Origin of the sequence: Pseudobacteroides sp. (assembly GCF_036567765.1) — a bacterium.
Classification (GTDB): Bacteria; Bacillota; Clostridia; order Acetivibrionales; family DSM-2933; genus Pseudobacteroides.
In genome coordinates, this window is record NZ_DATCTU010000090.1 from 1 (window position 1) to 49305 (window position 49305).

Sequence of the window (49305 nt, forward strand, 5' to 3'; positions counted from 1 at the left end):
AATGTTTGTTTAGACTTCAGTGTTATTGTAAATACTTTAATAAAATAACACCGATGAGAGGGATGTTTTTGTATAAGAATATATTTAAAAAAATATTATCATTTATATCATATAAAGAAAAAAAGGACAACAGCTTTTACATTCCGGATGCTAGTGAGTTTAAAAAAGGAGATCAGCAGAAAAATGATAAAGGTAAGGCAATTTTTCATAGGAAGACTAAGCGTGAAATTAAAAGGCCGATTCCGATTGATCAACTTGACAAATGTGAAACTGATACTCTCATACTGGCTTCTGAAGAGAATATTTCAAACGATATTGAACTTAATATCCAGTATGTTGAAAAATGCTTTAATTATCCACAAAACAGTGACATTATCATAAGAAGACTACGAGTTGCAGGAAAGTATAAGGCGTTTATTTTTTATGTGGATGGAATGGTAGACCGTTTTACCATTAATAATTCTATTGTTAAACCGCTGATGGATTCCGGCAAGTTTACTGATGCCATTTTTGAGGAATTGACGGATTATATTATTGAAAGCGTCATTGAGACCAACCAGATTAAAAAGGTTATGACACAAGCTGCAGCAATAAAGGATATCCTTTCTGGGAATACAGGTGTCTATATTCAAGGGTACCGTTATTATATCATTTGTGAGACAAAAGGTTATGAAAAACGCAGTGTTGAAAAGCCGCAGGTTGAGGGCGTGGTTAAAGGGGCACAAGAAGCTTTTAACGAAAATTTGAGGACAAATATAACTTTGCTTCGCAGAATTTTAAAAAATAAAAACTTGACTACAGAGTTTATCGATGTTGGTAAACGGAATAACGGAAAATGTGCTGTTGTTTATCTGGATGGGCTGATAAACCCTGCAATTGTTAATGAAGTTAAAAGAAGAATTACAGGGATCAGTACTGACTTTATTATTGGTGACGGAATTCTGGAGCAGTTTATTGAAGATAATCCATGGTCTATTATTCCCTCCATATTATCTACCGAAAGACCTGATAGGACAGCATCGCATATAATTGAAGGCAAGGTGGCAATCCTGGCGGAAGGAACACCTTTTTCATTGATTGCTCCGGTTACTATTGTTGATTTGCTCCATACACCGGAAGACTCTACACTAAGATGGCAATATGGAACCTTGCTGCGGTTAATAAGATTTTTTGCAGTATTCATCGCAACTCTTCTTCCTGGATTATATGTTGCTTTGACCACATTCCACCGGGAAATGATACCAACCGATTTACTCATAGCTATTGCCAAAGCAAGAGAGAATGTACCATTTCCAACCATTGTTGAAGTATTGCTGATGGAGCTCTCCTTTGAGCTGATCCGTGAGGCTGGGATACGAATACCAGGCATTATCGGGAACACCATCGGAATTATTGGTGCATTAATATTGGGACAGGCCGCAGTACAGGCTAATCTTGTAAGCCCCGTATTAATTATAGTAATAGCTTTTACAGGCTTGGGGAACTTTGCTATACCTGACTTCAGCCTTGCATTCGGAGCAAGAATTATGAGAGTTTTTTATATCTTCCTGGGTTCGATGTTGGGTTTTTATGGAATTTCCTTGGGGATTCTGATTTCTCTGACCATACTGGTAAGTATGAAATCATTTGGAGTTCCTATGGTTAGTACAATTGCACCAAAGACCGGAGGGAGTAAAGATTTCGTTTTGAGATGGCCGTTGTGGATGCAGGAAAAAAGGCCTGACTACCTAAATGCACTTGATACCAGAAGGCAGCCCAAAATATCCAGGCTTTGGACAAAAGAGAAAGCAGCCTACAATAAGAAAAAATCTGAAAAGGGAGGTGGGGATCATGAATAGTGAAGGTAAGATAGGGGTTTTTGAGGCTGTGTGTCTTACAACGCTTATAATGACAAACAAGGTATTTTTCACAAGTATTGCATTTATTGTGCAAATGACGGGTACATCGGCATGGTACACAACTTTGGTATCCTGTGCCGCTAGTCTGATTTTCTTTTATTTTTTATACTTGTTGCTAAAAAGATTTCCGGGAAAAGACATACCCCAAATATATGAAGCAGTTCTTGGTAAAGTAGCTGGTAAATTCCTGGTTTTTTTGTTTTGTGTATTTGCAGTTTACTATTCAGGTTCTACATTAAGAGAATTCGTGGAAATGATCAAAGTATATAATCTACCCCAAACTCCCACAAGCATCATTATGATCAGCTTTTTGCTGGTTGCAGTTATAGTATCATATTTCGGATTTGAATGCATGGCACGGGTATGTGCTATCTGCTTCATACCCACAGTGGCAGGCTTGCTGTTGATTTTACTGCTTGCTTCACCTTCCTATAGTTCCAATCTGCTCAAACCTTTCGGAGGTTATGGAATTGATGTGACTTTAATGAGCGGCTTTTTAAGAAGCTCGGCCTATATGGAGTTTACAATCTTAACCATAGTAACCGGTGCAATCGGGGGATACGGAAATTTTAAGAAAATCGGTGTAATCAGTATATTGCTCACAGGAGTGATTTTTTCAACTTCAATCTTTTGTTATCTGCTGGCATTTGGATACTCATCAGGAAGTGAAAATATTTCGGGCATATTTGAACTATCGAGATCAATTTATTTTAACAGATTTTTTCAGAGAGTGGAGTCGATATTTTTATTTATCTGGGTCATTTCTTCTGTAATAACAACTACTGTAACTTTTTATATAAGCATACTTATATATTGCAAAATATTTAAAATAAAAAATCACAGGCCTTTGATTTTGCCTTTTGCAGTATTGGTATTTATTGCTGCCATATTGCCTCGAAGTATGCAGGAAATTACACAGGTCAATGTGGTATTCCTGCGACAATACAGTATGTTTGTGGCGTATATTCCATCAATTATTGTTCTCATAATAGCATGGATTTTTAAGAAGAGGGGGCAGAAGGCGGGTGCATAAGAAGTGTTATGTTTTAGTTCTTGTTATTGCTATATTTTTTAGCTGTTTATCGGGATGCTATGATGCAAGGGAGATTGACGACGAGGTTTATGCTATCAGCATAGGTGTGGACAAAGGTGTTAACAATAAGCTGAGACTAACCGTCCAGTATCCGACATATAAAGGGGGTAGCGAAGGGAGCAGCGGAGGGGGACAGGATCAAAGCGGAATACAAAGCAAGAATGTACAGGAGGGAAGCAATATAAATACTATTGAAGCTCCTACTGTCCTTGAAGGTATTGATATGTTAAGCATGGCGATTTCACGCAGGGTCTCATTATTCCATACAAAGTGTCTCATATTTTCGGAGGATTTTGCAAAGCTTGGTGTGGAGGGGTATATGGGAGGGTTTGAGCGGTTCAGGGAGACAAGGACCACTATGTCTATCATTGTAACAAAAGGAAAGGCTGAGGATTTTATTAAAGAAAGCAAATCCTATATCGGAAGCAGCCTTTCGAAATCAATAGAGCTTTTATTGGCACAATCAGGAATATCAGGTTTTTTTCCGCAAATAGAGTTTTCAGAATTTTACAGAAATCTTTCATCCACCTATAAACAGCCCATAGCTTTATATGGTGGAGTAAATGATTTTAAAAACCTTAAAGAGGAGGATGTTGAGAATCCACCTTTAGTGGCAGGTAAGGGGTTTTTACCGGGACAGTTGCCAAGAAGGGGAGTATCAAAAAGAGAGTTGGTAGGTATTGCTATATTTGACGGCGGAAAGATGGTTGGGTCACTTGATTCCTATGAAACTACATACTACATGATGCTGACAGGTAATTTCAAGAATGGTATAGTGTCTATTCCGGACAAATATAGTCCTGAACATGCAATAATATTTAATCTTCATAATAGCAGGAAACCAAAGGTTAAAGCTTACTTTAAGGATGGAAAGCCGGTTATAGACTTGAGAATTGCTATGGAGTCTGAAATATATGCAATACAAAGCCGCATGAATTACGAAAAGCTTTCAATGGAAGAGGATATTGAGTCCCAGATTGAAGAATTCTTATTGAAAGGAATGAATGATGCCATAAAGAAGACACAGAAGCAATATGGTGTGGATATTTTTGGTTTTGGCGGGTGGATGGCGGGTAATTTTTTTACTATTGATGAATGGGAGAACTACAATTGGCTTTCACATTATAAAGATGCTGCAATTAATTTGGATTTGCATGTTGATGTGAGAAGAACAGGTTTGATTTTCAATTCTGAACCCATATTTACAATTAAAGGGAAGGAACAAAGGACTACAAAATAATGATTTACTTGCTGATTATTCTTTGTGTTGCCATAGGATATTATACTTGTACCTATGGAGTATTCATACTCAAAAATGAGAAAAACATGCTTGCTGCCATAGGGACTATTTTGCTTGCAGTTATAAGTACCGTTGTGTCTATCATAGTTTTGTTTTTAAAGTATTAACCTATGTACTTGTTATTGCCTATTTACTAGGACCTGACCAGCAATTTTTCTTAAATTTATATAGCCTGCATTTACTCCTAAAGTCTGTATTTCCGCTAGTGCAAAGAAGGATTTATCACCATTTCCTTGTGTTGCATCCCAAGCAGCATAATAACCAAAATCCAATGTCACGGCATCCGTTGCCATAGCCGGAAAGGTTGAAGATAAAACCATATTATTTCCTAAAAAAGCATCATCGGTCTGTCCGCCTTTAGCTGTAATATATTGTGAACTGGCATCATGATGTAACATAGCGTCTTTTTAGTAAGCAACAGTAATGTTGTTATTACCCCCCAACTTAAATAAAACTGATGATATAAAGTTTTTTGAGAATATTTGTACAATACTTTTAAACAAATGCCTTAAAAAGATAAAGCCTCAGAGGTTATTATCCTTAGGTGCAAGACTGTTCATTGGTCTACCTGATACTCAAGCCTCAAAAATGTATTTTTTGATCGTGCCTAAAATGAAACAGTTGACATATGAACTAACACTTCGTATAATATTTATAAATATATGAATATATGATCATGCGTTACAATTACAATGTGCTGACAGGGGGATAAGCAATGATTTTAGCCATATTTTTAATTATTGGAGTATTAGTCGCAGGAATTATGAACTATCTCATCCGTAGAATAACAAATAATAAAGCTGATGTATCCTGGTTTAGTCCTGAAAACCTAGTGGAAATCAATGGCATAAAAACTCATATCATTGTCAGAGGTGAGGGAGAACCTTTACTATTCGTTCATGGAAGCCAAATGAACTTATATGATTTTAACCGCAACGTAGACTTTTTTTCAAGGCACTTTAAGGTGTATGCCTTTGATATGGTTGGCTGCGGCTTTACCGATAAACCAAAAGCAGACTATTCTCCACGGTATTTTTCTGACTTTATTAATTATGTTATGCTACATTACAATATCGATAAAGCTTCGTTTGTGGCAAGCTCATGGGGAGGCGGCCATGTATTCCATTTTGTATTGAACTATCCCGAAAAGGTTAATAAATTAGTCATGTCATCACCCTGCGGTTTTAAGCACGAAATGATGTCATGTTATAATATTTTATCTATCCCTGTTTTGGGTAAACTAGCTTTACTGTTTAACTCCAAATCCCTTGTCAGAAGTGAGTTATGCAAGGCCTTTCATGATAAAAGTCTTGTGGATGAAGAACTTGTTCGTTCAGTATATGTTCCTTTTTATACTCATGGATGTATTAATGCAACAGTTAAATCTGCCAGGAACGATGATTTTAGCTTTGTTCAAAACAATTTGGAAAAGATCGACGCCCCTGTGTTGCTGATTTGGGGATCTTGTGATAAGATCCATCCAAAATGGATGATGGATGAAATGCAAAATAGGCTTAAGAACTCACAACTGTGTATTTTAGATAATGTAGGACACTTGCCGCATAAGGAGGCATTTAATGATTTCAACAAATGTACATTTGAATTTTTGGTTAATGGTTAGGTAAAGGGACTGAATCGGCACATGATTATATAGGAATGGTATTTAAACTTATTTTTCTGGTCATAGGGATTTATGGAGTATGCTATAGCTTTATTAATGTACAAAAGATTGATTATTTGGACACAAAGGAAATTAATATTATTGGAATATTGCTGTCTTTAGTTTCACTTGCACTTATTATTGTCGCTCAAAGGACAATGGCAAATTCCTGGCGTATAGGTATTGATGAAAAGGTTAAGACGGATTTGGTTACAACTGGTGTATTTAAGCTTATAAGAAACCCAATTTTTACAGGGATGCTTCTAATACTGATAAGTCTGTTTTTAATGATCCCCACATATTTTACAGCCTATTTGGCGGTATTAAGCTATATTATTATAAACATCCAGGTAAGGCTGGAAGAGGAATTTCTCACACGAGTTCACGGCAAAGCCTATATAGAGTATAAGTCAAAAGCGGGAAGGTTTTTGCCCAAATGGAGAAAATAGAAAATAAAAGCTCCCTCAAAATGTTACCATGTCTGAGGGAGCAATTGCTCATCAATATGCCTAACACATAGCAAACACCACTGGATATAGCAACACTTGGGATTATAGAGATAAGGTAAGACCAAAAAACTTCCTTAACATTTATCTTTAGAATCTTATTGTTAGTGTAACCTAAGACTTTAAGTGTTCCCCATTCTCTCCTTCTATCGATAACGTTGGTCATGGTTGCATTATAAACGCTTGCGAAGCCCATAAGTATACCAAATAATATCATTACTGAAATAAAGACATTCAATCCTCTTTACGTTTATATGGTCTTCTATCTGTTTTCTACTTTCATCAAAATCTTTTTGATTAGTATTGATATAAACACCGCTTACAAGATTTTTTATATTTAAAATATCTTCCAGCTCAGCAATGTTTACATAACCACTTATTAATCTGATTTTACAATAATGTTTTAAAGTATGCAATATTGTGAAAAAGACCTCAAAACATTTTTTAGTTTTAAGGTCTTTCTTTTATTTTAAATCTTTAAAAACAGCTTACCAGGGAAAGCCGCCGCTGCTCCAGTTAACTGTAGTGGTTGGAGATTTGTTGATTGTTACATTTGTCGAAGTTCCGCCGCTATAGGTACCTCCAGTTATTACTCCGTTCACTGTAGTGCCTCCTGAAACAGTGCCACCGTAAGAAACTGTATATGTAGAGCCGTTTTTAAGTTCAGGGGAAGAGAATACTATGTTTATATAATTGCGAATTGGTTTAGTCATGAGAAGTATTTTTCCAGTTGAATCCTTTATACAAACAGCTGAGTTTGCAGACTGAGAAGATGATAGACCTACAGCTATTGAATACTGTGCGGATGCTCCATTTGGATATTGTGCCATCATCATAGCTGGACCCGTAGCTAGTAGTGTCCCGCCAGTCACTGTTAATGGCCCATTGCAGTCAAGGGGTACATTAGGTGAGGATTGAGGTCCGCTTACCACAACTGTACCACCTTTAATTGTAATTGAGCCATTACTGTCCACAGAATCTCCACTTGCTGAACTTGCATATAAGGACCCGCCGGTAATTATTGTTTGGCTGCCGTCATTAGTTTCTGTACGCTTGCCCATACTGGAATTAGTAGCATCGTCAGTTGCTATAATTGATATTGTTCCGCCATTTATATTAATAAGCTTGGACTCAATGCCTTCTCTAGATTTTGTTATGTTAATATTTCCACCATTGATTGTTACTGAGACATAGGAGTTTAGACCTTGACTTCCGGCAGAAAGGGTTAGTGCTCCATCATCAATGAGTAAGTCTTCTGTTTCGCATTGCAAACAATCTTTTGTGCTTGTAATGTTTAATGTACCGCCTTTAACATGAACTTGTCCATTGGCATGAATACCGTCTGATACCGAAGATTTGACATTTATGATACCATTTTCGATAATAACATCGTCATCGCTTGCAATTGCATGATTATAATTTCCTGTAATATTTAAAGTTCCACTGCCTTTTATCTCCAGGTCATCGTTGCTGAATAATGCAGCTTTAAGCGTTGAGTCGCTGTATGTTCTTCCATCGGCTAGTGTATTGATAGTATCCTTATCCAAAGTAATAAATAACTTGTCGGCATTTTTGCCATAAATTGCAGGACCTGATGAGTTTGTTATACTTGCATTACTTAATCTTAGCTTGACTCTCTCTGTGGTATCCACCAGAATCATACCGTTTGTCAAAGTTCCTGAAACAGTATGATCACCGCCTGCTGTAATTTTCACAGTAGAACCACTGACAGATATGCCTGTTCCTGTATAGGTTATTGTAGAACCTAGATTAATTGTACCGGTATTTAACTGCCATGCATCTGAAGGATCAACTGATGTGGTAGGTGTGGGAGTAGGTTTTGTAATAGGTGTTGATGAAGTTATGGTAGTCGGTATAATCGTAGGTGTAACGGTGGAATAACTGTTGGAAGTACTTCCAAAGGCTGTTGCTAAAATTATTACATCTTCCATATTGATGGAGCCGTTTACATTTATATCTGTACTGACACTATATTTTGCATCATTTGTAACTGCATTAAAACTATTAGCTATTTTTATGACATCACTCATGTTTATAGTGTCATCTTGTGTGATATCACCTGCGATTATACTTACAGGCGAATTTGCTGAGCCAAAATTAATATTTCCTTGCTGGCCTGGTATATTACTAAATGTTCGTGATAAATAACCGCTTTTGCTTATTTTTAAAGTGAATCCCGACTGACTGGGTGCTACATTTGCTATTTCAAAATATCCATTGTTATCAGTTGTTGCACTCATACCGTTTTCTGATACTAAAACACTGAAGTTTGAATACAAGTTTTTGTTTGTTGTTGTAAAGGATGGCTTTACATAACCTGATATCTTGTATCCTGAGACTTGTCCACCCTCTGCAGACACGTTTAAAACTGCTGCAGGTACCATTAATGTGGTTAGTACCATGGCACCTGTGATAAGCCCATGCAAAAAATTTCTCATTTTAATCCCCCTTTAAATTTTTGTTAATTTATGTTTTTATAGCTTTTATAGTTATACAAAGACATGAGATTTTTTAGTGGGGTAATCCTCCTTTTATCTATATAGTTATTCAATTAATGTTTGGATTTTGCTGGGGTTTTGGTTAAATACGGAAGTTTTTAGTAAAATATAAGGAATTAGACTATATTAAAGGCATTAATAATCTTACATCTGTGATAGATTATTAACTTTTAATATTATGAACTAATTCCTTGTAAGATACCAGATTATTTTTATTGCAAATTAGGGGTACCTGCTGCCAGCAAATAATTTGTAGTTACCGGACTGATTAAAAGGTTACTGTTGATACTATAGTCCCTCCACTGTAGGTTCCCCCTGTTATTAAACCGTTTGCTTCAGTACCGCCTGTAACAGTACCACCTGCATAGATAGAGTACGTAGTACCTGTTAGAAGCTCAGGTGAAGAGAAAACTACTGAATTATAGGCATATTTAGGTTTGCCTGTAATGAGTGCTTTTCCTGTAGAATCCTTTATGCAAAGAGCAGCAGCAGCTGTTTGTGCCGATGAGAGCGTTACAGCTATTGATTGCTGATAGGATGCATCTGTTGGTAATTGGGAAACGTTTACATTAGAACCAGCTATTAGAACTGTTCCTCCGTTTATTGCAAAAGTAATGTATGGGTCTAAAAATGCTGCAGGTTGTGATTCAGGCCCATATCCAACAACAGTACCGCCGTTTATTGTTATTGAACTGCTGGTGCTAAGGGGATTTCCTTTTTTTGCATTCAGTAATACTGACCCGTTGTTTATTGTAATTAAAGGAGCTTCTATACCTTCATCGCTCTTTGTAACAGTGAGGGTGCCGCCATTTACTACTACTCCTGTATCTGATACCAATCCTTGACCGCCTGCAGAAAGAGTAAGTTTGCCGCCATTTATTACCAGTTCCTCATCTTCGTTTTGAATGCCGTCTTTGGATGCAGTAATGTTAAATGTTCCACCTGTAATTTCAATTGCTCCATTGACATGTATACCGTCACTTACAGCGGATATAACATTTATAACTCCATTTTCCAAAAGAACATCATCCTTTCCGGAAATAGCATGGCCGTAATTACCTGTTATATTGAGAGTTCCCTTACCTTTAATCTCCAAGTCGTCACTGCTGAAAAGTGCAGCATTGGCATTTGGATCGCTGTATATTTTTCCGTCGATAAGTGTGTTGGTCGTACCTTCCTCAATAGTAATATAGAATTTGTCTGCATCATTGCAATATATTGCAGGACCGGTTGAATTGGTTATGCTTGCACCGCTTAATCTCAATTTAACCTTTTCAGTAGTGTTAATGTATATCATGCCATCAGTCAAGGTGCCTTTTACTGTATGGTCTCCTCCCGATGTGATATTCACAACAGAACCGTTTACCGATATACCTGCACCTGTATAGGTTATTGAACTTCCTAAGTTAATTGTACCTGTATTGAGCTTCCATGCATCAGGATCTACAGGGGTAGGAGTTGGAGTAACCGGAGTCGGTGAGGCCGTAGAAGATGGTGCAGCTGAAGGAGTAACCGCAGGATAGTCGCTTGAAGTATTACCGAAGCCCTTGGCCAGAATTATTACATCTTCCATGTTTATGGAGCCGTTCATGTTTATGTCTGCCGCTGCATTGTAGTTTGCATCGTTTGTTATTGCGTTAAAGCTATTGGCTATTTTTACAACATCGCTCATGTTTATGGCATTGTCCTGTGTAATATCCCCTGCCCATATTTCTACGGGAGCAGCAGCAGACCCTATTGATACATTACCTTGAACAACAACGCTGCTGATTGTACGTGTGAGATAGCCGGCTTTGCTTATTTTTACTGTGTATCCGGCACTGCTTCCCGATACATCGGATATTTCAAAATATCCATTGGAATCAGTTATGGCACTTTTGCCATTTTCTGATAGTATAACTTTGAAGTCCCCGAACAGGCTTTTGTTTAAGGTTAAAAAAGATGGTTTCACATATCCGGATATCTTGTTGCCTGTGTTTGGGGTGCTTGAAATGTTTCTGCTGCGTGGTGTCGGGGTTGAAGCGGTTGTGAATTCAGAGGCACCGTCTGTTATTCGGCTGTAGGATTGATCATCCGCAAGTGCCGGAAATTTCACAGAATCCACTATTGTGCCGTCAGCCTTTTTTAATGTTATAGTTTCTCCTGCTGATGTCAGCTTAAAGTTTGTATGTATTTGTCCGTCTGCTGCTACTTTGCTTTTGTCAGACGCCCATATCAACAAATATCCGTTAGAAGGAACTGTTCCTTGCGAGATAGTCCAGCTTGCTCCATCGTCAGAAATGGTATAACCTGCTAAATTAACAGGCTGGCTGCTGCTATTGTAGATTTCAATCCAGTCTGAATAGGCACCGCCCAATGCTCCGCTTTTTGCATCATCCACGTCTCCGTCTCTAATGGTAATAGTGTTTGCTGCCATAATTTCGTTAATAAACAATGCTTGTCCCGCTTCTGCGGATACCTTTAAATTTAATGAAGGAGCCATTGCTGTCGCTAGAATAAGTGTACCTGTAAGAATACTAGGTATGAGTTTTTTCATAGTTAATCCCCCTTTAGAATAGTTTTATTTTTCCATGGCTAATTTATCTATATACTATATTATAACAAAGTAATTGCCTCAAATCTCAAAAGTTATTAATATGGAGCAACATCGGCGTTCATTGACAATATGATGTTTAAATTACCGTTTCTGCAGCGTAAAGCATCAAGAAAATCCTTTTGGTTGATATCTTCTTTAATAGTTATAGTGTATACAAGTTCGAACAATGAGCCCAAATCAGTAGTCTTTACTTTTCTTAATTCATAGCTTATCGTATACTTTTCAAAAATATCATCAAAAACCCCTTGATAATCTAAATCCTCGGGAATGGTGATTTTCAACATCTTGCTTGCTACTTTGCTTACTCCAAAGTTTGTCATGTTTAAAACTGCCATGAACAAGCATAACAAAACGGTAAACAGTACAGCATATCCTAATAAACCTACACCGCATGCAAGACCGGCTGCCATCGCAAATAATACATAAGAAATATCCTTTGGATCACCCGCCGTGCTTCTGAAGCGGATTATGGCAAATGCCCCTGATAAACTGAAAGCCCTTGCTATATTGCTGCCAACCAGCAGTATGATGATGGCAATTATTGAGGGAACCATTACCAGAGTCAGAGAAAAACCCTGTGGTGCTGTCCCCTTTTTGTTTGTTTTCATAAACGTAAAGCTTATGATTATGCCTAATAAAAATGCAGCAAAAACGGTTAAAATTGAATTACCCAAATCCAGTTTAGTTGCTACGTTAGCAACATCAAATATTTCGTCAAGCATTTCTTTTCATTTCCCCCTAGAATAAATTTTTATCTCTTTTTATCTTTATTTACATAACTGCCTGTGAATTTTTTCTTACCAAAGTTTTGAATTCTGTTCCGTATTTCGAAAAGCTTCTCTTATATAGTTTATATTCGCTTAGCATCCTAGTAAGCCAAATGGGAATAGTTTTCTCAGCTTTTACTTCCATTAGCCAGACATCCTTATTCAGAAGTTGTTCACCATGATCTCCTAACTCCAGTCTCAGGTCTTCTCTTCTTGTTCGAATATTTGTATCGAAGGTGATGCGCAGGTCTCTATTGTCTATGCCAAAGTACGCTTTCCTGTCATATGCCAGATAAAGTTTGGGTTCTAAATCATAAACAGATAGAAAGTACTCAATTTCATTGAGAACCTGCTTGTTCATATACTTTTTGAGTTCGGGTTTTTGGCCGGTTGCAACAAAATCATAGGCTTCGCTTAATGTTAGTTTGGTTCTTCTTTTATTGACCAGCCCACATACTTTTTTCTTTATTTCCAGATAGACTTTATCTTCTAGAGAAGGAACACCATAAGCTCGCAAGCGTAGTTTTTCCTTATACTTGGGTTTGGACAATGACTTTCGGATAAGGTGATGATCTTTGGTATCATAGTAAATGTTTGCGATTGTGTAAAAGTCATGCTTTTTATTGTACTCATCCAATTCCATGTACTGATCCAGTGTACGAAGAACCTTTTCATAGGTATGTGTGTTCATCATGAATTTTTTTTCATACCTATTAAATACTTCAATTGCCATAACAGACTACCCCCTTAGAATTTTTATTTAATACTGCTCCATCTTCTAATGATGGCAGCAATTTATATTTTAATTAATTGGATTTAGCCAATTAATCTTGTACGATTTTATTAATTAAATTCGATTAGTATTTTCATGATAATTAACTATTCCACCTATAGGTTACAAGATTTGAGTTTATTTTCAGTCACTAAAACCAATATAAATTTTACTATATTTTAATATTATATTAATCCAGTATAAAAATCTTCGCGAAGTTGTGGCAGTAGTTGCCAAAGCCTATTTAAGGTATAGGATGCCGGACTCCTTCATGTCTTTATAGTTTGTCGCCTTAATGCAGTTACCTGATAGTGTATACAACACATCATCTATGTATAATATCCTCTCTATAAAAGAGGGATCTTTGGTGATGTAATCATTGGAAACAGCAGGAATATCAGACTGTGTGTCATGAGAGATTTTTCCCCGAAGCTTAAACCCTTCACTGCTGCTTACATTATAAACGTAGGCCCCCTGAAATTTGATTCTTCCAAAAGACCAATCATCTATTGCATTGGCCATATTATCGGTTTTTTCGGCAACACTGACAGGGAACGCCATGAGGCCAAGGTGCTTCATATATAAAAGTGCTTTATGATTTCTAAGGAGTCCAGAATCGCTTCCTCTGTCTCCGATTATTTCAACAAATTTTTCCTTTGGGTTGTTTACATCCGTCACATCAAACAGGGCCATTTTGATGCCTTGGTACCAGGAAAAGCCTTCATTTCCGCCTTTGGTATCCTTACCGAATCCTATAATATGGTTTTCGTCGTAGGGATGCAAGTACTCGCTGTAGCCCGGAATTTTCAGCTCTCCAAGGACTTTGGGATGCCTTGAGTCTTTCAGGTCAATGACAAAAAGAGGATCCACATTCCTAAATGTTACCAGATAAAGCCTGTCGCCCATAAAACGGGTAGAGTATATTTGCTCACCTGGAGCAAGCCTATTTAGAAATCCTATTTGTTTTAATTTGTCGTCCAATATATAGACACTGCTGGAGGAATCTCTGAAGACACTGCTTTGGACTGCCAGCCTTAGATTGCCGTTGTATTCGTCCATGGAAAACTGATTATGAAGCCTGCCGTCCACAAAAGTCGTGTCGCATTCTCCCAGACCGTCACCTTGTATTTTTATCCTGTATATATAGGTGCCATAGTTATAAAAGTCATATCTTTGGCTGTCATCAATATTATTCCAAAAGTCGCTTAACCCCATTTTTATGGCCGCTTGCGAAGATTCAGCCATATATATATATTTCTCAGAGACATAAATGGTGTCTGTGTTTCCGGCATATGCCTTTACAATGGAGGGAGAAGCTTGATTATCCATGGGGAATACAGATATATAATTAACCCAGTGTATGCCTTTATTGGAAGACGATAAATAATAGGCATTATTATAGTCAAAATCTCTAGTTGATTGTTTTGTAGACGTATCATAATACTCAGGATAAATAATTTCATTGTCATTTGATTTCACACTTGATGTTGTAATAATATATAACTTGTTTTCTATAAGTCTTGAGGACTTATAGGAGCCTTTTAACTTCAATGTTCTTTCTAGTGCAGGGTTTTTGGGGTTAGCAATGTTATAAGTCCTGACTATCGTATTTTGCGAATTGTCATAGTAATATGGATGATCTAATTCATATTCACTGCTGCCATCTCCCAACACTACGGATATATGGTTTTTATACAGCATTATTTCAACAGGTGTCAGATTTTCCAAAGAAAAGCTTTTGGTAAACTCAACTTTCATTTGATCTACAGGAGAAGCCTTTGCTATTACAAGATCCCTATCCTTTATATAATATATATGCTTTCCATCGGTCTTGACAATATCAGCCTCATCAATATTTTCAACCTGCGTATTTGTGCGGGATACAGAATTAGAGGACTTATAAGATGCTGAATCACTTTTACTCATTTCCAATCCAACGCTTCCTGAATAGAAGGAATCAAATGCCTCCGGGTTTCCCAGAAAACCTGTACAAAGCAAGTAAGGCAGTTCAAGCTCATTTGATCTGTATGTATTGGGGTTATCTGTGAAGCTTTTTATTATGCTTGTGTATCTTGTTTTGCTTTTTAGTGCCTCAATTCCCGGTTTCGGTGATGCCGACAGATTTACAAGACCTGTAATGAAAATAAATGCATTAAAAATGATAATGAGAGATATGAGTGCGGGGAACAGCAATTTTCCTGCTAATTTCCAATATGATTTTTTGTTTGTATAATCTCTATTGTGTCCTGCAGAATTTAACGTACTGGAGTATTTGTCTGTCATTATCTCGAATGAGGACAAGCAGTCTTTTCTCATTTTAAATGATATTATTGTAATTGTGTTGAATATTAGGAATACGGAAAAAAGTAGTAGAGTACCTTCCGGATTAATGGACTTTATGTTGTATTTCTGCTTAAGCATGGTCCATACAACATAAAGCAAGATTATGGACAGGTTCTTGAAGAATTCAATTAAAAATCCTTTTGTGAAATCTGCAGAAAATGTATAGGAAAAGCTGCTTTTATATCTCAATATTATAAGACTTTTTATATTAGCTCCAACAAAATCCAATAGGCCTAAAATGGACGATACAAATATTAAAAAGATCACTAAAGAAAATAGCCCGTTCATTGAATTAATTGAAGCGGATATATATATAAGACCTGCTAAAAGCATACCAAATGCAACAAGCCTTACTATTAGCGACAAGATGAAGTACAGGCTATATTGAAGTATTATTTTTTTAGTAGGGAAAGAAAAAATATCTTTTATAGATAAATGCCTTTTGTCAAGGTTTAGCATTATTGATGAAATAAAGAGGCATAACATTATGAAGGTTATAGCAAAAAACACGGTTGTCAGTAGGCCTCCATGAGTTAGATCAACGCCTGATTTTCTTAATAACACGTCTTCCCAGGAAACAAATGCAGAGAGTGTTAAGAAAATAATCTCCAATACAGTTAAGCTTGCAACCATGAGCAGGAATCTAAGTTTGTATTTTGAGAAAAATTCTTTAAGGGATATTTCACCATCAGTGTGAACCATATGCATTCTCCTTTTTGCAATAATTGATTTTAATATATCATCAAATGGCTTTAGGAACTGATAACAATATTATACTACGAATCTGCAAAAAAGAGTATTTTAACATAAAGGCTGCAAGCCTACATTTGCACTTGACAAAAGTAATCTTGCAGCACTTATTGAGTAGATTATTAATTATCTGAAATTAGGCTTGTAATCCGTTGCGAGAAGTTTCTTGTTTTCAATGGGGATATAGCTTGATATGGGATTGTTTTCAATAAATAAAACTATGAGAGGCAGGTTTCTAAGGGAAGACAGATCTGTCACATTATTCTCAATCATATATAAAAACTGCATATTATTTAATGATGCAAGAACATTTATATTACAGATGTCATTTCCGCTTATGTCTAAAGAATCCAGAAGAGGGAATTCCGATAGGAATGAAATATCGGGATTCTTGTTGTATTTCATATACAGGGATTTGAGGCCTTTATTTTCTGTAAGGGGACTGAAATCCGATATAAGGTTTACATCTGCACTGAAGAACTCCAATTCAGTAAGATTCTTTAAGGGAGAAATATCTGATAGCTTGTTATTGTCTACTCTGATAGAATTAAGGTTCTTTAGGTATGCAAGCTCGGAGATATCTGATATATTGTTATTTGATATATCCAACGAAATAATATTTTTAAATCTCCTCAAACCTTCAAGACTTGTTAGGTTGCAATTTTTTAAGGATAATATTTCAGTTGATAGTATATCTGCTTCTGATAGGGGGGTGCTCAACTCGCTTTCTGTTACAGGGATCTTTTTCTTAACAAGTAGGTATGCCTTTATTGCTCTTTCTAGAGTGGCATCCATTGTTATTTCAGGGCTTGAAGTTTTAATGTCCTGGTTTTTCAAAGTTTGGCCCGACATTTCTGATGGCACCGATTCTTTCGCAAGATCTGATTTTTCTGCAGCTAAAAGCACCATTTTACAGGCTTCTGCATGTGTCACCAGGTTATTAGGCTTGAAAAAGAGACCGTCCGGGTCGTTATACCCCGATATAACTCCTTTATTGCTAAGAGTTATTATGCTTTCAAAAAACCACTGTTTTTTATTGACATCACGAAAGGGATTATTTTCTGACGGAATATCTGGTAAGAAAAAGGATTTGTATAAAATTGCAGCAAATTCAGCTCTTGTAATGTTATTATAAGGCTTGAAGGTTCCGTCGCTATAGCCATTAATAACATCCGCATTAGCAAGCTTCAAAACAGACTCTATAGAGGTTTTTTCACAGATGTGTATATCAGCAAACCGGGTGTTTTCTTTTTGAGGAAGCTCAATTAAGTGGCTTGCGGAAATGCAATCTATAAGGCATGCTGTTTCTAGTCGGTTAAGGCTTTCATTTGGATCATGGGTATCGTTTTTTAGTGCACCTAATTCTTTGCAGGTGTTGAGATATTTGTCATACCATGCCGCGTAGCCTTTAACTGAAGGAAGCACTGTAAACATTACTGCGATGCATACTAAAACCTGGACAAGCATTCTTTTCTTCATTTCCAAAACCCCTTTCGTATTTTTGATATAAATAATGAAAAACAAAGATCTATAAATACCGAAAGTATTGGACACATAGTGCTATGTGTTTATTAGTCCAAACATAATATATGCTAATATTTATATTAAATTAGTTGGTTTTGCTTACTATTATGATATGCTTGATGATAAATTGAAAATTCTTAATATAATTATTTCACTATTTTTAAATAAAGTCAATCTATCTATATATAACCAAAATAAGGTATAGTATACCAATGAATCTAAAATAAAAGTAGTTCATGGGCTGCAATATAAAAAGTAGTTATTGTAAGATTAATAGCACTTTTATGTATTTATAGAACAATAATAATACTTTGAAAATTATGTTTGGGTATTTGTAGAAAAGTAATACAGTGATATAATTATATACGTGAAAATATATTTTGTTGAAAACACAGCACAGATAAAAAATTAAGCATTAAATCATAATATATAGGCATTAATGCAGCTTAAACAGCAAGTCTATGGTTTTTTATCTATAAACTCTAAAATACAAACAAAAAAGATAGAAATTATAATACCATTTAGTCTTTTGCTTTTCGCATAGCCGCAAAATCATTTCATGATTTTGTTAGTGTCTAGGAAATTATGGTGTATGCTACACCATAATTTCTCGCGACAACAACCAAGGTTGACAAAATCATTTCATGATTTTGTTAGTGTCTGCTTAATATCAAGGAAAGGAAGGTGTTTTGTATTATTGGCATTAAATCGTAGACTAAAGAGGTATTGAATAACTTTATTTTAGGAGGATACGTTAATGTTGAGGAAAAGAGTTTTAAGTGCTTTTGTGGCTCTCGCTACTACGGCAGCATCTTTTGCCATGCCTATAGGTGCAGGTGCAGCATATGCCGCTGACGAAAACGAGGCTATTAACATTTCAGGTTATATCACACCTGATTTTATATCCAATAACAAACCCATTAAAGAGGGGTTTAAAGTCTCGGTGCTAGGGACTGAACTCACTGGGGTTACTGACGCAGCAGGATTTTTCAGGATTGATGGAGTTCAAAAGCAAGATGCTTCATATAATCTTATCATATCCAAGCCGGGCTACCTTTCAAGATTGGTAAAGAATGTTCCGGGAAATAACAAGTCCCTTGTTTCTACAAGCGAGAAACCATTAAATCTTTGGGCTGGTGATATCCCCAAAAACGGTGCTGCCGATAACATGATAAACATGGCTGATGTTTTTGCAATTGCCAAAGCTTTTAATTCGGTTGCCGGTGATGTCAATTTTAATGCAGATGTTAACTTTGATTTAGACGCAACAATAAGCATGCAGGATGTTGTTATTTTAGCCAAACATTTTGGTGCTACCCCTGCGGATTATGAAGACGCTGCTATTATAACTCCTACACCGACAAGTACGCCTGTACCCACAAATACACCAACGCCTACGCCTACAGGAAAGCCATCACCTAAAACAGATATAAATGTTTATAAGGACGGCTTGTTAATAGGCTGGCAGGATTGGTCTTGGACATGTGATAGGGATTTTGCAAATTCAGAGGTTGCTAAGGAAGGTAATTCTATTGCTGTAACATATACAGGAGCATGGGCAGCTTTATCGCTTTACAGTCCTACAAAGATTGACACTGCAGGATATGAAAGCATCAACTTCTGGGTAAATGGCGGAGACAGCGACAAGAATTTGGGATTGTACTGCATAACAGATGCTGTTGCTGATACTGCAAGTGCAACAGTTGAGTTTACTGCAAAAGCAGGAGAATGGACAGAAGTTAAAATAAAATTAAGCGAATTGGGTAACCCTGAGACAATTCAGAGAATAAACATCCAGGAACGTTCAGGTGCAGCCCAGACTACAATATACATTGACAATCTTACACTGGCCGCAATACCGGTACAGGTGTCTGCAAAGACTTTCACAGTTTATGACGATGCTTTAGCAGCTGGATTGCAGGATTGGTCATGGAATGCTTCAAAAGATACAGAAGTGACAACTACTGTTAAAAATGGAACCAAGTCACTTGGAGTAACGTATACAGGTGGATGGGCTGCATTATCACTCTACAGCCCAGAAAAAATAGCTACAGAAGGCTATGACATGATAAAATTCTGGGTAAACGGCGGAGACAGTGATAAGAAAGTTGGTTTCTTTATTACCAAGGATGCAGCAGATGACACATCCCTAACGCCTAAAGTAGAGTTCACTGCAAAAGCTGGAGAATGGACAGAGATCAAAATTAAATTAAGTGAACTTGCAAACCCTGAGACAATCCAAAGGATTAATTTCCAGGAAATGGGTGGCTCGGCTCAAACGCAGATATACTTTGATGATATAGTGATTTCGGGTACGCCTGTGGTACAAGACAAGATTTTAAAGTTGTATGAAGATTCACTTCCAGCTGGCTTCCAGAACTGGTCATGGAGTTCTCAAGTTGATTTTGCAAACACCACCAATGTTAAGGAAGGATCGGGGTCAATCTCTGTAGAGTACACAGGTGCATGGGCTGCATTATCATTGTACAGTGCACAGGTAATAAATACAGCAGGATATGAAAGCATCAAATTCTGGGTAAACGGTGGAGACAGCGACAAGAAATTGGGATTCTCAATAATGAGAGATGCTGCAGATGAGACATCAACAAGTCCAAACATCAACTTCACTGCCAAAGCGGGAGAATGGACAGAAATTACTATGAAATTGAGTGAGCTGGGGAGTCCTGCAGCAATCCAAAGAATAAACATTCAGGAGCTTGCCGGATCAGCCCAGACTCCGATATATATAGACGAGATTCGTTTGGTAGGCAGCGGAACAAATGAACCGAAGCCTACACCAATTCCGGATCCAAATCCTGGCCCAAGAACAGATAAGGCTAAAATATCAACAAGCGGATATGATGTTAGTCCTATTGATGCAGTGGATGTAAACGCTACAAAAGAAACAGCCTCATTATTTGCAGCGTTAAAGGGTATCGGCGGTAAAAACCTTATGTTCGGGCAGCAGCATGCCACTACATTCGGACTTACAACAGGCGGAAGCAAGGATGGAACTCAGTCCGACGTAAAGAATAATGTTGGTGCATTCCCGGCAGTATTCGGGTGGGATACCCTTTCTATTGAAGGTAAAGAGTCACCTGGAAATATTTCTTTACCTGTCGAGAAAAACATTAAATTGCTTGCAGATGTGGTTAAGAAAGCACATGCCACAGGCGGTGTAATAACATTAAGTGCCCATATGCCTAACTTTGTAACAGGTGGAGACTTCTATGATCTAAATGGAAATGTGGTAACACATATTCTGCCAGGCGGATCAAAGCATGCAGAATACAATAAATTCCTCGATAATATTGCAACTTTTGCAAACAGTATAGAGGATGAAAACGGAAATTTAATACCAGTTATATTCAGACCGTTCCATGAAAATACAGGAAGCTGGTTCTGGTGGGGAGCTGCATTCTGTACTCCTGATCAGTACATAAAGCTGTTCCGTTATACCGTTGATTACTTAAGAGATGTTAAAGGAGTTCATAATTTCCTCTATGCATATTCACCTTCAAGTACCTTCAGCACAGAAGAGGAATACCTTGAGCGTTATCCCGGAGATAATTATGTTGATGTATTAGGTTTTGACCAGTATGATGACAGCGGAAGCATGACTTCTGAAGAGAGATGGATGAAGTCCATAGTCAGCCGCACAGAGCTGTTGACAGAGATGGCAGATAAGAGGGGTAAGGTTGTAACAATAACAGAAACAGGTATTGCCAGCGGAATCAAGAAAGAAAACAATGTTAATAAAAGCTGGTTTACAACCCTTCTTAATGCATTGAAGGAAAGTGCGGCTGCAGGCAAGAATAAGGCTGCATATATGTTGGTTTGGGCAAACTTTGATATGAATCAGTTCTGGGTGCCATACATGCACCATTCCATATATGGTAACAGTGAACTCTTGCAGGACTTTGTCAATTTCTACAACGACGACTTTACAGTATTCAGCGATACAATCAACGGCTTCTATGATCTGGATGTTGATACTGTTGCTGAAAAACCCTATATGTACATTTCAAACCTCTATGATGGAACTACAGTAACAGGCCCTACCAATGTGAAGGCTAAGGTATTTGCTAATGGCAAGACTGTTTCGTCAGTAACATTAAAGACTCCCAGCAATGCAGCATTAGCAATGACAAAGGATACTGACGGGCAATACAGTGCCCTTTGGACTCCACTCAAAGAGGAGAATGGTACAAAGCTTAGTTTGACTGTTACAGTGAAATATTCTGATGAAACAATACAGGAAGAAACAATAAGCGTCAAAGTGTTGGGCGAAGTTGTTTTAAAGAAGTTTACTTTTGATACCGAGCTTGGTGATGTGACTTATGACGGTTCATATGCTCCTGAGGATGCCAGTGTAACAGGAACTGTTTCATATGACAGTGGACTCAAGGCAATAAAGGTTGATTCCAAGTTTGTTGATAACGGTGACAGCAGTGATTGGACATATGAGGAATTAAAAGTTAAGCTTTCGGGAATAAATAATGCTGTAAATATGTCGGATGTTAATAAGGTAGCGTTTGATATAATTCTTCCCGAAACTGCCAAGGACACATTGTTTAAGCCGTATACAATGGCGTTGATGCCTGCTGAACCAGGGTATAAAAAATATGGGGAGGGTGCATTGGAGCTCCGTCTCAGTGACTTCAAGCAAGACACTGAATCTACAGGTGACTACGGAAAGATGTACCGCTACAATGTGGTTGTGGATCTGGAGGATAGAACAGCAACGGCTTTAATAATGGCTTTTGTGGCTTTTGACTGGAATTATGAAGGTCCTATATTTATAGATAATATAGCCTTTATAAATGGTATTAAGCAAAAACCTTCAGATCCTGCATTGGTTGATGATTTTGAGGGCTATTTCAGCGATAATGAAGAGCTCAAAAATGCTTACACTCAAGCAGGGGATTCTTCAACTGTTTCCCTTGTGCCTCATAACTCAGGAAAGGCTGTTAAATTTGATTATACCATAGGTACAAATGGGTACAGCGGTATTGTCAAACAAACAGGTGGTGTTGATTGGAGCAGCATGAACGCATTATCCATGTGGATTACTCCTGATGGATTAAATCAGAAAATGGTTGTTCAAATCAGGGCTAATGGTATTTATTTTGAGGCTTATCCAGTGTTTGCCGATTCAGCTGAAAAAAACCTTGTGTTTAGTTTCTCAGGTTTTACTCCTGCACCATGGGAGTCAGAGGCTAATAAGGCAGCTGCTTTGAAAGATAACCTCAACAGCATCGAAGCTGTAGGCATATATGTTAACCAGGTGGATGATTTTACTGGAAACGGAACATTGATAATGGATGATATTAAAGCCATTAATGTAGACTAATATCTTTTAAAACATTTATAATTATAATAGGGCGGGTTTAAGCTGATCCCGCCCTTTTAATACCAAGGTTGTAAAATTGCAAGCGAATTTGTTAGAATCCGGTAAAATGCGATGCACGCTGCACCATAGAAGATGATGATAAAGGGAGTGTTGGAGCATGATTGATAAAATAAGAGAAGCTAATATATGCTTAGAATCTATAACAATTTATAGAGGTATTTTGCAGGATGAAGTTATTTCAAGTTTTTATAAGATGATTAAATATATTGATAATAATGATATTGATGTGGTTAATTTTGTGAGATTTTATAGTGAGTTTTATCATGTACTGACCAAAAACAATTCCTTCAATTCGTTTGATTTTTATGTTATTAAACGAATGATTTATAATGAGAATGTATTTAATGAATATGTAAGCATAAAAAGTGCTCAGAGAATAGATGAAAACGTACTAAGGGCTGTTGAACATGATCTGGATTGCTTGCAAAAAATAGCACAGCTGACATCGTCTGAAATAAAGGATTATGTTGCTTCAGTTCTTTGTAAGGATGAGTCGGAGAAACATTTAGTCAAAGGCTTGCCTGAATGGGAATTTTCCAAGACATCGGCAGACGGGATTGTAAGTGAAATAATGGGCCAGTTAATGTCACAGGAAAACTGGCAAAACTCTTTGGAAGCACTTGTAGAATTTCACAGAAGCAAGGGAGCAGGAAAGTTTGTACAGTATAAAGGATTCATATGGGAAAATTGTGGGAAGGCTGGCTGCCTAAAAGGCATCGAAACCCCTGATCCGGTCAGATTATCGGATTTGACAGGTTATGAGCTTGAACGAAAAGAAGTAATTGATAATACAAAGTTTCTACTTAAGGGATTAAGGGCTAATAATGTCTTGTTATACGGTGATAGAGGAACAGGTAAATCCTCGACAGTGAAGGCAATTCTTAACGAGTATTGTGACGAGGGGCTAAGAATGATTGAGGTTCCCAAAACTTATTTGTCGGATTTGCCGGAGATAATAAGGCTAATTAAGGGTAAGCCCCAAAAGTTTATTCTTTTTATTGATGATCTTGCTTTCGAAGACAGTGAAGAAAGCTATACGGCACTAAAGGCAGTTCTTGAGGGAGGATTGGAATGCAGGGCACAGAACGTGGTAATTTATGCAACTTCCAACCGCAGACATCTAATTAAAGAAAAATTCAGTGACAGAGCTGGGCTAATGTCAAGCAACTATGACGATGAAGTAAGAGCCGGAGATACAATACAGGAAAAGCTATCTTTAGCAGATCGATTCGGTATAACTGTCACCTTTACTCTACCTGACAAAAAAAGGTACCTAGAAATAATTGACAACCTTGCAGCAAGCAGAGGCCTCAAAGTAGACAGGGACTGGCTGCACCAGGAGGCTATGAAATGGGAGCTTTTGTATAACGGACGCTCGCCGAGGACAGCCCAGCAGTTTATCGACTGGATAGAAGGATTAAACAGTTTAGGTCTATTGTAGTAAGATGTATTTCAGGGATAGACAATAATATCTATTAATTTGCATATATTGCGATTGAAATATATAAAGGAAGTATGATAAATTTATCTTATGATTAATATTTGACGGCTAAGGTTATATATTTAAATGAACCCTTCTATTTAATAATTATATAAAGATAAAAAGACTGGCCCGTGGGCGAGTCTTTTTATTGTGGGGCAAATTATGGTGAAATCTGCTCCCTAATTAAATTCTCTATAACATATAGATTTACTTTTTATGATAAAAGACATATAATATAATTTAAAATTGTTAAATAATTATCATTGTTTAGGCATAGTCAAAAATAATTATAGTTATAAATATTAAGTTTTTTCAACCTGGACGTTGGAGGGAGATAAATTGATAAAGGTCTACAATAGACAAACAAAAGAGTATGAGGTAGAAAATGTTGCTGGAGACAAGTTTTTAAATGTTCTTTATGGAACCGTTCCTGGCAAGGTAGGTCTGGAACTTCTGATAAAAAGGAAGCTTTATTCAAGTATCTCAGGTGTGTTTTGTGACAGCAGGAAAAGTGCAGGACTAATAAAAAAGTTCATTGACGGTTATGGTATAGATGTATCAGAATGCCGGGATGATGTATGCAGCTTTAAAAACTTTAACGAATTTTTTATAAGGAAAATGAAACCACACACAAGGCCCTTTGACAAGGACGCCAGCAAGCTCCTTTCACCAGGAGATGGGAGGATGTATGCATGGCAGGATATCGATATAAACAAACTGGTTCAGGTAAAAGGGTTAACCTATTCACTTGGAGACCTGTTGATGGATAAAAGCCTCGCCGCCGGATATGAAGGAGGGACACTTATTATTTTAAGGCTTTGTCCTTTGGATTATCACAGGTTTCACTTTATAGACGGAGGAACCTGCAGTAAAACCATAAAGATAAAAGGACACTATTATTCAGTTAATCCTGCAGCTTTGAAAACTATTGCCCGAGTATACTGCCAGAATAAAAGAGAGTACAGTATTCTAAAGTCAGAGAACTTCGGTAATGTTTTATATGTGGAAGTGGGTGCAACATCGGTTGGATCAATTATTCAGACATATGCACCCGACCAGCGTGTCACAAGAGGGGATGAGAAGGGGTACTTCAAGTTTGGAGGCTCAACTCTTATTATGATTCTGAAAAAAGGTACAGTTAATATTGATGATGAAATCCTGGAACAAACTGAGGCGGGATTTGAAACCAGGGTATTAGCCGGAGAGATCATAGGAAACAAGCAGAAATAAAGAGAAAATAAAATAGAGGAGGCTTAATTCTATAATAAAAGTGATAATTGTAAGGTTATTAACACTTTTATTTAGAATCAAGCCTCCATAAGACTGCTGTATTTTTATAAAACACTGATGGAGTCAATCAATTTCTTATTTGGTTTCACGGTATAATTTGGATCTTTAAGCCATTCTTCAATCTTTGCGTTGTATTTTTGATTTTCTAGCTCTTCTTTTATTTCCAACTTGACATCATCAAAGGTTGTCCTTTTAATATACTTGATTATATGATAACCGTATTTGGTTTTTACAAGACCGAAATCGCCGTCCTTTGCACTAAATAACCACTGGTCGAACTCCTTAACAGTTCTTCCTCTGGCTGCCTGGATTTGTCCGCCCTTATCCTTACTGCCTGGATCTTCAGAATACTGTTTTACAAGGCTTTCAAAGTCAGTGCCGATTTTGGCCTTTTGAAGTATATCTTCTGCCAGCTTTTTCTTTTCATCCAGCTTGGCTTGTGGGAGCTCCTTTTCTTCCGAGTCGACGGTTGAAATAAGAACATGCTTTGCTATAACCCTGTCATAAGTCTTCTTGTTGTTGTTGTAATAATCACTTATTTCTTTGTCGGGTATGTTCAAGTCCTGTTTGAACTTTTTTACAAATATTTCATATGCAAGAACATAATCTTTATATATAGCTTCATATTGACTGAATTTGATACCATACGTTTCCTGGGTAAACTTATCTGCCTTTTTCTGGTCGCCCTTTCCATGGTCTTTGACTATGCTGTCCATATGTGCTTTGATTTTATCCAAACTTTGCTGGTCAAGCTTAAGATTTTGAGATTTGGCATGTGTCAGAAGTATTTTAAGCTCTTTTAGAGCATTAAGGCTTTTCTCCTTTGCTGTGGCCATGGGATCTTCACCGGCTACTTTGGTTTCCCAAAACTTTTTTATTACCGATTCTTCCTTTCCATAGACCCCTGACAGCTGTTCCATATCTCGTTTAGCATTTTTTAAATAAAAAACAAATTCGTCTTTGGTGATTTTTTGGCTGCCTATGGTAGCTGCTACTTGACTGGAATCAGGAGCGTCTGGGTTTTCTGCTTCCCTGGAGGAACAACCAACGGCTCCTACAATTATAGAAAACGATAGAATTAATAAAATAACCCTTTTAAAAGACATTTTTCACTTTCCTTTCTTTGGTGCATGTTCTGGACAGATGAATATACGTTACAATAATACTATAAAAATTCTTAATAATATGATAACATGGAAAAAACATAATTTCTATAATTTTGTGTGCTTTAAGGCCGAGAGGAGTATAAAAAATAATGGGACGAATTTTAGTGCTAACGGAAAAACCTTCTGTTGGTAGGGATATTGCAAAGGTATTAAATTGTAATCAAAATGCCAACGGGTATATTTCCGGTTCAAAATATATTGTAACATGGGCATTGGGTCACCTTGTGACTCTTGCAGATCCAGAGGTTTACAGTGACAGGTACAAGTCCTGGAAGCTGGAGGATTTGCCAATGCTTCCCGACAGGATGGAGCTTGTAGTTATAAAGGAAACAGCAAAACAGTTTAAAGTGGTAAAAGAGCTTTTGAAGAGGGATGACATAGACGAACTGGTTATTGCTACCGATGCCGGACGTGAGGGAGAACTGGTGGCAAGGTGGATTATTAAGAAGTCAGGCTTTAAAAAACCTATTAAAAGACTCTGGATATCTTCACAGACAGATAAGTCCATAAGGGATGGATTTAATAATCTTAAACCGTCAAAGGAATATGACAATCTGTACAGATCGGCACAGTGCAGAGCTGAAGCTGATTGGCTGGTTGGTCTTAACATTACAAGGGCACTTACATGCAAGTATAACGCTCAGCTTTCGGCAGGAAGGGTGCAGACCCCGACATTGGCCATGATTGTTGAAAGGGAGAACGAGATAAACAGGTTTGTTCCGAAGGATTATTGGACTATTGAGGCTAAAGTCAATGGGTTTTATTTAAGGTGGCAGGACAAGGCTTCAGGGCAGTCAAGGATATTTGACAAGTCTAAAGCCGATACAATAGTGGCCAAGCTGAACAATAAAATGGCCACTGTCGCGGATATAAGAAAGGAAACTAAGAAGGAGCCGCCGCCTCTTGCGTATGATCTGACCGAGCTCCAGAGAGATGCCAACAAAAGGTTTGGCTATTCGGCAAAGCAAACATTATCCATTATGCAGAGATTATATGAAATGCATAAGATTGTAACATACCCTAGAACTGATTCAAGGTATATAACCGATGATATTGTTCCAACATTGCCCGACAGGCTGAAAAGCATCGCAGTAGGTCCGTATGCAGAGCATGTACGCCAAATAATGAGGAACAAAATAGTTGTAACAAAAAGGTTTGCGGACAACAGCAAGGTTACAGACCACCATGCAATAATCCCAACGGAGCAGTATGTAAACCTTGGTGCATTGAGTCAGGAAGAGAGAAGCATTTTTGATCTGATAGCAAAGAGATTTATCGCGGTACTAAGCCCTCCCTTTGAGTATGAGCAAACCACCATAAAGGCAGATGTCCAGGGAGAGAGTCTATACGCGAAGGGTAAGATTGTAAAATCCAAGGGCTGGAAATCCATATATGACGGGAGTGCATATGATGACAGCGAGGAGGATGAGGATAAAGATCAATCTCTTCCCGATGTTAAAAAGAATGAAAGCCTTAAGATACTGTCTGTAAGGACAGTTAACGGCAAGACCAAGCCGCCTGCCCGCTATACTGAGGCAACACTTCTTTCGGCAATGGAAAACCCGGGCAAGTTTATAGATAATAAGGCCTTAAAGGAAGCTATAGAAAACACATCAGGTCTTGGTACTCCCGCTACAAGGGCAGACATTATTGAAAAGCTGTTCAGCTCTTTTTATGTAGAGAAAAGAGGCAAGGAGATTTTTCCTACTTCCAAGGGAGTACAGCTTATAGGATTGGTACCTCAGGACTTAAAATCACCCGAGCTTACTGCCAAATGGGAACTTCAGCTTTCCCATATCAGCAAGGGAAAATCCAACCCTGATTTGTTTATTAAAGATATGAAAGGTTATGCCACAAAGCTGGTAAGGGATTGTGTTACCAGTTCTGCTGCTTACACTCATGACAACATGACAAGGGAAAGATGTCCTGAATGCGGCAAGTACCTATTGGATGTAAAAGGGAAAAAAGGGAAGATGCTTGTGTGTTCAGATCGTGAATGTGGCTTTAGGAAATCAGTGTCCCTGGTTTCCAATGCAAGATGCCCCGAGTGTCATAAGAAAATGGAGATAAGGGGAGAGGATGAAAAGAAATCTTTCTATTGTGCTTGCGGATACAGAGAGAGGGTTTCGGATTTTACCGAAAGAAAGAAAAGTGAAGTAAATAAGAAAGAGGTAAGCAAGATTTTAAATATGCAGAATAAGTCTGAAAGCATTAATTCTGCTTTAGCAGATGCATTAGCCAAGTTTAAGAAGTGAGGCCTTATACATGATGAGCAGCCTTTATGTGGGGTAAGGGATATGGATTATAGAAAAGAATTGCTTCGTGAGGAATACAGGTCAAGAATTAACAAGGTTCAGGATTATATAGAAGCCAATATTTGCGAGGAATTGTCTGTAGTAAAACTTGCTGAGGTTGCAAATTTTTCTCCGTATCATTTTCACAGAATATTCAGTGCAATGACGGGGGAATCTCTTTATCAGCATATTCAGAGGATTCGTCTGGAAAAATCAGCTAGTACTCTTGTTGCAAACCCTAAAAAGTCTATTACAGAAGTAGCATATGAATGCGGTTTTACAAATCAAGCTTCCTTTGCAAGGGCGTTTAAGAAATATTTTAACGTAAGTGCAGGAGAATGGAGAAAGAATCCCAGGTTATATAAAAGCAAGAATTGCAAAATGGATAGCAATTTGGGAAAAGAAAATGCTAAAGATTTTCCTTACAATAAAGATGCAGTGAAAAATTTTTATTGGAGGGAAAAATATATGTCAAACATTAGATTCAGTGTAGAAGTAAAGGAAATGCCTGAGTTAAGCGTTGTGTATATCAGGAATACGGGGTCTTACAAGGGAGACCAAACCTTGTTCGACAGACTTTTTGGTAAGTTATATACTTGGGCTGATGCCAGAGGCCTTATCAATTTCCCGGAAACTAAGATGATTACGGTATATCATGACAACCCGGAGATTACAGAGGAAAACAACTTAAGAATCAGTGCTTGCATGACAGCTCCTGAAGACACTCAGGTAGATGGTGAAATCGGCAAGATGAAAATCTCAGGGGGTAAATATGCAATAGGGCATTTTGAAATAAAAGGTGACCAATATCAGGATGCGTGGAATACCATATGCGGTGAGTGGTTTCCTGAAAGTGGGTACCAGCCTGATGAAGGTCCGTGCTTTGAGCTCTATTTAAATGACCACAATCAGCATCCTGAGAAGATGCATATAGTGGATATTTATGTCCCGGTCAAGCCGCTGTGATTGAAGGGCAGATATTAATCCTCATACCATAAATTAAAACTGCTCCTATTTAATTGATAATGAGCTGATAAAACTATGCAGTTCACTATTAATCAATATAGGAGTAGTTTCTTCATGTCAATTCTTGGGAAACCTGAAATGCCCTATAATATATTTCTTCTTGCTCCACTTCAAAAGCAGATTTTCTTCCATTGCATATGTACTTGCGTTGTGCAGTATATAAGGTACACCGTCTTTTCTTCTCTTGTCGGATATTACTGCAACGTGATCGGTTTCAGGTGTATTTAGAATAACTATGTCTCCCCTTTGCCAGTTTGATAAATTTTCTTTGTCGTAAGGGATAACATCAAGTGTAAGGCTTTTTGCATATTTTCTAAAAAATACAAGCTGGTTTTTTACCCGACGGAAGTCAATGTTAGGGTCAGGCTTGGTAATTCTGTTGGCATAATCCTTTAGGTTCTTCCTTATGTCAATATCCATAAGGGCTTTTAAGTCATAGCCCGCATTTTTAAGGGATCTCCAAATCACATCGGTGCATACACCCTCACTTGGAGGAGGGTATCCTCCATCAAAATACCCATCTTTATACTTGGTATTGTTGGTTATTTCCTTTCTTGCTCCTTCAACAATATCGTCAAGGTCATTGACTCCATCAGAATCCTTGTCCATATCAAATTTAAGATTTTCAACAGATATAGGGTTTCTTATATAATAAAGCGGGTTATGGTAGTTATAGTAGCTGAAGATTGAAACACCGATAGCTGCCAGTGATATACACAGCACCCCTGAAATAATAAGCTTCCTCATACAGTAAAATACTCCTGACTATAAACGTTCTGATTTTCTTTATGTTCATTATACAATAAATACTTTTGCATTTGTCAAGTTATTATGTAGCTCATTTTCCAGCAGCTGAATATATTGATAGTAAAAAATAGATCAGATTAATGAAAGGGGTATCGGCAAGAGTGAGACATTATTACTGTTCTACATTCAGCAGGGATTATGTTTACAAAGGGCTGCTGCTGTACTACTCAATGGAACGTTGGGATAAGGATTTTCATTACTTTATCATATGCTTACACGATGACGTTAAGTACCTGCTGGAAAAAATGGATTTAAAACATGCGACACTAATAACCCTAAGAGAAATAGAGGAGTATGATAAGGAACTTCTTCAGATTAAAAGCACCAGAAGTGACAAGGAGTATGCATGGACCTCCAAGGCATCTGCTTGCCTATATATACTACAGAACTATGAAGAAACCGACCATATCACATGGTTGGATGGAGATACATTATTTTGTTCCGACCCAGATCCCATTTTCAATGAGTGGGGAGATTACTCAATAATGTTGACTGAGGAAAGATGGAGAAAGCCTCATAGAAGGATGGGTTTTACAAACGGCTTTTACAATACAGGATTCATGGGGTTCAAAAAGGATAAATACGGACTGGAGTGCCTTAAGTGGTTTAGGGCAAGGCTTATTGAATGGTGCTACGATAAATGGGAAAATGGGCTCTGGAGTGACCAGGTTTATGTAAATGACTGGCTGGAAAGGTTCCAGAATGTGGGAGTCATTAAAAATATGGGAGTAAACATAACTCCTTATATTATAAGGGGTTGTAAGGTTGACCTATATGACGGTGAAATTTATGTTAACCATGAAAAACTTATTTTATATCACTATTACGGGTTTAAATACTTTGATGGAAATGAGTTTGATTTGTGCGGCTATAAGATGAACTTTCATGACAATATTATTAAATGGTTGTACATTCCATATATTCAGGCCTCAAACCATATCATGAAGTTTATTGGAAATGTCCATAAAGGTTTCTATGAATTAAAACCCAGAGGTGATTATTTTATAAGAAACTATTTCAACTTGAAGGCAAATGAAGGAGAGGAAACAGGCATTCACCATATTTGTACAATATTCAGCAAAGACTACTTGGTAAAAGGCTTAGCCTTATATATATCACTTAAAAAAAATATGCCTAACTTCCATCTTTGGGTCTTGTGTACCGATGATTTGTCGTATAACTTTATGAAAAAAATAAATCTTGAAAACACAACAATTTTTCAGCTTAGAAACCTAGAAGGCAGAAAACTTTATAAAGCTAAAGAAACCAGAAAAGTAAATGAATATTGCTGGACGCTCAAAGCTCCTTTTATCCAGTTTATCTTAAAAAACAATTACAACATTAACTCGATCCTATATTGTGATGCAGACTTGTTTTTCTTTAATGATGTAAGCAAGGTTTACGAGGAATGGGGAAAGGCATCTATATTTATAAGCAAGCTTTGGATGAACCCCAAGTCGGAAAAAATGTTCGGCAGCTTCTCGGCAGGTCTTATAGGCTTTATGAGAGATAAAACTGCATTTAAATGTCTGTGCTGGTGGAAAATTCAGTGCATCAAGTGGTGCTACAACAAAATTGAGAAAGACCGCTGGTCGGATCAAAAATACCTGGATTACTGGCCTCAGATGTTTGGAAATGTAAAGGTTACTGAAAATATGGGGATTAATTTAGGCCCTTGGAATGTAAGAAGGGTTGAAATATCCAAAAACAAAAAAACTGTATTTTGCAACAACAATGAGCTAATTGTTTACCATTTCAGCGGGTTTGATATTTACAATGAATGTGAGTATGAGCTGTGCAACAGGAGAAAACTGCCTGAAAATGCTGTCAGGTATATTTACGGAAGATATGTAAAGCAAATAAGGAAGGTTATTGGCTTTGTCAAGACTTTGGATAATGGGGTTTATAAGAGTATTTGGAAGGATAGCAGTACAAATAATTTTATTAACTATTTTAAAAGAAATAGGGAATGAGACTCGGGGGGATTTCAATTGAAGGCTGTAATTCTATGTGGGGGAAAAGGCCTTAGAATGGGCTATGATTCCACTTTTACCTGCAAACCGCTTGTAAAAGTTGGGGGGATGCCAATACTATGGCATATTATGAAGTACTATAAGGAGTTTAATATTGATGAGTTTGTGCTTTGTCTCGGTTTCAATCAGGAGGCGATAAAGGACTATTTTGTCAATATGGACTGGAGAAATAATGATTTTCGTCTGAAGACCCATAAAAATGGAATGAAAATAAGTAGTTTAAATTCACCGGAAAGCTGGAACATAATATTCGCCGACACAGGGCCTGAAACAATGACCGGAGGCAGGATAAAAAGGATACAGAAGTATATTGATGAGGATGAGTTTATGCTGACATATGGTGACGGAGTATCTGATGTAGATATAGATGCACTTTATGAATTCCATAAACAAAAGGGTAGAATTGCAACCGTAACAGCAATCAGGCCAAGATCAGGTTATGGAGTTATGGAGGTAGAGGAAGGCGTAGTAACAAAATTTGAGGAGAAGCCAATAATGGACAGATGGATAAATGCCGGTTTCTTCGTTTTAAATAAGAGAGTATTTGATTATTTAAGTGATGATGAACAATGTGTATGGGAAGAGGAACCTTTAAGACAACTGGTTCTGGGCAGGGAGCTTGCCGTATATCAGCATGATGGTTTCTGGCAGCCCCTTGATACAGTAAAAGACGTGCAGCTTATAAACGAAATGTGGAAGAACAATAAAAGACCATGGGCCAATTGGGAATAGTTGTATAGGTTTAGGGAGGCATAAATGGCAGAAGAATTTTTTAAAGGAAAGAAAGTCCTCATTACAGGGGCCAGTGGCTTTATAGGATCACATATGGTCCAGAGGATGGCAAAAGAAAATGCAAACGTGTGTGCTTTGGCCAGAGAATCGTCAGATCTTTGGCGGATTGAAGATGTTATAGAGGAAATAGATGTTAGGAATATTGATTTAAGAGATCAGGAAGCACTTGTAACTTATGTGAATCAGATAAAGCCGGATTTCATATTCCACTTCGGAGCTTATGGTGTTGATGCCAGGCAGAAGGATTACCATGTGGCAGTAAACTCAAACATAACAGGAACTATGAACCTTATAAACGCTGTGGCAGAAACAGGATGTGAAAAGTTTATCAATACCGGCTCATGTGCGGAATATGGAAATAAAACTGCAATAATTCAAGAGCGTGATGAGCTGTGCCCGTTAAGCATTTATGGAAGCACTAAAGCTGCAAGCGTGATTATAGCTCACCAAATAGCACACGAGAAGGATATTGATATCATAACACTAAGATCCTTTGGGGTTTTTGGAGAGAACGAAGGCAGTCACAAGTTTTTTCCAAATCTCATTCTTTCAATCTTGAGAAACATTGATATCAACCTCACTCTTTGTGAGCAATACCGTGACTACTGTTATATTGAAAATATAATTGACGGATTTGTACTTGCTGCAAAAAATAAGACTGTTAAAAACGGTATATTTAACATTGGAAGCGGTGTTGTGCATAAGATGAAGGTTCTTGTAGATATTGTCTTCAAAAACTTGAATGCTCAGAGCAAACCCAATTATGGAGCTGTTCCATACAGGGAGAATGAAATGTGGAAGCAGCAGCCTGATATAAAAAAAATTCAGAATGTACTGGGTTGGGAACCTCAAATAGGCTTGGAGGAAGGAATCATTCGCACTATCGATTGGTACAAAAATAATCTGCACAAATATGAGAATACAGGGAGATGATCATTTTGAGCTTTAATAACGTTATATATGAAGATGTTGAATATATAAGTAATGAACTTAGGGATATGCTTAAGAAGGCTGAGGGAAGCACATGGCTTGTAAGCGGCGGCGGAGGCTTTATAGGAGGGTACTTCCTTGATGTAATAGATTATTGCAACAGGAATATTTTTAAAAAGCCTTGCCGTTTAATATGTCTCGAAAATTTCATATCAGGTATCCCTGAAAGAATCAAGCATTTGAGTGATAATAAAAACTTCAAATTTCTAAACAGGGATGTGGCCAAACCCTTTTCCATAAGAGGCAAGGTTGACTATATAGTACATGCTGCCAGCATTGCATCACCTACCTTTTATAGAAAATATCCCATTGAAACAATTGAAACAAATGTTACAGGATTAAAGAACCTATTGGATTTAGGGGTAAAGAAAAAAGTAAAAAGCTTTCTGTTCTTTTCCACCAGTGAAATATACGGAAATCCGGACCCAGCCTGGATTCCAACTCCGGAGCATTATAACGGTAATGTATCATGTACCGGTCCAAGGGCATGCTATGATGAATCCAAAAGGCTTGGTGAAACCCTATGCGTAAATTATTACAATCAGCATGATTTGCCGGTTAAGGTGGTCCGTCCTTTCAATGTATTCGGACCAGGTCTCAGAATTGATGATAAAAGGGTTATTCCGGACTTCTTCTACAACGCACTTAATGGCAAAAAAATTGAGATATTGAGCGATGGTGCACCAACACGAAGCTTCTGCTATATAAGTGATGCCATGTGTGGTTTTTTGAGGGCTATGCTTTCTGATTGTAACGGAGAAGCCTTCAATATAGGCAATGATCAGTTGGAGATATCTATGCTCGGTTTAGCAAAGGCAGTAGCACGAACTGTTGGCGGTATTGATGTTGAATATAGACAAAGCAGCGATATAAACTACCTTATTGACAATCCGCAAAGAAGGTGTCCTGACCTTACTAAGAGCAAAAAATTACTGGGTTATGAGCCTAAAATCGATTTGGATGAGGCTTTAAGAAGAACCATGGAATGGTATAAAAAAGCATACCATTTTGAAGGGGGGAGCCAGCAATGAAGATTTCCATTATTGGTACCGGGTATGTAGGACTTGTTACAGGTGTAAGCCTTGCCCATAAGGGGCACAAGGTAACCTGCGTTGATAAAAGGGAAGACATTGTTACAAGGATCAACAACAGCGAAGCCACAATCTATGAACCAGGACTGCAGGTCTTGTTGGAGCAGGTTATAGGTAAAGGTAATCTGAAAGCAACCACCGACCTAGAGTATGCTGTAATGAATTCCGATGTTTCCATTATTGCTGTGGGAACCCCTTTTGGAGATGGGAGAATAGATTTAAGCTATATAATCGGCTGTGCCACTGAAATTGGACAGATATTAAAAGGCAAGGATAAATACCATGTTGTCTGTGTAAAAAGCACTGTTGCTCCAACAACCACAGACACTATTGTAAAAAATATTCTGGAAACTACCTCGGGTAAAAAGGCAGGGCAATTCGGGCTTTCCATGAACCCTGAATTCCTGCGGGAAGGTAAAGCTGTTGAGGATTTTATGAATCCAGACAGGATTGTGATAGGAGCTTATGACAATAAGAGCTTCAATGTAGTAAACAGGATTTATAAAGGCCACTTTAAGGCTCCGATCATTCGCGTAAATCTGAGAACTGCTGAAATGATCAAGTACACATCTAATGCATTATTGGCCACACTTATTTCCTATTCCAACGAGATTGCTTCCATATGTGAGGAAACAGGCGGTGTCGATGTAAGGGAGGTTCTTGAGTCTGTTACTTTGGATAAAAGGTTTAATCCGAAAGTAGGAAACCGGCTTGTAAATCCTGAAATGATCAGTTATCTGCGGGCTGGGTGCGGTTTTGGAGGAAGCTGTTTCCCCAAGGATGTCAAAGCGTTGATATCATTCTCAGCAGGCAAAGGCTATGAACCCGAAATACTTCAATCCACAATGAATATAAATGAAACCCAGCCTATGAGGCTTGTTACAAGACTGGGAAAAAACATCAATGGGCTTGAGGGGAAGAAGATAGCGGTTTTAGGAATTGCTTTCAAGCCTGACACTGATGATGTAAGAGAATCTCCAGCTCTTATAATAATAAGGGAGCTTCTTAGGCAAAAAGCTAAAGTGTTTGCTGTGGACCCAATTGCTGTCCAAAATGCGAGCATGGTACTACCCAATGATAATGAAGAGCTGCATCTTATGACGGATTATAAGATGGCACTTCAAAATGCAGATGCAGCAATGCTGATAACAAGCTGGCCGGAGTTTACTTCTATACCTTCATATGAGTTTGTAAGCTTTATGAGTAAGCCTGTTTTAATTGACGGACGTAGGGTATATGACAAAAAGACAATGGAGAATGCTGGAATAACTTATATTGGCGTGGGTTTAGATAGTACGGAGGCTGCAAAAAATGGATAAGAGATTTGAAATCATAAGGTTTAAGCCATTTGAAGATAAACGCGGCAGCCTTAAGAAAATAGCAATGAAAAGCTGTATTGGCATGGATATTGAAGAGGTATATGTTTTGTACTCAAACAAAGGTGCCGTAAGGGGCAACCATTATCACAAGGAGACTGTGGAGTATTTTACCGTATTGAAAGGAACGGCCAGCTTTTCGTTGAAGGATTTGGAGACCGGATGCTCTGAAACTGTAAAGCTCTCTTCAGGCGATAATATCATAATAAAGGTGCCTGCTAATGTGGTGCATGCCTTTAAAAACGAGGAAGATGAGCCAATGGTAATGCTTGCAGTATCATCAAGAGAGTATAAGGTGGACGATACCGATACCTATCCAATGGTTATTATGTAGCCAAATATCAAAATCAATATATTTTCAGGGTGTGTAAAAAATGAGCAGCGTATTTACCATAAAATCAGATTCAAATAACCACTCCGTATTCACTGTTAATCCTAAGACAGCCGACGAAATAAATATAAGAAGCAAAAAGCAAGCCTATATTAGTTTTGGGAGTAAAAGGCACTATGTAAAAGTTAAAACATCAGAGAACGTCCCGGATAATGTGATTTTATTATCAGACAATGTATCCCAAGATCTGTATATTCCCGATTACCTGGCATACGAAGTTTCGGTTTATAAAAACGAGATTTCCATTGGCCCTTTTATAGGGCTACTGCTTAAAAAAGAGGATAAAGATTTTACCGATTCCTGTTTGCGAAAGCTGCTTATGTATACACGGAACTATTCTGATATAAACGGTGCAATTGTAGTATTTGGTCTTGATAAGGTAGACGGCGTAAGGCATCTAATTGAAGGCTTTTGCTATAATCCCGGTTTAGGCAAATGGCAGAGGGCAACCTTTCCATATCCCTCGGCAATTTATCGTAAGATTGGTCTTAATGAACAGTGGAAGAACCATTTTCTCACTGTTATGGGGGACTGTATATTCAATAACCACTACTTCAGCAAATGGGATATGTATAAATGGCTTGCCTCAAGCTGTATTGCCGGGCAGCATTTGCCATATACCATGAGGTATACATCCTGGGAAGATGTGATTAATATGCTTAAAAAGTATGATAAAGTATATATTAAGCCCGCTTCAGGGCTTAAGGGGCATGGAATTGTGCAGGCAAGCATGAATGGAGAAAACATGATTCTAAAGTTCAGGCACAAAGGAGAAAATCATGAGGTAGCCCTAAACAGCATTGATGAAATCCGTGATTATATGGGAAAGCGGTTTGCTGACAAAGAATACATTGTACAGCAGGGAATAGAGCTTTTAAAATATGATGAAAAAATAGTAGACTTCAGGTGTGTGCTTCAGAAAAACAAATGGAATATGTGGGAGTGCATGGCAGTTTTCGGAAGATGCGGAGAAAACGGCAGTGTTGTAAGCAATATTTCCAGCGGGGGAACTGTCTTTAGAGCGGAGGAGCTTTTAGAGAAGGCTTTGCCTTCTTCCGTTGATCACTCAAGCGAGGTTAGGGAAAGTATAGAGTATTTGGCGGAAAAAGTGTGCTACGAACTGGATGACTGCGGAATCAATTGCGGCTTCCTGGGCCTTGATATAGGAGTGGATGAGTACGGCTATTTGTGGCTGATTGAAATCAATAACAGGGACCCGTGCCTTCTCTATGCACTTGATATTAGTGATGAGGAATTGTATTTCAACTTAAAAGTTAATCCTCTCTATTATGCAAAGTATCTTGCGGGATTCAACGTAAAGTAAGAATGGCATAAAAAAGCTGCAAGCAAAGTGTAAAACATTTGCTTGCAGCTTTTTTTTATTGTCTGTTCACTCGTGCTATTTCCTATTACCACTTCGTGATTTTGTACTAATAATTATAAAGTGCTATTGACAAATATTGTTTATAAGCGTATACTTTATAATATAAAGTACTTTAATGATTAAAAGGAGTTGGTTGTATGGATGAAAGAAAATTAAGTGAGGCTGTCGAGAATATTTCTTTGATTAAGGGGGTAATTGATAAGACCAGTAGGTCCTTTAGTGCCTTCAGTAAAATATTTATATACTGGGGACTGCTCTTTATTCTTAACAGTATCGTAATGATTGCGATGAATCAAAACCGGGAAAGCACAATGGAAATAATGGGAAAATATCCTGTGCTGGGCTATTTTTTTCCTTTAGGAATAGTAGCTTTGGCTGCTGGATTGATATACAGGCAAATATCCAAAAAGATTCCTCTTGTGGGTCTTGAAAAGCATCTAATGAAATTATGGATGTTAGTACTTATAATGAATGTTATTCCCGTCAAGGTAAATATCAATACTCCTGCATTATCAGGCACAGGCATGCAAACTATCGCTTTGGAAATAAATAATTTTTCAATGACTCTTTTCAGCCTGGCAATTGCACTTATTGCAACTGCATTATTTACAGGATATAAGCAGCCCATGAAAATTGGAGTGGTTTATATAGCTTTAAGTGCTTTACATGCATATACTTGGGTACCTATATTTAACAGTACCTTAATTCAACTGCTGTATGCCATATCGCTGCCATTTACCTTCTTATATACAGGATTTTACTTAAGGGCTCAACAGGCAAGGAGGGAGCAACTTGGATATAAACTCAATTCCTGATATATTTCAGTCCAAGCTTCGTATAGCAATTGTTACAGCCCTTATAACCGGTCAGAAAACTTTCAGGGAGCTTAAGGAAATAACCGGTGCTACCGATGGAAACCTCAGTATTCATCTTTCAAAGCTTGAGGCGGGAGGTTACATAGTAATACTTAAAGATTTTTTTAACAACAAGCCCCGCACCAGATATAATCTGACTGAAAAGGGCAAGAATGAGTTTATTGATTATGTGAATAGGTTGGATGGTATCATAAAAAGTCAGGGTGCTTTAAACTAAGGGCGTGCTGTTATAAGCCTCGGAGTAATAATTTTCAACACCTTGTGCGATTGCTCGTGCTAGTTCATCTTTAAATTCATCTTTCTTTAGCAGGTATCTGTCATTATCATTGGAAATAAAAGCTGTTTCTACAATAACCCCAGGTATGTTGGTTTTATTTAATATAAAATAATCGGCTGTTATAGGCTCGTGTGGAGATCTCTTATTTCCGTCGAAAGTGATGGAATTCAATTCTTTTTGTGTGCTCTCAGCAAGTATTTTGGATTTGGGATACTTGCTACTGTAAAAAACAATAGCACTATTTGCACTAGGATTTCTTAAATAGCAATTTACATGGATACTTAAGAACAATTTGGCATTGCTCGAGTTAATTAGATTGACCCTTGCGTTTAAATCTCTTAGGTGGCGAGTCTCGCCTGTCTTTGACAGCCCATCTAATGAAGTATCCTTTTCACGGGTCATGATAACCTCAAACCCCTTCTCTTCCAGGTAAAATTTTAGCTTTTTAGATATATAAAGATTTACTTCTTTTTCCATTACGCCTGCAAGAGTAGTGCCGCCATCTATACCGCCATGGCCTGGATCAATTACGACTACTTTGGCACATGAATCGTTATTTGCACTTTTAATAAAGCTCAGTATAGTACAAAAGAGCGAAAATAAAAAAAGTATTGCTATAAAAGCAATTAACACTAGTGTTTTTCTTTTTAATACCATTATCTTCATATATCTTATAGTTTATACTCCTGATTTATACATTTATAAGTATTCAAAAGCATGATGATATATGAAGAAAAAAGTTTTCAAAACTAAAAGCCCAGTATTTTTGAAAGGTACTGGGCGTATTATAGGGGGTTATATTTGATTAATTTATTTTTGCCGGTTCTGACGCATAAGTCATTTTATTAACCGGGGTTATATTGCTTTCGTCTATTTCAAATACGGTCCAGACTGTTCCGCCCAGATTTAAAGGGACATTGTACACCGATACAAGGGCGTTTTCACGGTAAACCTTTACTTTTGCATTGGAGTTTGCCAAGCCCACACAAGGGTTTGAACTCCTGCCTGAGAAATCGTGAACGGAAAATCTGTAAATACCGCCAATTTGTTTAAGTATTGTTATGGATTCAGGTCCATACCCATCGGCATCATCAACTTCAATTTTTGCATACTGAGTATCTGCAAATTTAAAATATATGTTGGGATAGCTTATATGAAACCTCTTACAATCAGGTGTAGGTCCTGTAAGGTGTGCATCAAGATCTCTAGGATCTGTTCCCCATGTAAGTACAGCTGAGGTCTGGCCGCATTGCAGATTAGGTACTAAATAAGCATGCTGATTTAAATTGGTAATTCCATTAATGGATTCAACGGTAAAGTAATCTTTAATAAAGCCATCCTTAATAATCTCCCCTGTATAACAACCTGCAGCATCCACTGTAATCATGTAACCACCATCTTCGTTTGTAAGTGCTGAAGCTGTTATCTCTCCTTCTATTACATTAAATCCCCTTCTCAAATTAATAGTTGCCTTCCCTATGCCCTCGTTGTTATGTGCATTTTTTATATGTCCTTCTATAGTACCGCTGCCGGTATATTTATTTGGTACAAGCTTTATCAACGTGTTGTATGTGGATGTGCTGTTTTGTACATTTACAAAGCCTTCTACAGTAATATAGTTTTCTTTGGATATCACAATTTTATACTCTCCAGGTGCCAGGTTTATAAGGTAGGTTCCATCAGATTGAGTTGTGTCTGAACCTACCAGAGTATAACCTTCTTTATCATAAATACTTACATTAACCCCATGAATATCTGCATCACTGGCAGCTTCCTTTATTTTTCCCATCAAAAACCCATGTACAGCTACCTGGCATTTTGCCACAAAGCCATTTGCAGATGAAGTTGCGATAATGGTTGCTATACCTCCGCCTTTAGCTGTAATAAGTCCCTCCTGATTTACATCAGCAATATCAGGGTTACTGCTGCCCCAAACCACCGTTGGGTTTGCGTTCTCTATAGGACTAATATCGGCATTTAGCTTTAAATTGTCTCCTTTTTTAAGGACAAGATTTGACTTATCCAGTGATATTCCTTCTCCCCATACAAGGCGTTCCGAGATAAAGCCTGATACTTTATCCCATAATGAATAACTGGCAGCTATTTGGTTAAAGGAATAATGATTTAACTGATTGAAATTGCTCCAATCGGATTTGGCAAATCTTGATTGCACCTCGATGCTTTCGCCTGGTACGAGTTTTCCGGCATTTGCTTTAAAACCGATCTCAATATAATGGTCTGCTTTTGACATTGGACTTCTCATTTTAACAAAAGTAGCAGTAACATTTTCTGCTCCCCTGTTACACCAGTCGCACCAGAAGTTTTGGCAAACCTCAGGACCATCTATTGTATAGTAGTAACAGACCTTTACATCTGAAAGATTTATTACACTGTTTCCTGTGTTCTGTAATTTAAACCAAGGAAATACGGTGTTTATTTTAGCTTCAGTGTTTGAGTTATATGACAATATTTTAATTGAGTTTTCCATTATTAATCTCCCCATTTTAATGAATATGAATTACAAGGTTGCAAAATCGCAAGTGATTTTGTTATGTCTAGACATAATTTTGTTTGTTATATCTATTAGTGGTTAGGTGCGTACTTTAAGCCAAAACTGCTATATTATAAGTAACTTGACACTAGTGCTGCTACTGGATTTCAGTAAGTTCGTTTACAGTACTGTATTGATTTTGCTGAGCTCATTTTTATGTTAATGCAAAAATATTGAAAATAAAAGATGGTAAATATATATATAAAATTTCATTTAAACAATTTTAGGAATCTAGCTCAAAAGTGAAAGTAATTTTTTAATCATACCTTTAGTAAAAGTATTGACATTAAATCTGTAGGAGTGTATTATGTAAGTAACACAGTGCAACACTTTAAGTCCATTATATTTACTTTATTTGTTTTATCTAGAAAATTTGCTCTAGATGGCTAGGTAATAAAATATTTTTAAATCGTATTTACATAAAAAATTTACAAGTCAGTTATTTTTCAATAAACTGATAATATTAAAAGTGAGTGGTCTTTTAATATAGGTAATGAATTTTATAAAAAGATAGGAGATTGTATGGATTTAAAGTTTGAAAACAATACACCCATTTATGTTCAGATTATGAACTGGATAAAAGAGCAGATAGTTTCCGGCCAGTTTTTACCCGGAAGCAGGCTTCCTTCAGTCAGGGATATGTCCGAACAATTCAATGTCACATCCAATACAATACAGCGTGTATTAAGAGAACTTGAAATTGAAGGAATAATATATACACAGAGAGGAATTGGCGTGTTCATAACTGAGGATAAGGATAAGATAACAAGCCTAAGGTTAAATATGTCCAACCAATTGGTTGAAAAGTTTATTGGAAGCATGAAACTACTTGGTTTTAGTGAAGATGAGATTGTAAATGCAGTTATTAGAATATCTAAGGCAGGGGTATCAGATGCAGGCGATAGTGAAGATAAAGAATTTATGTAAGAAATACAATAAAAGATATATTTTAAAAGACATAAACCTTGAAGTGGAAAAAGGAATTATATCAGGCATCTTGGGCCAAAATGGCAGCGGAAAATCAACCCTGATGAAAATTTTATCAGGAATTGAAAAGCCCGATTCGGGAGAGGTACTTATAAATGGTATAAAACCGGGCACATCCACTAAATCTCAAGTTGCATTTTTAACAGAAAACAACCAGCTGTATGATTGGATGAGTGTCAATGATGCAATCAATTTTCACCAAGATTTCTTCCAGGACTTTGATGTAAAAAAGTGTGATGAGCTGATGGATTTCATGGACTTAACGGAGAATTACAGATTAAAAAAAATGTCCAAAGGTATGCTCCAAAGGTTGAGGTTAAGCCTTACATTAGCTAGGAATTCATCGGTCTATTTGTTGGATGAACCCTTTATGGGAATAGATACAATAACGAGAGATAAGATAATAAAGGCCATAAACAGTTACTACTGTGATGATTCATGTGTCATTATAACTACCCATTTAATAAGTGAAGTAGAACGTATCTTGGACAAAGTATCGTTCATATCGGAGGGAAGCATTGCTTTATCGGGGGATTGTGAAGATCTGAGATTTGAACAGAATCAATCTATAGAAGATATGTACAGGAAGTTGTATACTTGAAGTATAAAAATAATCTGTTCTCCTTATGCTTTGGAGATTGGTTGACATAGATTTTTATCTTATCTGATTTAAACCGGGGGGTGAAGGTGTGGGTTTATTTGATAACTTTTTGAACCAAATAAGGAATTTCTTTAGGCCTGGTATGGTCGTTTATGAAGCAAAAGAAAATAAAAAAACAAACAAAATTGATAAAAAGAAAACTGCAAAGGAAACAAAGACTGCTAATGCAGAGCAACCTCAGATAAAAAATGCATAATTATAAGTTTATAAGTTTTCAACATTTATATGGGAGATTTGTATGACAAAGCTATTGAAATACGAGTTCTTAAGAAGTTCTAAAGTAATATTGATATCATCTGCTATAATAATATTGTTTAATCTTGTTTTGCTTTTAGATATTTCATTATCATTATCTGAAGCACTGGCATATTTCCTTTCGTTAATAGGTATAGCTATATTTTCCATTATGATGTTTTATGAAATAGGAATTTTTAGAAAAGACTTTATAAATTGTTCGCCAAATATTATACAGCTTGTGCCCAGGTCGGCATTTCAGATAATTGGTACCAAAATATTTAAAGCATTCATCTGCATATCGCTTTATTATTCCATAATGGTCATATTCAGCCTCATAAATAGTAAGGCTTATATAAATAACTATCTTATCTTTTATAGTTCATATAATGCAGTTCCGATGATAGGCGTAGTTTTTTGGAATTTAATCTTTTTAATGTTGGATTTGTTATTGATAGGCATTCTATCCCTGATAATTGCACATAGGGTCTCAATTGACAGAAAGAAGGCACTAGTGCTAGCTTCCATGTTTGGTGTGCTTACGATAGTATTGATAGCCATTTTATTAACAAGTATAAGCATCCCATTTGCTTACTCGGATAACATTTATGAATGTGAAAGCCTGGCTGTTGTTTTTGCAATATTGTTTTCATTAATCTGCTTGATATTGGACAACAAGCGTATTCTATCAAAGTCAAGCATTAAATTCTTTGCGGCTCCTATCTTGTTGATCATAATAATATCTTCAGTTGCTCAGGCAGTTACATATTCCAACAGGGTAATTGAAAAAATTGATTATCCCTTTGAAAACGACCGACAGGCTATAGGTAAGTGGGAAAGCATAGGAAGAGTGGATGATATGGATAGCTTTAATCCTGCCAAGAATCGATACATAACAAGTTATCCCCAATTAGAAAAAATAAACATAATGACTGGCGGCAAAACAGACGCTTCATATATAAGCTGGACCCGGAACATGCTTGTAAACCACAGGCTGTCTACGGTTAATCCATATAATATAAGGACTTATAACGGTATAAAATACATGTTTGTGGAGTGGAAAAACGAAGAGTTTGTATATGAACATATTAAACCGTTTTATCTGGTCTTGCAGCAAAAATAATAAGACGTTAAATTGATAAGGTTGTAATCTGATTAATCTCACTATCACTAATTTTAGAGGGGGAGAAAAAATGTTAAAAACTGAACCTAAATTGACAAATATGCAGCAAAAAATTGCATGCCTCATAGCAAAGGGGTATACAAACTATCAAATAGCAAGTGTATTAGAAATTGCCGAAGGAACCGTAAATGCACATATACATAATATATTCAATAAATTTAGGTTCCATAATAGGGCTCAGATTGCAGTTCTTGCATATGAGAAACAAATTATCGATTAACAACAATTAGCTACGGATACCGGGCTGTATAGTTACATCGGCTTGGTATCTATAAGTATATAGCATTTAGGGAGGATAAACTGTGGACATTTTTCATGACATTTTTTTGAAGTTGCTTCAATATTTAATTGAAGTTGCAATAGCAATATTAGTACCAATAGTTATCAGATTTGTTCTGACCAAGACAAATAAGGAAAACTTACTCAAGTATGTTACCATTGCAGGAACTGTTGTAAAGGCAGTTGAGCAGATTTACGGGGGCGGTAATGGGGGTACTAAGAAATCTGCTGCTGTATCCAAGCTTTCACAAATGACTCGGGGAAAGCTTTCCACCGATGACATACATCACTTGATTGAGGCTGCAGTCTTTGAGATGAATAAGGATATAAAACATGCAATTATGACAATTCCCGATGTACAAGAATCTAAAAAGGTAAAAGCCAGCTGATGAAGTTCCAGCATAGCCTTGGCTAAATAGAAATATAATTAAAATCATACAAACTTAATACAAATAAAATATATGACATATATATGATATTTTTGGGTATAATGTTATTAGAAAGATGAAAAGTAACATATTTCAAGCTTTCCTTAGATATATTCAAAATTTTGATAAATATTAAAAGTGAAAAAACTTAGATTAGTGACACTTTTAATGTAGTGACTTATTATGAGAACCTCCTGTATGAGTGCAGTGTTAAGGATAAAATACAGCTAAATACATAAAAAGATATTCAGCAAATATTAAACTTGTATAAAAGGTAAGATTTACAGGATGTAACAATTGATTAACCCACTAATATGCAGCAGAACTCGTAGTTTTATTATAATAATGATGATCGGTTTAAGCTTAAATTCATATTTCTAAATAAACTAATATATAGGACTAAAATAATACAATATATTTGACTGGAGTTTTTCTAATAGGCACATTTGAAAAAAGATTCCTATTCTCGGTAACGTTAATAGGAATCTTTTATTATTTTCATGTCCAGGGAACTTCCTTCAGCACTAACCCAAAGGCTTCATGAACATTTGAGTCCAGTAGTTTACTCCACTGCTGGTTTTGGCAAGACCAATACCGATATGGGTATAAGAAGGGCTAAGAATATTGGCTCTATGTCCTGGTGAATTCATCCAGCCATTCATAACTTCTGCAGGTGTTCTCTGACCGTAAGCTATGTTTTCACCAGCTGATGAGAACCTGATTCCGAAAGATTCCATCATTTTAAATGGAGAACCGTATGTCGGAGAGGTATGGGAGAAGTAACCCTTATTTATCATATCCTGGGATTTATATCTCGCAACCCTGGAGAGCTGCCAATCTACTTTTAAAGCGGGCAGACCATTTTTTGACCTTTCAATATTCACAAGTCTGAAAACTTCATCTTCATAAGCTTTTGTACTGCTTTGGCTTGGAATTATCAGCTTTTGCCCAGGGTAGATCAAGTTTGCATTCTTGACTGTTGGATTCTGGGCTAAAATTTCATTAATACCGGCCTGGTGTTTTACTGCTATTTTCCAGATAGTATCACCAGGTTGCACAGTATAAGTGGTGTTCTGTGCATAAACATTTACAGTACACAGCATAATAAATATTGATATTAAAAAAAATATTTTTTTCAAAAATAATCACCTCGCCACATATTTTTTGACACAGAATAAGATATTATGTCAGGCAATTATTCTTTATACATGAAATTATATTAAAATTGATTATGAATCTCCTTTATTAGCACTTTTATTAGCACTTTTAATCTATTAGTTTGGTATCAATTATATAAACGAGAATTGCACCAATGGTATATGCCAGCAAATCAAAGGGATCAAAAACCGATCCTATCACCAATCGTGCCAGCACGTTATGATTAAGCCCCAATAACTTTATGAGCCGTAAGAATTGCATAAATTCTGTAAGGTAGGCCAGACAAAGAGTAAAGACGGCCAGATTTAAAGGCTTAAAATTGAAGAAAGCCTTTATAAGAAAATATATGAGTAAAATAACAATTATGTCTCCTGTAAATCCCCTTATAAACAGATTATCATTGAACATTTTTACTATAAGTACACAGCATAAAAAGCATATGGCGGATAAGGAAAAATAGATTAAACGTTTTTTCAAAGTGTTACTCCTGCTATAATAGATTTATCACTTAAATTTATTCAAAATTATTATATTGAATATGATGCATTAAAGCAAGTTGGTAATAAAAAACTAACAAAAGGACTTAGTGATTTATGAGGAATGTGGAAGCCGCTAACATAAATAAAAACCTTGCAATATATGCAATCACCCATTTTTTTGTTGATGCAACAACAATAGCAGCATTGTTTTACTGCCATAAGGAGACCAACTTTCCAATTCTGATAGTTACATACAATCTGCTGGCATTTGGCCTTCAGCCCCTTTTAGGTCTTGCCTGTGATGCTTTTAAAAAGCCTGCTGCAGCTGCAGCTTTAGGCTGCATAATAAGCGGGTTATCAGTTCTTCTTACAGATGCTCCCTTTATTGCAATATGCTTGGCAGGCATAGGTAATGCACTTTTTCATGTGGGGGGCGGTATGATAAGTCTCAGCTTAAGGCCTGGAAAGGCATCAGTGCCAGGATTGTTTGTTGCTCCAGGTGCTTTAGGTGTCCTTGTCGGAACACTATCTGGGAAAAATAGCCATGATATTAAGCTTATACTTTTAATTTTTTTAGCTGCAGCCATAATAATGATTCTCAGTTCAAAAGCCCCTGAAATAAACTATAAAATACCCTCTGGCATAAATTGCCGCTTCTTTGAAGTTATAATGCTTCTTTTACTTATATCCATTTCCATTCGCTCAATGATAGGTTTGGCATTGGACTTCCCCTGGAAATCAAACCTAAATCTCTTGTGTATGCTAACTTTAAGTGTTTTTCTGGGAAAAGTATAGTTTCGAAAAGTAACTGGTAATTGGCTTGAAAACAAAAATTCAGGTTTGATTCATAAAAAACAAGGTAAAAAACCTTATTGAACTTTGAAAAAAGTATATTGTTACGACAGAGCAAATAAAAAAGGGCATGGCAA

At 37.0% G+C, this 49305-nt stretch carries 41 protein-coding genes; 27 read left to right on the top strand and 14 right to left on the bottom strand.

From position 1 onward, the window contains the following. The first annotated feature begins 62 nt into the window (after positions 1-62). The 4 genes from VIO64_RS13190 to VIO64_RS13205 are packed head-to-tail and all read left to right on the top strand — an operon-like array spanning position 63 to position 4398. Positions 63-1838 (top strand): spore germination protein, encoded by a 1776-nt coding sequence (locus VIO64_RS13190; protein WP_331919024.1) that lies wholly within the window; start codon positions 63-65, stop codon positions 1836-1838. Then, the gene (locus VIO64_RS13195) at positions 1831-2931 is read left to right on the top strand and encodes a GerAB/ArcD/ProY family transporter (RefSeq protein ID WP_331918948.1); all 1101 of its coding nucleotides are present in this window, start codon (positions 1831-1833) and stop codon (positions 2929-2931) included. The genes VIO64_RS13190 and VIO64_RS13195 overlap by 8 nt, the downstream gene beginning before the upstream one ends. Beyond that, complete coding sequence (locus VIO64_RS13200) at positions 2924-4231, top strand: Ger(x)C family spore germination protein (RefSeq protein ID WP_331918950.1); 1308 nt, start codon at positions 2924-2926, stop codon at positions 4229-4231. Before VIO64_RS13195 ends, VIO64_RS13200 begins: the two co-directional genes overlap by 8 nt. Then, complete coding sequence (locus VIO64_RS13205) at positions 4231-4398, top strand: hypothetical protein (protein WP_331918952.1); 168 nt, start codon at positions 4231-4233, stop codon at positions 4396-4398. The genes VIO64_RS13200 and VIO64_RS13205 overlap by 1 nt, the downstream gene beginning before the upstream one ends. Before the next feature lie 12 nt (positions 4399-4410). On the opposite strand, the gene VIO64_RS13210 is transcribed toward VIO64_RS13205, so the two are convergent. After that, positions 4411-4689 carry a hypothetical protein gene (locus VIO64_RS13210; protein WP_331918954.1) on the bottom strand — a complete coding sequence of 93 codons (279 nt, stop codon included), beginning with the start codon at positions 4687-4689 and terminating at the stop codon, positions 4411-4413. A gap of 317 nt (positions 4690-5006) precedes the next feature. On the opposite strand from VIO64_RS13210, the gene VIO64_RS13215 reads away from it, so the two are divergent. Both VIO64_RS13215 and VIO64_RS13220 read left to right on the top strand, forming a co-directional pair. After that, positions 5007-5912 carry an alpha/beta hydrolase gene (locus tag VIO64_RS13215; RefSeq protein WP_331918956.1) on the top strand — a complete coding sequence of 302 codons (906 nt, stop codon included), beginning with the start codon at positions 5007-5009 and terminating at the stop codon, positions 5910-5912. Positions 5913-5947: 35 nt separating this feature from the next. Continuing rightward, a complete protein-coding gene (locus VIO64_RS13220; protein ID WP_331918958.1) occupies positions 5948-6400 on the top strand; it encodes an isoprenylcysteine carboxylmethyltransferase family protein in 453 nt (150 codons plus the stop codon). On the opposite strand, the gene VIO64_RS23110 is transcribed toward VIO64_RS13220, so the two are convergent. From VIO64_RS23110 to VIO64_RS13250, 7 genes are all read right to left on the bottom strand, one after another. After that, positions 6324-6674: an FtsX-like permease family protein gene (locus tag VIO64_RS23110; protein ID WP_414705285.1), complete on the bottom strand. Its 351-nt coding sequence runs from the start codon at positions 6672-6674 to the stop codon at positions 6324-6326. The two genes, VIO64_RS13220 and VIO64_RS23110, sit on opposite strands and share 77 nt — an antisense overlap. Before the next feature lie 271 nt (positions 6675-6945). Then, positions 6946-8916: a carbohydrate-binding domain-containing protein gene (locus tag VIO64_RS13225; protein ID WP_331918960.1), complete on the bottom strand. Its 1971-nt coding sequence runs from the start codon at positions 8914-8916 to the stop codon at positions 6946-6948. A 328-nt stretch (positions 8917-9244) separates the two neighbouring features. Then, on the bottom strand, positions 9245-11512 hold the full coding sequence (locus tag VIO64_RS13230; RefSeq protein WP_331918962.1) for a carbohydrate-binding domain-containing protein: 2268 nt from the start codon (positions 11510-11512) through the stop codon (positions 9245-9247). A gap of 95 nt (positions 11513-11607) precedes the next feature. Beyond that, a complete protein-coding gene (locus VIO64_RS13235; protein ID WP_331918964.1) occupies positions 11608-12294 on the bottom strand; it encodes a DUF4956 domain-containing protein in 687 nt (228 codons plus the stop codon). A 49-nt stretch (positions 12295-12343) separates the two neighbouring features. Next, positions 12344-13072, bottom strand: a complete 729-nt coding sequence (locus tag VIO64_RS13240; RefSeq protein ID WP_331918966.1) for a polyphosphate polymerase domain-containing protein — start codon at positions 13070-13072, stop codon at positions 12344-12346. 279 nt (positions 13073-13351) lie between these two features. Continuing rightward, positions 13352-16156, bottom strand: coding sequence for a beta-propeller domain-containing protein (locus tag VIO64_RS13245; RefSeq protein WP_331918968.1), 2805 nt, complete (start codon positions 16154-16156; stop codon positions 13352-13354). Between the two features lie 174 nt (positions 16157-16330). Beyond that, positions 16331-17683, bottom strand: a complete 1353-nt coding sequence (locus VIO64_RS13250; RefSeq protein ID WP_331918970.1) for an S-layer homology domain-containing protein — start codon at positions 17681-17683, stop codon at positions 16331-16333. A gap of 802 nt (positions 17684-18485) precedes the next feature. Between VIO64_RS13250 and VIO64_RS13255 the strand changes: the two genes are divergently transcribed. The 3 genes from VIO64_RS13255 (at position 18486) to VIO64_RS13265 (ending at position 25854) form a co-directional block, all read left to right on the top strand. Further along, positions 18486-23081 (top strand): glycosyl hydrolase, encoded by a 4596-nt coding sequence (locus tag VIO64_RS13255; RefSeq protein WP_331918972.1) that lies wholly within the window; start codon positions 18486-18488, stop codon positions 23079-23081. 157 nt (positions 23082-23238) lie between these two features. Further along, the gene (locus VIO64_RS13260; protein ID WP_331918974.1) at positions 23239-24582 is read left to right on the top strand and encodes an ATP-binding protein; all 1344 of its coding nucleotides are present in this window, start codon (positions 23239-23241) and stop codon (positions 24580-24582) included. A 381-nt stretch (positions 24583-24963) separates the two neighbouring features. Then, positions 24964-25854, top strand: coding sequence for a phosphatidylserine decarboxylase (locus VIO64_RS13265; protein ID WP_331918976.1), 891 nt, complete (start codon positions 24964-24966; stop codon positions 25852-25854). 104 nt (positions 25855-25958) lie between these two features. On the opposite strand, the gene VIO64_RS13270 is transcribed toward VIO64_RS13265, so the two are convergent. Continuing rightward, the gene (locus VIO64_RS13270) at positions 25959-27020 is read right to left on the bottom strand and encodes a peptidylprolyl isomerase (protein WP_331918978.1); all 1062 of its coding nucleotides are present in this window, start codon (positions 27018-27020) and stop codon (positions 25959-25961) included. A gap of 149 nt (positions 27021-27169) precedes the next feature. Here VIO64_RS13270 and VIO64_RS13275 point away from each other — a divergent pair, with 149 nt between their 5' ends. Further along, positions 27170-29335, top strand: a complete 2166-nt coding sequence (locus tag VIO64_RS13275) for a DNA topoisomerase III (protein ID WP_331918980.1) — start codon at positions 27170-27172, stop codon at positions 29333-29335. Positions 29336-29377: 42 nt separating this feature from the next. Next, positions 29378-30340, top strand: coding sequence for an AraC family transcriptional regulator (locus VIO64_RS13280; RefSeq protein ID WP_331918982.1), 963 nt, complete (start codon positions 29378-29380; stop codon positions 30338-30340). A 117-nt stretch (positions 30341-30457) separates the two neighbouring features. On the opposite strand, the gene VIO64_RS13285 is transcribed toward VIO64_RS13280, so the two are convergent. Continuing rightward, complete coding sequence (locus VIO64_RS13285) at positions 30458-31147, bottom strand: DUF1287 domain-containing protein (RefSeq protein WP_331918984.1); 690 nt, start codon at positions 31145-31147, stop codon at positions 30458-30460. Positions 31148-31308: 161 nt separating this feature from the next. On the opposite strand from VIO64_RS13285, the gene VIO64_RS13290 reads away from it, so the two are divergent. The 9 genes from VIO64_RS13290 to VIO64_RS13330 all read left to right on the top strand — a co-directional run bounded on the left by VIO64_RS13290 (position 31309) and on the right by VIO64_RS13330 (position 40356). Next, complete coding sequence (locus VIO64_RS13290) at positions 31309-33180, top strand: hypothetical protein (protein WP_331918986.1); 1872 nt, start codon at positions 31309-31311, stop codon at positions 33178-33180. A gap of 18 nt (positions 33181-33198) precedes the next feature. After that, complete coding sequence (gene rfbF / locus VIO64_RS13295; protein WP_331918988.1) at positions 33199-33972, top strand: glucose-1-phosphate cytidylyltransferase; 774 nt, start codon at positions 33199-33201, stop codon at positions 33970-33972. A 24-nt stretch (positions 33973-33996) separates the two neighbouring features. Next, a complete protein-coding gene (locus VIO64_RS13300) occupies positions 33997-34965 on the top strand; it encodes an NAD-dependent epimerase/dehydratase family protein (protein ID WP_331918990.1) in 969 nt (322 codons plus the stop codon). Between the two features lie 5 nt (positions 34966-34970). Next, complete coding sequence (locus tag VIO64_RS13305; RefSeq protein WP_331918992.1) at positions 34971-36053, top strand: NAD-dependent epimerase/dehydratase family protein; 1083 nt, start codon at positions 34971-34973, stop codon at positions 36051-36053. Continuing rightward, positions 36050-37432 (top strand): UDP-glucose/GDP-mannose dehydrogenase family protein, encoded by a 1383-nt coding sequence (locus tag VIO64_RS13310; RefSeq protein ID WP_331918994.1) that lies wholly within the window; start codon positions 36050-36052, stop codon positions 37430-37432. The genes VIO64_RS13305 and VIO64_RS13310 overlap by 4 nt, the downstream gene beginning before the upstream one ends. After that, a complete protein-coding gene (locus VIO64_RS13315) occupies positions 37425-37823 on the top strand; it encodes a cupin domain-containing protein (protein WP_331918996.1) in 399 nt (132 codons plus the stop codon). Before VIO64_RS13310 ends, VIO64_RS13315 begins: the two co-directional genes overlap by 8 nt. A 40-nt stretch (positions 37824-37863) precedes the next feature. Beyond that, a complete protein-coding gene (locus VIO64_RS13320; RefSeq protein ID WP_331918998.1) occupies positions 37864-39204 on the top strand; it encodes a YheC/YheD family protein in 1341 nt (446 codons plus the stop codon). A 197-nt stretch (positions 39205-39401) separates the two neighbouring features. Next, on the top strand, positions 39402-40079 hold the full coding sequence (locus tag VIO64_RS13325) for a hypothetical protein (protein ID WP_331919000.1): 678 nt from the start codon (positions 39402-39404) through the stop codon (positions 40077-40079). Beyond that, a complete protein-coding gene (locus tag VIO64_RS13330) occupies positions 40057-40356 on the top strand; it encodes a transcriptional regulator (RefSeq protein ID WP_331919002.1) in 300 nt (99 codons plus the stop codon). Before VIO64_RS13325 ends, VIO64_RS13330 begins: the two co-directional genes overlap by 23 nt. Here the strand turns inward: VIO64_RS13330 and VIO64_RS13335 are convergent. After that, positions 40348-41073, bottom strand: coding sequence for an N-acetylmuramoyl-L-alanine amidase (locus tag VIO64_RS13335; RefSeq protein WP_331919004.1), 726 nt, complete (start codon positions 41071-41073; stop codon positions 40348-40350). The two genes, VIO64_RS13330 and VIO64_RS13335, sit on opposite strands and share 9 nt — an antisense overlap. 148 nt (positions 41074-41221) lie before the next feature. Further along, a complete protein-coding gene (locus VIO64_RS13340; protein ID WP_331919006.1) occupies positions 41222-42904 on the bottom strand; it encodes a cellulose binding domain-containing protein in 1683 nt (560 codons plus the stop codon). Between the two features lie 585 nt (positions 42905-43489). Here VIO64_RS13340 and VIO64_RS13345 point away from each other — a divergent pair. The 6 genes from VIO64_RS13345 (at position 43490) to VIO64_RS13370 (ending at position 46700) form a co-directional block, all read left to right on the top strand. Further along, entirely contained in the window at positions 43490-43894 is a 405-nt protein-coding gene (locus VIO64_RS13345; RefSeq protein WP_331919008.1) for a GntR family transcriptional regulator, read from the top strand. After that, a complete protein-coding gene (locus VIO64_RS13350) occupies positions 43860-44555 on the top strand; it encodes an ABC transporter ATP-binding protein (protein ID WP_331919010.1) in 696 nt (231 codons plus the stop codon). The genes VIO64_RS13345 and VIO64_RS13350 overlap by 35 nt, the downstream gene beginning before the upstream one ends. A gap of 88 nt (positions 44556-44643) precedes the next feature. Then, entirely contained in the window at positions 44644-44811 is a 168-nt protein-coding gene (locus VIO64_RS13355) for a hypothetical protein (protein WP_331919012.1), read from the top strand. 42 nt (positions 44812-44853) lie between these two features. Then, complete coding sequence (locus VIO64_RS13360; protein WP_331919014.1) at positions 44854-45972, top strand: hypothetical protein; 1119 nt, start codon at positions 44854-44856, stop codon at positions 45970-45972. Positions 45973-46042: 70 nt separating this feature from the next. Further along, entirely contained in the window at positions 46043-46252 is a 210-nt protein-coding gene (locus tag VIO64_RS13365) for a response regulator transcription factor (protein ID WP_331919016.1), read from the top strand. A gap of 82 nt (positions 46253-46334) precedes the next feature. Beyond that, on the top strand, positions 46335-46700 hold the full coding sequence (locus tag VIO64_RS13370) for a phage holin (protein ID WP_331919018.1): 366 nt from the start codon (positions 46335-46337) through the stop codon (positions 46698-46700). 563 nt (positions 46701-47263) lie between these two features. On the opposite strand, the gene VIO64_RS13375 is transcribed toward VIO64_RS13370, so the two are convergent. Further along, entirely contained in the window at positions 47264-47842 is a 579-nt protein-coding gene (locus tag VIO64_RS13375) for a CAP domain-containing protein (RefSeq protein ID WP_331919026.1), read from the bottom strand. Positions 47843-48005: 163 nt separating this feature from the next. Beyond that, complete coding sequence (locus tag VIO64_RS13380; protein WP_331919020.1) at positions 48006-48374, bottom strand: DUF2809 domain-containing protein; 369 nt, start codon at positions 48372-48374, stop codon at positions 48006-48008. A 116-nt stretch (positions 48375-48490) separates the two neighbouring features. On the opposite strand from VIO64_RS13380, the gene VIO64_RS13385 reads away from it, so the two are divergent. Further along, complete coding sequence (locus VIO64_RS13385; RefSeq protein ID WP_331919022.1) at positions 48491-49171, top strand: hypothetical protein; 681 nt, start codon at positions 48491-48493, stop codon at positions 49169-49171. Positions 49172-49305 lie beyond the last annotated feature (134 nt).

What these genes read in the sequence shown, in the direction of transcription:
- VIO64_RS23110 (WP_414705285.1), bottom strand. Translation starts at nt 6,674, where the DNA reads ATGATATTATTTGGTATACTTATGGGCTTCGCAAGCGTTTATAATGCA.
- VIO64_RS13255 (WP_331918972.1), top strand. Translation starts at nt 18,486, where the DNA reads ATGTTGAGGAAAAGAGTTTTAAGTGCTTTTGTGGCTCTCGCTACTACG.
- VIO64_RS13230 (WP_331918962.1), bottom strand. Translation starts at nt 11,512, where the DNA reads ATGAAAAAACTCATACCTAGTATTCTTACAGGTACACTTATTCTAGCG.
- VIO64_RS13385 (WP_331919022.1), top strand. Translation starts at nt 48,491, where the DNA reads ATGAGGAATGTGGAAGCCGCTAACATAAATAAAAACCTTGCAATATAT.
- VIO64_RS13210 (WP_331918954.1), bottom strand. Translation starts at nt 4,689, where the DNA reads ATGTTACATCATGATGCCAGTTCACAATATATTACAGCTAAAGGCGGA.
- VIO64_RS13220 (WP_331918958.1), top strand. Translation starts at nt 5,948, where the DNA reads ATGGTATTTAAACTTATTTTTCTGGTCATAGGGATTTATGGAGTATGC.
- VIO64_RS13260 (WP_331918974.1), top strand. Translation starts at nt 23,239, where the DNA reads ATGATTGATAAAATAAGAGAAGCTAATATATGCTTAGAATCTATAACA.
- VIO64_RS13345 (WP_331919008.1), top strand. Translation starts at nt 43,490, where the DNA reads ATGGATTTAAAGTTTGAAAACAATACACCCATTTATGTTCAGATTATG.
- VIO64_RS13365 (WP_331919016.1), top strand. Translation starts at nt 46,043, where the DNA reads ATGTTAAAAACTGAACCTAAATTGACAAATATGCAGCAAAAAATTGCA.
- VIO64_RS13215 (WP_331918956.1), top strand. Translation starts at nt 5,007, where the DNA reads ATGATTTTAGCCATATTTTTAATTATTGGAGTATTAGTCGCAGGAATT.
- VIO64_RS13205 (WP_331918952.1), top strand. Translation starts at nt 4,231, where the DNA reads ATGATTTACTTGCTGATTATTCTTTGTGTTGCCATAGGATATTATACT.
- VIO64_RS13315 (WP_331918996.1), top strand. Translation starts at nt 37,425, where the DNA reads ATGGATAAGAGATTTGAAATCATAAGGTTTAAGCCATTTGAAGATAAA.
- VIO64_RS13285 (WP_331918984.1), bottom strand. Translation starts at nt 31,147, where the DNA reads ATGAGGAAGCTTATTATTTCAGGGGTGCTGTGTATATCACTGGCAGCT.
- VIO64_RS13375 (WP_331919026.1), bottom strand. Translation starts at nt 47,842, where the DNA reads ATGCTGTGTACTGTAAATGTTTATGCACAGAACACCACTTATACTGTG.
- VIO64_RS13360 (WP_331919014.1), top strand. Translation starts at nt 44,854, where the DNA reads ATGACAAAGCTATTGAAATACGAGTTCTTAAGAAGTTCTAAAGTAATA.
- VIO64_RS13275 (WP_331918980.1), top strand. Translation starts at nt 27,170, where the DNA reads ATGGGACGAATTTTAGTGCTAACGGAAAAACCTTCTGTTGGTAGGGAT.
- VIO64_RS13225 (WP_331918960.1), bottom strand. Translation starts at nt 8,916, where the DNA reads ATGAGAAATTTTTTGCATGGGCTTATCACAGGTGCCATGGTACTAACC.
- VIO64_RS13350 (WP_331919010.1), top strand. Translation starts at nt 43,860, where the DNA reads ATGCAGGCGATAGTGAAGATAAAGAATTTATGTAAGAAATACAATAAA.
- VIO64_RS13320 (WP_331918998.1), top strand. Translation starts at nt 37,864, where the DNA reads ATGAGCAGCGTATTTACCATAAAATCAGATTCAAATAACCACTCCGTA.
- VIO64_RS13190 (WP_331919024.1), top strand. Translation starts at nt 63, where the DNA reads ATGTTTTTGTATAAGAATATATTTAAAAAAATATTATCATTTATATCA.
- VIO64_RS13335 (WP_331919004.1), bottom strand. Translation starts at nt 41,073, where the DNA reads ATGGTATTAAAAAGAAAAACACTAGTGTTAATTGCTTTTATAGCAATA.
- VIO64_RS13310 (WP_331918994.1), top strand. Translation starts at nt 36,050, where the DNA reads ATGAAGATTTCCATTATTGGTACCGGGTATGTAGGACTTGTTACAGGT.
- VIO64_RS13270 (WP_331918978.1), bottom strand. Translation starts at nt 27,020, where the DNA reads ATGTCTTTTAAAAGGGTTATTTTATTAATTCTATCGTTTTCTATAATT.
- VIO64_RS13235 (WP_331918964.1), bottom strand. Translation starts at nt 12,294, where the DNA reads ATGCTTGACGAAATATTTGATGTTGCTAACGTAGCAACTAAACTGGAT.
- VIO64_RS13325 (WP_331919000.1), top strand. Translation starts at nt 39,402, where the DNA reads ATGGATGAAAGAAAATTAAGTGAGGCTGTCGAGAATATTTCTTTGATT.
- VIO64_RS13245 (WP_331918968.1), bottom strand. Translation starts at nt 16,156, where the DNA reads ATGGTTCACACTGATGGTGAAATATCCCTTAAAGAATTTTTCTCAAAA.
- VIO64_RS13250 (WP_331918970.1), bottom strand. Translation starts at nt 17,683, where the DNA reads ATGAAGAAAAGAATGCTTGTCCAGGTTTTAGTATGCATCGCAGTAATG.
- VIO64_RS13280 (WP_331918982.1), top strand. Translation starts at nt 29,378, where the DNA reads ATGGATTATAGAAAAGAATTGCTTCGTGAGGAATACAGGTCAAGAATT.
- VIO64_RS13340 (WP_331919006.1), bottom strand. Translation starts at nt 42,904, where the DNA reads ATGGAAAACTCAATTAAAATATTGTCATATAACTCAAACACTGAAGCT.
- VIO64_RS13300 (WP_331918990.1), top strand. Translation starts at nt 33,997, where the DNA reads ATGGCAGAAGAATTTTTTAAAGGAAAGAAAGTCCTCATTACAGGGGCC.
- VIO64_RS13240 (WP_331918966.1), bottom strand. Translation starts at nt 13,072, where the DNA reads ATGGCAATTGAAGTATTTAATAGGTATGAAAAAAAATTCATGATGAAC.
- VIO64_RS13195 (WP_331918948.1), top strand. Translation starts at nt 1,831, where the DNA reads ATGAATAGTGAAGGTAAGATAGGGGTTTTTGAGGCTGTGTGTCTTACA.